This window comes from Arthrobacter sp. MYb213, assembly GCF_002979915.1.
GTDB lineage: Bacteria > Actinomycetota > Actinomycetes > Actinomycetales > Micrococcaceae > Glutamicibacter.
Window position 1 is genome coordinate 230,686 of record NZ_PCQA01000006.1, and the last position, 51,540, is coordinate 282,225.

Annotated in this window: 42 protein-coding genes (1 of these 42 only partly in view); 21 read left to right on the forward strand and 21 right to left on the reverse strand. The window is 59.0% G+C overall.

Annotated features, from left to right (window positions below; genetic code table 11):
* Positions 1-399 carry the 3' portion of an acetyl-CoA C-acyltransferase gene (locus tag CQ011_RS14880; protein ID WP_105678482.1) on the forward strand. The gene continues 771 nt to the left of window position 1, outside the view, so the window shows 399 of its 1,170 coding nt (coding positions 772-1,170); its start codon lies off the left edge, out of view; the stop codon is at positions 397-399.
* A gap of 75 nt (positions 400-474) precedes the next feature.
* Here CQ011_RS14880 and CQ011_RS14885 read toward each other — a convergent pair whose 3' ends face one another.
* From CQ011_RS14885 to CQ011_RS14895, 3 genes are read right to left on the reverse strand one after another with little or no spacing between them, the layout of a single operon-like run.
* Positions 475-1,035, reverse strand: coding sequence for a histidine phosphatase family protein (locus CQ011_RS14885; protein WP_105678483.1), 561 nt, complete (start codon positions 1,033-1,035; stop codon positions 475-477).
* Positions 1,032-1,892: a metallophosphoesterase family protein gene (locus CQ011_RS14890; protein WP_146112638.1), complete on the reverse strand. Its 861-nt coding sequence runs from the start codon at positions 1,890-1,892 to the stop codon at positions 1,032-1,034. Before CQ011_RS14890 ends, CQ011_RS14885 begins: the two co-directional genes overlap by 4 nt.
* Positions 1,889-2,551, reverse strand: a complete 663-nt coding sequence (locus tag CQ011_RS14895) for a tyrosine-protein phosphatase (protein ID WP_105678485.1) — start codon at positions 2,549-2,551, stop codon at positions 1,889-1,891. The genes CQ011_RS14890 and CQ011_RS14895 overlap by 4 nt, the downstream gene beginning before the upstream one ends.
* A gap of 252 nt (positions 2,552-2,803) precedes the next feature.
* On the opposite strand from CQ011_RS14895, the gene CQ011_RS14900 reads away from it, so the two are divergent.
* From CQ011_RS14900 to CQ011_RS14950, 12 genes are all read left to right on the forward strand, one after another.
* Entirely contained in the window at positions 2,804-3,754 is a 951-nt protein-coding gene (locus CQ011_RS14900; protein ID WP_105678486.1) for a beta-ketoacyl-ACP synthase III, read from the forward strand.
* A gap of 1,283 nt (positions 3,755-5,037) precedes the next feature.
* Positions 5,038-5,160 (forward strand): hypothetical protein, encoded by a 123-nt coding sequence (locus CQ011_RS18085; protein ID WP_286161219.1) that lies wholly within the window; start codon positions 5,038-5,040, stop codon positions 5,158-5,160.
* A gap of 66 nt (positions 5,161-5,226) precedes the next feature.
* Entirely contained in the window at positions 5,227-6,387 is a 1,161-nt protein-coding gene (locus tag CQ011_RS14905) for a cupin domain-containing protein (protein WP_105678487.1), read from the forward strand.
* A complete protein-coding gene (locus CQ011_RS14910; RefSeq protein WP_105678488.1) occupies positions 6,384-7,421 on the forward strand; it encodes a JmjC domain-containing protein in 1,038 nt (345 codons plus the stop codon). The genes CQ011_RS14905 and CQ011_RS14910 overlap by 4 nt, the downstream gene beginning before the upstream one ends.
* Positions 7,405-8,562, forward strand: coding sequence for an arginase family protein (locus tag CQ011_RS14915; RefSeq protein ID WP_105678489.1), 1,158 nt, complete (start codon positions 7,405-7,407; stop codon positions 8,560-8,562). Before CQ011_RS14910 ends, CQ011_RS14915 begins: the two co-directional genes overlap by 17 nt.
* A complete protein-coding gene (locus CQ011_RS14920) occupies positions 8,559-9,878 on the forward strand; it encodes an MFS transporter (protein WP_181148145.1) in 1,320 nt (439 codons plus the stop codon). Before CQ011_RS14915 ends, CQ011_RS14920 begins: the two co-directional genes overlap by 4 nt.
* Positions 9,875-10,903 carry a ribosome small subunit-dependent GTPase A gene (gene rsgA / locus CQ011_RS14925; RefSeq protein ID WP_286161220.1) on the forward strand — a complete coding sequence of 343 codons (1,029 nt, stop codon included), beginning with the start codon at positions 9,875-9,877 and terminating at the stop codon, positions 10,901-10,903. Before CQ011_RS14920 ends, rsgA begins: the two co-directional genes overlap by 4 nt.
* 431 nt (positions 10,904-11,334) lie before the next feature.
* Positions 11,335-11,661: a cupin domain-containing protein gene (locus CQ011_RS17890; RefSeq protein ID WP_181148146.1), complete on the forward strand. Its 327-nt coding sequence runs from the start codon at positions 11,335-11,337 to the stop codon at positions 11,659-11,661.
* A gap of 191 nt (positions 11,662-11,852) precedes the next feature.
* Positions 11,853-12,557: a FadR/GntR family transcriptional regulator gene (locus tag CQ011_RS14935; RefSeq protein WP_105678492.1), complete on the forward strand. Its 705-nt coding sequence runs from the start codon at positions 11,853-11,855 to the stop codon at positions 12,555-12,557.
* Positions 12,554-13,552, forward strand: coding sequence for an asparaginase (locus CQ011_RS14940; RefSeq protein ID WP_181148147.1), 999 nt, complete (start codon positions 12,554-12,556; stop codon positions 13,550-13,552). The genes CQ011_RS14935 and CQ011_RS14940 overlap by 4 nt, the downstream gene beginning before the upstream one ends.
* A 71-nt stretch (positions 13,553-13,623) precedes the next feature.
* Complete coding sequence (locus CQ011_RS14945) at positions 13,624-15,039, forward strand: aspartate ammonia-lyase (RefSeq protein WP_105678493.1); 1,416 nt, start codon at positions 13,624-13,626, stop codon at positions 15,037-15,039.
* 15 nt (positions 15,040-15,054) lie between these two features.
* Positions 15,055-16,569 carry an amino acid permease gene (locus tag CQ011_RS14950; protein ID WP_105678494.1) on the forward strand — a complete coding sequence of 505 codons (1,515 nt, stop codon included), beginning with the start codon at positions 15,055-15,057 and terminating at the stop codon, positions 16,567-16,569.
* A gap of 78 nt (positions 16,570-16,647) precedes the next feature.
* Here CQ011_RS14950 and CQ011_RS14955 read toward each other — a convergent pair whose 3' ends face one another.
* Positions 16,648-17,415, reverse strand: a complete 768-nt coding sequence (locus CQ011_RS14955; protein ID WP_105678495.1) for a hypothetical protein — start codon at positions 17,413-17,415, stop codon at positions 16,648-16,650.
* A 187-nt stretch (positions 17,416-17,602) separates the two neighbouring features.
* On the opposite strand from CQ011_RS14955, the gene CQ011_RS14960 reads away from it, so the two are divergent.
* Positions 17,603-19,660, forward strand: a complete 2,058-nt coding sequence (locus tag CQ011_RS14960; protein WP_105678496.1) for a S9 family peptidase — start codon at positions 17,603-17,605, stop codon at positions 19,658-19,660.
* A 79-nt stretch (positions 19,661-19,739) separates the two neighbouring features.
* On the opposite strand, the gene CQ011_RS14965 is transcribed toward CQ011_RS14960, so the two are convergent.
* From CQ011_RS14965 to CQ011_RS14990, 6 genes are all read right to left on the reverse strand, one after another.
* Complete coding sequence (locus CQ011_RS14965; RefSeq protein ID WP_105678497.1) at positions 19,740-22,301, reverse strand: DUF5129 domain-containing protein; 2,562 nt, start codon at positions 22,299-22,301, stop codon at positions 19,740-19,742.
* Positions 22,298-23,692 (reverse strand): hypothetical protein, encoded by a 1,395-nt coding sequence (locus CQ011_RS14970; protein ID WP_146112639.1) that lies wholly within the window; start codon positions 23,690-23,692, stop codon positions 22,298-22,300. Before CQ011_RS14970 ends, CQ011_RS14965 begins: the two co-directional genes overlap by 4 nt.
* Positions 23,693-23,865: 173 nt before the next feature.
* Positions 23,866-25,290, reverse strand: coding sequence for a dihydrolipoamide acetyltransferase family protein (locus CQ011_RS14975; protein WP_105678499.1), 1,425 nt, complete (start codon positions 25,288-25,290; stop codon positions 23,866-23,868).
* Positions 25,291-25,313: 23 nt separating this feature from the next.
* Positions 25,314-26,279: an alpha-ketoacid dehydrogenase subunit beta gene (locus CQ011_RS14980; RefSeq protein ID WP_188683266.1), complete on the reverse strand. Its 966-nt coding sequence runs from the start codon at positions 26,277-26,279 to the stop codon at positions 25,314-25,316.
* 13 nt (positions 26,280-26,292) lie between these two features.
* A complete protein-coding gene (gene pdhA, locus CQ011_RS14985; RefSeq protein ID WP_105678501.1) occupies positions 26,293-27,438 on the reverse strand; it encodes a pyruvate dehydrogenase (acetyl-transferring) E1 component subunit alpha in 1,146 nt (381 codons plus the stop codon).
* 121 nt (positions 27,439-27,559) lie between these two features.
* Entirely contained in the window at positions 27,560-28,675 is a 1,116-nt protein-coding gene (locus tag CQ011_RS14990; protein WP_105678502.1) for a histidinol-phosphate transaminase, read from the reverse strand.
* A gap of 81 nt (positions 28,676-28,756) precedes the next feature.
* Here CQ011_RS14990 and CQ011_RS14995 point away from each other — a divergent pair, with 81 nt between their 5' ends.
* Both CQ011_RS14995 and CQ011_RS15000 read left to right on the forward strand, forming a co-directional pair.
* On the forward strand, positions 28,757-29,143 hold the full coding sequence (locus CQ011_RS14995) for a phage holin family protein (protein ID WP_096254787.1): 387 nt from the start codon (positions 28,757-28,759) through the stop codon (positions 29,141-29,143).
* A 138-nt stretch (positions 29,144-29,281) separates the two neighbouring features.
* Positions 29,282-31,021, forward strand: coding sequence for an HNH endonuclease signature motif containing protein (locus tag CQ011_RS15000; protein ID WP_146112640.1), 1,740 nt, complete (start codon positions 29,282-29,284; stop codon positions 31,019-31,021).
* Positions 31,022-31,526: 505 nt separating this feature from the next.
* Here the strand turns inward: CQ011_RS15000 and CQ011_RS15005 are convergent.
* Positions 31,527-32,873, reverse strand: coding sequence for a hypothetical protein (locus CQ011_RS15005; protein ID WP_105678504.1), 1,347 nt, complete (start codon positions 32,871-32,873; stop codon positions 31,527-31,529).
* A 2-nt stretch (positions 32,874-32,875) separates the two neighbouring features.
* Complete coding sequence (locus tag CQ011_RS15010) at positions 32,876-33,148, reverse strand: hypothetical protein (protein ID WP_146112641.1); 273 nt, start codon at positions 33,146-33,148, stop codon at positions 32,876-32,878.
* Positions 33,149-33,307: 159 nt separating this feature from the next.
* Between CQ011_RS15010 and purB the strand changes: the two genes are divergently transcribed.
* On the forward strand, positions 33,308-34,717 hold the full coding sequence (purB, locus tag CQ011_RS15015) for an adenylosuccinate lyase (protein WP_105678506.1): 1,410 nt from the start codon (positions 33,308-33,310) through the stop codon (positions 34,715-34,717).
* A 54-nt stretch (positions 34,718-34,771) separates the two neighbouring features.
* Here purB and CQ011_RS15020 read toward each other — a convergent pair whose 3' ends face one another.
* Both CQ011_RS15020 and CQ011_RS15025 read right to left on the reverse strand, forming a co-directional pair.
* On the reverse strand, positions 34,772-35,545 hold the full coding sequence (locus tag CQ011_RS15020) for a hypothetical protein (RefSeq protein ID WP_105678507.1): 774 nt from the start codon (positions 35,543-35,545) through the stop codon (positions 34,772-34,774).
* A 61-nt stretch (positions 35,546-35,606) separates the two neighbouring features.
* Positions 35,607-37,097, reverse strand: coding sequence for an amino acid permease (locus CQ011_RS15025; RefSeq protein WP_105678508.1), 1,491 nt, complete (start codon positions 37,095-37,097; stop codon positions 35,607-35,609).
* 138 nt (positions 37,098-37,235) lie between these two features.
* Between CQ011_RS15025 and mmuM the strand changes: the two genes are divergently transcribed.
* Complete coding sequence (mmuM, locus tag CQ011_RS15030; protein WP_286161221.1) at positions 37,236-38,225, forward strand: homocysteine S-methyltransferase; 990 nt, start codon at positions 37,236-37,238, stop codon at positions 38,223-38,225.
* A gap of 345 nt (positions 38,226-38,570) precedes the next feature.
* Here the strand turns inward: mmuM and CQ011_RS15035 are convergent, their stop codons facing one another.
* Positions 38,571-39,605 carry a hemolysin family protein gene (locus tag CQ011_RS15035; protein ID WP_105678509.1) on the reverse strand — a complete coding sequence of 345 codons (1,035 nt, stop codon included), beginning with the start codon at positions 39,603-39,605 and terminating at the stop codon, positions 38,571-38,573.
* Complete coding sequence (locus tag CQ011_RS15040) at positions 39,602-40,948, reverse strand: hemolysin family protein (RefSeq protein ID WP_105678510.1); 1,347 nt, start codon at positions 40,946-40,948, stop codon at positions 39,602-39,604. Before CQ011_RS15040 ends, CQ011_RS15035 begins: the two co-directional genes overlap by 4 nt.
* A gap of 446 nt (positions 40,949-41,394) precedes the next feature.
* Between CQ011_RS15040 and CQ011_RS18090 the strand changes: the two genes are divergently transcribed.
* Positions 41,395-41,517 carry a hypothetical protein gene (locus CQ011_RS18090; protein WP_286161222.1) on the forward strand — a complete coding sequence of 41 codons (123 nt, stop codon included), beginning with the start codon at positions 41,395-41,397 and terminating at the stop codon, positions 41,515-41,517.
* 224 nt (positions 41,518-41,741) lie between these two features.
* On the opposite strand, the gene xdhC is transcribed toward CQ011_RS18090, so the two are convergent.
* The 5 genes from xdhC to CQ011_RS15075 form a co-directional block, all read right to left on the reverse strand.
* Positions 41,742-42,548 (reverse strand): xanthine dehydrogenase accessory protein XdhC, encoded by an 807-nt coding sequence (xdhC, locus tag CQ011_RS15050; protein WP_105678512.1) that lies wholly within the window; start codon positions 42,546-42,548, stop codon positions 41,742-41,744.
* Positions 42,545-44,881, reverse strand: a complete 2,337-nt coding sequence (xdhB, locus tag CQ011_RS15055) for a xanthine dehydrogenase molybdopterin binding subunit (RefSeq protein ID WP_105678513.1) — start codon at positions 44,879-44,881, stop codon at positions 42,545-42,547. The genes xdhC and xdhB overlap by 4 nt, the downstream gene beginning before the upstream one ends.
* Positions 44,878-46,383 carry a xanthine dehydrogenase small subunit gene (locus tag CQ011_RS15060; RefSeq protein ID WP_105678514.1) on the reverse strand — a complete coding sequence of 502 codons (1,506 nt, stop codon included), beginning with the start codon at positions 46,381-46,383 and terminating at the stop codon, positions 44,878-44,880. The genes xdhB and CQ011_RS15060 overlap by 4 nt, the downstream gene beginning before the upstream one ends.
* A 272-nt stretch (positions 46,384-46,655) precedes the next feature.
* A complete protein-coding gene (locus CQ011_RS15070; RefSeq protein WP_105678516.1) occupies positions 46,656-48,158 on the reverse strand; it encodes an NCS2 family permease in 1,503 nt (500 codons plus the stop codon).
* A gap of 13 nt (positions 48,159-48,171) precedes the next feature.
* On the reverse strand, positions 48,172-48,657 hold the full coding sequence (locus CQ011_RS15075; RefSeq protein ID WP_105678517.1) for a nucleoside deaminase: 486 nt from the start codon (positions 48,655-48,657) through the stop codon (positions 48,172-48,174).
* A 469-nt stretch (positions 48,658-49,126) separates the two neighbouring features.
* Between CQ011_RS15075 and CQ011_RS15080 the strand changes: the two genes are divergently transcribed.
* Positions 49,127-50,503 carry an MFS transporter gene (locus tag CQ011_RS15080; RefSeq protein ID WP_181148148.1) on the forward strand — a complete coding sequence of 459 codons (1,377 nt, stop codon included), beginning with the start codon at positions 49,127-49,129 and terminating at the stop codon, positions 50,501-50,503.
* A 1-nt stretch (position 50,504) separates the two neighbouring features.
* A partial coding sequence (locus CQ011_RS15085) for a molybdopterin oxidoreductase family protein (protein ID WP_146112642.1) occupies positions 50,505-51,540 on the forward strand: 1,036 nt, incomplete at its 3' end.

Below are 51,540 nucleotides of genomic sequence, written 5' to 3' on the forward strand. Positions count from 1 at the left end.
GCGGCAATCAAACGCCTAGGACTAACTCCTATGGCCGAGATCTTGTCTCACGCATTTGTTGCAGGACCGGACCGCACCCTGCATGATCAGCCCTCCAACGCAATCAACACCGCGCTGGCCAAGGCCGACGCAAAAGCCGCGGACCTGCAGGTTGTCGAGATCAATGAGGCTTTCGCGGCCGTGGCCGTGCAGTCCACCGCAACTTTGGGGATCAACCCCGAGATCGTGAACCCACACGGTGGAGCCATCGCATTGGGCCACCCCATCGGTGCTTCCGGTGCACGTATTATCGGCACGCTAGCCCGTCAGCTTCAGGAGCTCGGTTCCGGGTCCCTAGGTGCGGTAGGCATCTGTGGTGGCGGCGGTCAGGGCACCGCGGTAGTGCTGCGTTCGCTCTAATCACCGGCGACTCGTCGCGTTGACGCACAAAACCCCACGTTGAAGTTCAACGTGGGGTTTTGACCGTTTATTGCCCTAGTGCCACAGCGGCTCGCGAGCCACATGATCTGTCAGTAGCTGAGCTTCCACGCGCAGTACCTGACCATTAGGCACCCACTCATGTCGAGTTCCATGCAGTGCGCTGAGCACCGAACGGATCAGCGAGCCGTGACTGACCACCACCACACGCTGGCCCGGATGTTGCACACTGATTTTGAACAACACATTAATGGCGCGTTCCACCAGATGTTCTTCGCTCTCCCCTAGGTCCATGAGGCGTCGCACGTTTTCCTCGCTCAACCCGGTGACGACGGTGCCCTCCGCGTCGCCGTAATCGCGCTCCATCAGTTCCGGAAACTCTTGCACACGCGGAGCTCCGAGCAGATCCGCGATGATCTGCGCGGATTGCCGGGCACGGAATAACGGGGACGATACCACCACATCCCAGGGACCGGTTCCGGCAAGTTCCAGCGCCGCGCCGGTTGCCTGGCGTCGTCCGGTTTCATTCATCGGTAGGTCGCTGCGTCCTTGCAAGCGTCCTGCCCGGTTGGATTCGGTTTCTCCGTGCCTCACGAAGACGATCTCTGCTGCATTCATGGTGTTCTACCTTTCGAATGCGCCGGAATTCTGGCGCGTGTTGCGTTTTTAGTGGTGCTTGCCTGCTGGTTTTTAGGTTTACGTGATCCGTGGCGTACCGGGATCGGGGTGCTGCTCATCGAGTGCGAATCGATCTGGAGCAGCGAGAACCACGAGCCTTCGGGCCCGCTAAGGAACTGCTGGGGCGCGTACACGTCGGTGTTATACGAGGTCGCCGGCGCCATGTAAACGTTGGTGCCCTTGAGCTGTCCCACGCCAGCCTGGTGAAAATGTCCGCACAGGATACCGCGCACGTCACTGCCGCTCAGTACCAGCGCAAGATCCTGGGGATTCGCTAGTCCGCGTCCGATCATTCGCTCATTCATCGAATCCACCGGCGGGTGGTGCAAAGCAATGAGCGAACCACGCGGCGCCGGGACCCGCAACAGGCCCGAGAGCCACTGCAGCTGATCCAGATCCAGCCACCCCTGAGATTCGCGATAGCCGCCGCTATCTAACCCGATGATGCGTAGCCCGTTGATCTCGTGGACGGTGTTTGCGATGCGCGGTCCGGTTGAGAGCCGGTAAACGTTAAACGCCTCGTTGATTGAATCTTGCGGGTCGTGGTTGCCAGGCACGGTAATGATCGGGCAGCCAAGCTTGTCTTGGAACTTGGCGAAAAGTTTGGCCGCCCGGCCGTGGATCGGTGCCCCGCGGTCAGCAATATCCCCGGTCACCACCACCACGTCGGGATTAAAATGTTTGGCCGAATGCAATGCCGCGCGCAAACGTGCCCAGGCGTCGATGGTGCCGTGCAGTAGTTTTCCCTCGGCACACAGGTGCGGGTCACTGAGCTGCACCACATTGAGCCTTTTCATGAGCTGGCCGCCAGCGGCCACACGGTGCTTGCTGGTGCATCGGTGCCTAGCTCCAGCAGTCGATGAAGTTCGGCCCCGGCCAACCCCTTGCTCAGCAGGTAGCCGGTCACCGACCCATAACTTTCAACCAGCCAATCCAGGGTGTCATTTATGGTCGCCGCGACTTCTCCGGGCAGACCATAACCCGGTTCACGAACCGCAGACGCATAGTCCGCGATGATCAATTCGCGCGCAACTCCCATCGCTTCGAGCAGTAACGCGATCACCAGCCCGGTGCGTTTTCCACCGCTGCGGCAGATCACCGCGGTGTTTCCCTGCGCCGGCTGCGCGATCACTCTTAGGGCCGCAATCAGGCGTGCCCCACGGCCATCGAGCAAGATCCGCTGGTTCTGACTCAGTGTTCGATCGTTAGGATTTTGCCCACAATAGAGCGGGATCCCGCGGTAGCGTAGCCCGGGGATGTCCACCAGTGGTTCGCGTGAAATTTCGCTTGGTTCACGCAGATCAATCAGCGTGGTTATTCCGCGCTCGCTCAGTTGCCCGGCGTATGCGGCGTCCGTGGCTTGTGGTGCCACACCGCGGTAAATGGTTTTTGTTCCGAACCCCGGAACCGGGCGCAGGCTCGTGAGTTCGGCAGTTGCGACCTGTAGTGGTGACATCGTGCTCCCCTTGCCTCAATTCCTTGTGCAATGCTTCCCACCATTGCACCGCAGTGGGTTGGCCGGCAGATGAACGATGAGCCACCGCGTCATGAACCTACCGAGAAAAACGGTTAATCTGGCCGGTTTTGCGGGCGTTGAGCCGGTTTTTGCCATATTGGCCCGGCGCTCGAGTCCGTTGTGAACGGCAAGTAGGCTCTAAAACGACTAACCTTGAGAGCAAGAGTGTTCATTTCCCAAGGAGTTAAACTCATGACCGGCAGCAAAGTCGTAGCCTTTGGCCATTTCCAGCCTGAGCGCATCGTACCCAACACCGAGTTGGAAACGCTGGTCGAGACCAGCGACGAGTGGATTACCCGCCGCGTAGGGATTCAAGAGCGTCGCTGGGGAACCGGCGTCGAGACCGTTGATTCGATGGCGATCAAGGCTGCAAAGATGGCTTTGGACAATGCCCCGGACATCAACGCCGAAGACATCGACCTGATCATCGTCGCCACCTGCACCGCGACGGATCGCACCCCGCATATGGCCGCCCGCGTAGCCCTAGGTCTTGGCATGGATCAGGGTCCGGCCACCATGGATCTGAACGCCGCCTGCTCCGGGTTCGCTCACGCGGTAGGCATGGCACAGGGTGCCATCGCCGCCGGCAGTGCCACCAAGACACTTGTGATCGGCTCGGAAATGCTCACCGATTACACCGATTTCACCGATCGCAGCACCTGCGTGTTGACCGCGGACGGCGCCGGGGCATTCATCATTACCGCCTCGGACACCGCAGAAATTTCGCCCGTGGTCTGGGGTTCGGTTCCTTCGCTGTCCGACGCGGTACGCATCGAGGCGGACAACGACATGAAGTTCGCGCAGAATGGGCAGAGCGTTTACCGCTGGACCGTCACCCAGCTGCCAAAGATCGCTTCGAAGATCATCGACCGTGCGGGCATGAAGCCCGAAGACCTGGATGCGATCATCCTGCACCAGGCTAACCTGCGCATCATCGAGCCGCTGGCCGAGAAGATCGGTGCACCGAACGCTCGCGTGGCCACCGACGTGGTCTACTCCGGCAACACCTCGGCCGCCTCAATGCCGCTGGCGCTGTCCAAGCTGATGGCTTCCGATGAGCCTCTGGCCTCGGGCGACAAGGCTTTGCTCTTCGCCTTTGGTGGCGGCCTGTCCTACGCCGGACAGATCATCACCATTCCTTAAGCGCAATTTACCGCAGAGGGTATGCACGGGCTTGAGCCTGTGCATGCCCATCGCTTTGAGCTCTCCATGCATCTTCAGCGCTATTTCAAGCGTCCTACGCTCCTTGTTGGTGTTTAGTTCTCCTCCACGGCATCAAAACCGCCACACTAAGGTATTTAATTCAGCGGTCTGGTTCCATCGAACGCGCGGCGATGTTAGCCCCTGAATTCTTCTATCTCCGTTAATCCGCGATCGCACAGTACTGAAACTTTTCTGCGGTAGTTGAGCTACGCCACGGTTGCAAGAGCAAAGGGCCGCTTCCCGCGCAGGACCCAGCTCAAGTCCTGGTAGTCCGTCGAGTAAAGTCTGCGCGGATTCGAATCCAGTCATTTTCTTCCCCCTGGACGATGTCTTCTCCGCAGGGCATCGACGATAACCTGAATCATGCCAAGAGTGACGAAGGTCGGCCTCCGTTCAGTCAATAGATTGAGCATTTAGGAGTCCTCTTCAAGCGACCTCCGAAGCACCTCGGAACCGGGTACTACCTGCAAACCACCAGGGCACCACACTATGACCAAGCCTCATGGGGCAAGAGCCTTGACCATGAAACAGTCAATCCAATTTGTTAGCATGCCATTCAGGATGACCAATGAAATAAATCCCCATCGACACTGCGGTCTTAGCGCACTGACCTAGGCATTATCCGAGCCTGAACCTAGTCCATTTGGGGATTCTGAGTCCAGGGTTTCTCCCAGCCTGATACCAGTCGATATATCCACGATGAACAGCAAATCTGCGGTTTAGCATTCAACAGCTGGACCATCAAGGATTCCCTGGCCCTCGAAGCTTCGGAATTACCCTAAGTCAAGATTCATCGCCGGTAAGCACTTTCTCAAGAGAGACTCAAGAGCGCCCAGATCCTCTATAAAAGTGTGGAGTTAATTAGCTGGGCTAAATAATTTCGCACCCCTGGTTACATGTTCCGTTTGACCCTATAGTTCATCCATTTTTAGGGTTCAAGGGTCATGAATCTTTGTCGTCTGGGTCTTTGCACAAAAGAGTAAGAACTGTCCGCAAGTATTCGTTTCTCGCGTTTTGAGACTTTGAAATATTCCTCGACAAGAACTTCTTCGAATCGAGGAACAGCGCACATAGTTCCTCTGATTTATCAGTCCATCGCAGAATAGAATCTAAAAGATGTGCTTGACGTCACATGTAAACAATGGAAGTGTGGCTCTTGTACAAATGCTGTTGCGAATAAGGACTAGTCGAACCAGCATTCATCCAGAGAAAGCGTGCGCACCATGAGTAACACTTCTGACACCGCTACGACGATTGAGCAGTCTATCGAGATCGAAGATCTAATCATTACTGATGAAGACCTGATGGATGTACAGCTTCGGGCTCGAATGGATGTCGGTCACTAAGCCAGTTTCATCAATCCAGCCTCGGTCGCAGAATACTGAGGCTGGATTGGTTCGAGAAAGTACAGGATGACTACGATTAAAAACGATGCTTGGTCGCGATTTGCACAAGAGCATGGGCCGGACTTTGCAACGGTGAAGTATATTCCCTCGCTTGTCACTGAACCCGAAGCAGTAGCCTCCGCGATCGGTCATTCTTTAAAGAATGCGACCGATCCCCACGTGCATGAAGCTACAGGACTCCCTCGGATCAGGGTTTTCGGTCCTTCTCAGCTAGATTATGAGGCCTCAGAAGCAGTAGTACATTCCAAATACGATGGCTCCAATCTGGTCGATTGGCTACAAGTAGTTACGGGCCGCAAAGATGTGTGCGCCGCGTTCAATGGGGTGGAGACCTGGTCGTCAAAAACCCGTTCCATCATCTATCGAAGTATTGTCGAGCCGATGGTCACGGCTTGTGGTGTTCCACCACGAGGATTAGACTTTTATTCTTTTATTGCGATGTCCGGGTTCACTCCCTTCGGCATACATTCGGATCCCGAGCCGTCATTTATTTTCCATCTGGGGCCAAACACGAAAACTGTGTGGGTTTGGGAAAAAGACACGTTACCGAAATTGCCGGATAATCGCGAGATCAGCCTCCATACGGACAAATATCTGAAGTCTGCCGATCATGAGTTCACGCTCGGCCCTGGAGATTTCTTATGCATACCCGCAGGTCGTTTTCATCTATTCCGAAACAATGGACCGGCTGTCTTTCTAGGAATGTCCTACTATCGGGAGAATAACCACGACGAATTGCTTCAAGCAATTTCAGCGCTGGTCCGCCGGTCAGGAGATCAACACGACCCCGTGAACACAGCTCTGGCTGCGGCTGCTAATGGTGAAATCCGTCGTGAACTGGATCGCCGTCAATCTCAACGTTTAAGCAGGGGCCATCTGGGGCCTTATCGAATATTGCCAGTTGAACTCTTTAACGTCGACCTCCCCGCTGAATGCCTAGATGTCCCTTTCACTGTCAACAACAACCAAATTTCGGTCATGGGCCAGAGTCTTTCGATACCAGAGAATATCTCAAATGAAGATATCTCTCGCTTTTTCCAACCGGGAAAAGTACTCCGGGCTGTCGACCTTCAAAAACTAACGGATGATTCTTCCGCGGGGAACGCTCTCTTTATTGCATTACTACGTGTGGGTGCAACCTTCCAGACTGCTGAGGTAGGTTCATGAGTACCTGGGAAGCAGTTCAAGCAGCACTAGGTGTGGAATTATTTCCCTTCGGCGAATTTAGGTCAGGTCATGTAGATCCTTCGACTCTGACGGCTTTGGGCTGGCCCTCTGTCAACCGCATAATCAAGTACTCGAATTTCGAACCGGGAACCATCAAAGTAGTTCCGGAGACGGATCTGGACCCCGGACTCTACATTGAAGCGAAAATGGGTGGCGGAACGATTATTGAACGTCAGCCAAGAACTAGGCCCTTCACTGAACTACTCCGGGAAGGGGCAACCCTTGTACTCAACAAAGCAGATCGGGCCTTACCTGAGCTTTCTGACTTCGTAGAACGGTTGATGTATACACAAAATGAAGCGGCCTGGGCCAACGGATATGCGTGCTGGTCCAAGAATTCGGCTTTTGGGCGGCATGCCGATTCCCACGACACCATAATTGTGCAAACGGAAGGTCGAAAGCATTGGCGCGTATACCGCGGCAATGGATCTGACGCCGAGCTAGTCTTCGACGATATTCTTGAAATCGGTGACTTTATACATGTTCCTGTCGGCTGGGATCACGAAGTAACAGGTGTCGGATGCGAAAGTCTTCATTGGACTTTCGGCGTTGCTCATACCTCGCGCACCGAAACGATAAAAGAACTCATTAATTTCGGATGGAGTCTTGGCCAAATCGATCGTTTGACTGAGGAATCCCTACGCGGTCGTCTTTTACACTTGCGCGGAGAACTTAGCACAGAACACCGAAAAGGACTCTCACTCCCGTGGCGCGTACATGACTCCTCATTAAGTGGCGCAGTCATCCGCTGGGCTGGACGCTTCAAGCCCAGCTTAGAAATTAAAGAAGAACAGTTCCATATCAGAGGGTTAGGGAAACTGGTAAAACTCCCATTGACCATGCGACCTGTTCTCGAAGTGCTCATTTCTGGTGAGGGCTTGCACTTTGATAGCTTGCCTAACTCCGCGCAGGAAGTCGTACTTTCCATGTTTATCGCCGAGCTATTGATTGCGGAGCATGCAGACCAAAAATAATGCAACTAACGACGTTGAGTGGGTGTGGCATCCCGCATTGCTCGAACAAGACTCAAAACTCTTTAATCCAGCCGAGGGTTCTTCTCTGGAATTAAACGAGGCAGTGTTAAAACTTCGTGCCCGCTCTTCTGTCGCGCGTTCAGAACTAAACCCTGAAGTTTTCGACAAACTTAGTCGCTGTCGTTTCCTTATCCCCAAAGAATGTGCGCTCGTTGCAACGCATGGACTCCTAAAATCAGCCAAACCCGTCGTCGAAGTCGAATGCGCTCAACATTCGACACCTTGGGGCCTGATTGGTGCGGGTGTTTGGCAAAACCCCGACCCAGATCTCGCAGTTCACGACGTGCTCGCCGGACTCCGCCGCGGACTGCAACGCTCTCTCGCTACCGTCACAAATGCCAATTCTTGGGACTGGAATGAGATGAGCACTGCGGAAAATCCTCCTTGTAGCGTCGTTGACCATGGAAATCTTATCGTTGATTCGCGCGTTGACACGGCACAAGACATCGCAACCAGACTTTTAGCGGCAACGCGCACAGTTGGTGCCCAAGGCCACAACCCAGTTGTCATCGGCGGAGATCATTCTATTGCCTATCCCGTTATCACTGCGCAACGAGAACGATGGCAGCAGCTAGTAGTGGTGCACCTAGATGCCCACGCAGATGCTCGTCCAATTCCTCAAGGACAAGAGACTGCTGATTGTGGAAACTTCGTCACTTGGTGTTTGGCAGACGAGCCGGACTTGCCATGGCTAACTCTTGGAGTGCGCGGTTACGACCCAGAGTTTTCGATGTCTTCACCTTCAAATGCAAAGCATGTCTCCTTTATCAAAGCATCAGATCTTGGATCTAAACAATGTTTCGATGAAATTGACCGGCATTGCCAGGGACGCCCAGTGCATCTGAGTATCGATATCGATGTCCTTGATCCGGTCTTCGCACCTGAGGTTGCTTACCCGGCCATTGGAGGGGCGGATCCAGACATTATTAAGGAAATTATCAACCGAATAAGTTCAACGGGAACAATCGTAGGAGTCGATTTCACCGAGGTTTGCGGCCCAATGACCCGACGAAATTTGGCTGCAATGCATGCCATAGACATGCTCACTCACATTTTAACGCCGAAAAGGACTATTTCTTGACATCTCAATCCGTTCGAAGTGGAAATCCTTTTCGATTAAGCAGTTTCCGCCTCTACTACTTGGGCCAGTCGATCTCATTCTTGGGCGATGGAATCGTCCCGATGACCTTTGCGTTCGCGGCCCTCGCCGTGTCTGATTCAGGATGGGGTATGCCTATCGTGCTTCTGTCGTTGTGGGGAACACGCATGTTGCTCATTGCTCCAGGAGGGAACGTTTCAGACAAGTACAACCGTGTCACCGTCATGGTTGTTGCTGATCTGGTCCGTCTCTTGGCTCAAATCATTCCGGTCTTTGCTTTCATCACAAATACAGCAACGTTATGGCATCTGGGGATCTCAGCGGCGCTGTACGGTGTCGGAACTGCTTTCTACATCCCCGCTAGCATTGGCCTGTTGCCACGGATTGTGCCAAAAGAATCGCTGCAAAAAGCGAATTCGTGGATCGATTTAACCCTAAACACAGGGCTTCTAGCTGGTCCAGCATTAGCAACGATTCTTGTCTCACTAGGCGGAATACCCACTGCATTACTCTTTGATATTGCAACGTTCCTCGTTTCCATAGCATGTTTGTCATTCCTATTCCGCTTGTCCAAGGGTCAGCTTTTGATCAATGGCTTCGCGGAAAGCGATGACGACAAAACCGCAGAATCCGTAAATGAGAAAAAAGAAGACGAGATACCCCCAGGTTTCCTCAATGGGTTGCGCCTCTTGCCTCGCTACCCGGGTGTTTTGTGGCTGATGTTACTTTCGTGTCCCGTGCAGTTGAGTATCGCTTCCATTAGCGTCCTCGGCCCAATAATTGCTAGAGATAGATTGGGCGGTATCGCATTCTGGGCCAGCCTTGCGACCGCACTTGCCGCCGGAGGGCTTGTTGGTTCTTTCCTTGCCGGATGGGTCAAAGTTAAAAAGCCGGTAGTGCTTGTTCTGGTCGTATTGGCGATTTGCCAGCCTATACAGCTGGTTCTCTTTGGCTTAGGACTGAATATTATTGTTCTGGCCGTTTCCTTTGCAGCTACAGCCATCCTTGTAACCGTTGCTGGAATCCTTTTTGACACGTATGTCCAAATGACGGTGCCTGATTCGGCATTATCCCGGGTGGGATCAATCGAACAAACGTTGATGTCTGTCATGGTTCCGATTGGGTTCGCAGTCAGTTTGCCCATGGCTCAGTGGATGGGGTCTTCGCAGTATCTATATTTGTTAGCGGCAGTCATTGCTTGTTGCGCACTGATAGCCATGTTTTTCCTCTTCCCTCGTCAGTCAAGAATTGATGAGTCCCAAACACGAATGATCCAAAGAGTAGGGAGCCACAAGTGACAGAGCTGAGAGATTTGCTAACGCAACTGGGAATGCCCACTGGAGCGGAGCTAAATTGGACCACCACGGCCGAAGGGCGTCCCGGAAGAATCGTCGCCATGCATGGACGACAAGTAGAAGTCATCGCGGTGAATGGTGGTGCGCTGGAACATATTGTACTTGACCTTTCGCGCAACCTCGCCACTACCCCGGTGACTGGAGATTGGGTGATTGTCAACGCCGATCGAGTTGTCGCTCTCGGTGGTCGCACTACCAACCTTTCGAGACCAGACCCAAGCGGTCAAGGAGTTCAAGTTCTTGCCGCCAATATCGATCACGTGATGATTGTCCTCTCGCTGGAGCGGGGACTGAATCTTAAGTCCTTGGAACGCCTTTCGGTCATGGCCTGGGACAGTGGCGCATTGCCGATTACGGTGCTCACCAAAGCCGATACCGTCGAGAATCTCACGGAAGCAGTTGCGCAGGCAGCGCTGGCTGCGCCCGGAACTGAGGTTTTATTGACCAGCTCACTGACCGGACGCGGTTTGGAGCGACTGCGCGAAATTATGGCTGTCGGGACTACGACCACCATGCTTGGCGCTAGTGGGGCAGGCAAAACTTCCTTACTCAATGCGCTAGAAGACAAATCAGAAAAGGTCCGTGAAGTTAACACTTCTGGCGAAGGGCGTCATGCGACTTCTGCACGCCGCCTCTACCGATTATCAAGCGGAGGGGTATTGCTTGATCTGCCCGGTATTCGCTCACTTGATTTGCTCGCCACCGATGAAGGAATGGAGGAGACTTTCGTTGAAATTGCAGAATCTGCTCTGCGTTGTCGTTTCCATGACTGCGAGCATGGCACCGAACCGGGATGCGCCGTCCAGGAAAGTGTCAAAGCAGGGGAAATCCTCCAACGACGTCTCGATAATTGGCACAAAATCCGCAGAGAAATGTCTTATCAAGAACGCAAAGGTGACGCAGCGTTAATGGCAAAACAACGAGCGGAGTGGAAAAATATGACTAAGAGCCATAGGTCAAGAAAATGATGCCTCAGCGAATACCCGTAGTCGAGCAGTGGCCGCTTACTGCATCGGCACTAGATGGGCCGATTTGTGTGAAATCGCAAACAGATGAGTGGCCAATTAATCGGCTCGTGCGCTCCCAGACGCTCCAAATCGTCTACGCAGAACAAACCGTTAATGTCGAAACTCAGGATGGAACGATCTCCTCAACGGTGGGTGACTACTTTCAATTGCTCGCAAAAGGAGACGGGCTAGATACTTATTTGAAGGGTTGGACGGTCTCAAACTACCTCTCCGACTTCGCGAAACTACCGTTACCAGCTGTATTTCAGAGCTGGTTTGGCGACCTTCCCCACGGATCACGACCTGACTGGAATTGGATTTTCGTCGGGCCCAAAGGTAGTAACTCGGCATTGCACATCGATGTGATGTGCAGTTCTGCATGGAATCTTCTGGTGAGCGGAAGAAAGAAATGGTTATTCCAGTCTCCGGCGCTCGCTGCTGACGCAGGATTGCTGCAAGATTCTCTGGTGGTGTCTTCTGGAAACGAAGCCCGAATCCAATACACGCATATTCAAGAACCTGGCGATGTAGTCATCGTTCCGGGCGGGTGGGCCCACGCAGTGGAGAACTTGGATCTGACAGTTTCGCTCACTGGCAACTGGGTCAATAGTTCTAACGCACAGTTGGTCGAAGCAGATCTCGCGCTCCATGAATCGGACCCTTGGCGCCAAGTGATGGCTTCGCTACGCGCGCGATATCAAATCGGCTTCAAAATTTGATTTAGGGTACGTCACACCCGTTTCGCTCACTGACAACTGGGTTAATAATTCTCACGCACAGTTGGTCGAAGCAGATTTCGCGCTCCAAGGATCAGGCCCTTTGGCGCCAAGTGATGGCTTCACTTGGCGTGCGACATCTATTCGGCTTCAAAACTTGACGTTGGGTGCATCACACCCGCACACTGGTAACCATGAACCTGTCAGACAGCTGGACAGCCGGACAGCAACCGATCGCGCGGACCAACGCTTCCGAGGCCGTGTTTAACACCCTGCGCACCGCCATCGAGGCCCAAGAGATCCCGCTGGGCGCCAAACTCGGCTCCGAAGCCAGCCTCGCCGCGACCTATGGGGTCAGCCGCTCGGTGGTACGCGAGGCGCTACGTTCCTGCGCCGCCCTAGGGCTGACCCGCACCGAAACTGGTCGCGGGACCTTTGTCATCGCCCACCGGCCCACCCGCGATCTGGTCCTTGGCACGTACTCCTCGGCAGATCTCTACGAGGCCCGCCCGCATATCGAAATACCGGCGGCGCAGTTGGCCGCTACCCGGCGCACCAGCGAAGATCTGGAACGACTGACCGGGCTCATCGAAGACATGGAAGCAGAGGATGGCTCCGAGGCATGGGTGCAGCTAGACGCTGCCTTCCATGCGGCGGTAGCCCGAGCCAGCGGCAACTCGGTCTTTGACCGCGTCGTGGGCGATATCCGCGACGCGATGTCGCGCCAGTCAGAAACCGTCAACCTGGTCACCGGCCGCCGCTCCCCCTCAAATTCCGAACACCGCGCCATCGTTGAGGCCATCCGTGCCGGACAACCGGAGGCCGCCGGACAAGCCATGGCCGACCACCTGAGCGCAGTGCAACACGCAGTATCCACCATCGTCAGGAGCACCAAGTGAATCCCTCGCCAGCAACATCTGCGGCGCGCCCCTCCGCGGCAGTGACACTGCCGGCCCACATTCCACTGGTCGCAGCCAGCCGCGGAAACGTGGTGGAATCCATCCATTATGGGTCGGCGGTGGTGCTTGACCCGCACGGCCAACCGCTCATGACCCTGGGCGATCAGCAGGCACGCTTCTACCCGCGCTCGGCACTGAAGCCACTCTTCGCCGTCGCCATCCTTCGCTCCGGTCTCACGCTCAATGACGAGCAGATTGCCCTGGCCGCCGCCAGCCACTCGGGCTCCCCCCGCCACCAGCAGGTCGCCGAATCCACGCTGCAGACTGCCGGACTTTCCGTCGCGGACCTGGGCAACTCCACCGACCTGCCCTACGGCGTGGAAGAACGCGCCGCCTGGCTGGCCCAGGGCGGCACCGCCACCCAACTGGCACAGAATTGTTCGGGCAAACATGCGGCGCTACTGGCCATGTGCAAACATAACGGCTGGGATACCCAAAACTACCTCGCCGCCGATCACCCGCTGGCCGCCACGCTGCGCGGGATTATCGAGGAATTGACCGAAGAAAAAATCCTCAGCTCCAGCACCGACGGCTGCGGTACGGAGGTCTACCCGCTGACCTTGGCCGCGTTGGCTCGCGGTTTTGCCAAGCTCTCTAGCGCCGCCAAAGACACCGCAGAAGGCCGGGTCGTACACGCCATGCGCACCCACCCGGAACTGGTGGCCGGCGAGGGGCGCGATGTCACCGCGCTGATGCGTGCACTACCCGGCTCCGTGGCCAAGGACGGCTTCGAGGGCATCCAAGCCGTCGGCCTAGCCGACGGATCGTCACTGGCGGTGAAGATTTCCGACGGCGGGGATCGGGCTCGCATGCCGATCACCGTCAAGCTGCTCGGCGAGTGCCTCGGCGAGGAAGCACACCGCAAATTACACACGCTCGCCTCCACCGACTTACTTGGTGGCCCAGATGTCGTCGGCCAGCTCCAAGCGCTCTAAACACACCAAAAATTTAGTTTCATCCAACACCTAGGGTGCGCTCAGTGCGCCCAAAAATCAGGAGTGAAGACATGTCTGAAACCCTTCAGGCTCCCGTAACCCGCAGCGAACACGACCTCATCGGCGACCGCGATATCCCGGTCGAGGCCTATTGGGGTGTGCACAGCCTGCGCGCCAAGGAAAACTTCGACATCACCGGAACCAGCCTGTCCGGCAACCCGCACCTGATCATCGCGCTGGCCCGCGTGAAGCAGGCGGCGGCCCGCGCCAACCACGAGCTCGGTCTACTTGACGACGCCCGGGCGCGCGCCATCGACCAGGCCTGCGAGGCGATCGCCAACGGTTCGCTGCATGACCAGTTCATCATCGACCCGATCCAGGGCGGCGCCGGCACCAGCACCAATATGAACGCCAACGAGGTCATCGCCAACCTCGCCCTAGAAATTATGGGCCACGCCAAGGGCGAGTACTCGTTCTTGCACCCTAACGATCATGTGAACCTGTCCCAGTCCACTAACGACGCTTACCCCACCGCGGTGAACATCGCCACGCACTTCGCCACTCAGCCGCTGCTCGCGGCGATGACGGTGCTGGAAAACTCCTGCCTGGCCAAGGCCAAGGAATTTCGTAGCGTAGTCAAAATGGGCCGCACCCAGCTGCAGGACGCGGTACCGATGACCGTCGGCCAAGAATTTGGTGGCTGGGCGGTCACCCTACGCGAAGACCGCGACCGTTTGGCCGAGTCCCTGTCCCTAGTCACCGAGATCAACCTGGGCGCCACCGCCATTGGCACCGGGCTGAACGCCCCGACCGGCTACGCCGAATCGGCCCGCGCGCACCTCGCCGAATTAACCGGCCTACCGCTGAAAACCAGCCCGGATTTGATCGAAGCGACCAGTGACGTGGGCGCCTTTGTACACCTTTCGGGCGTGCTCAAGCGTGTGGCGCTAAAAATCTCGAAGATCTGCAACGATCTGCGTCTGCTCTCCTCGGGCCCGCGTGCGGGACTCAACGACCTGCAGCTGCCCGCCGTGCAGTCCGGATCTTCGATTATGCCCGGCAAGGTCAACCCGGTGATCCCGGAGGTCGTGAACCAGATCGCCTACCAGGTGGTCGGTTATGACATGACGGTGACCATGGCGGCCGAGGGCGGCCAGCTGCAGCTGAACGCCTTCGAACCGGTGATCGCGCACTCCATCGGGCTCTCGCTCAAACACCTGACCAACGGTTGCCTCACCCTGGCTACCCGCTGCATCGACGGCATCACCGTCGACGAGGACGCGTTGCGCCGCGAGGTGGAGAACTCCATCGGGCTGGTCACCGCGCTGAACCCACGGCTCGGTTACGCCGCCTCGACCTCGATCGCGCTTGAGGCGTTGCATTCGGGACGTGGGGTAGCCGAACTAGTACTCGAACGCGGTCTGCTGTCCGCGCAAGATCTGAACGAACTGCTCAAGCCAGAGCGCCTGGCAAATCTCTCCGACTAATAGTTAAGGTTTACGATGGAGCATTCCACCACCCGCGCTACCGCTGCGCACGTCCCAGATGCCGGCCTGACCGCCGGCGACGGGGACTACCACAAGGGACTTTCCTCCCGCCAAATGCAGATGATCGCCATTGGCGGCGCCATCGGCACTGGCCTGTTCATGGGCGCCGGCGGGCGTCTGGCGGCCGCCGGCCCAGGCATCGTCATCAGCTACGCGGTCTGCGGATTTTTCGCATTCCTGATCTTGCGCGCCCTGGGCGAGCTGGTCATGCACCGCCCGTCCTCGGGCTCGTTCGTCTCCTACGCCCGCGAATTTTACGGTGAGAAGGCCGCCTTCGCTACCGGCTGGTTGTACTGGCTGAACTGGGTGATGACCTCGATCGTGGACATCACCGCGGTGGCGCTCTACATGGCGTTCTTCGGTAAATATGTGGCGTGGATTGGCAGCGTTCCGCAGTGGCTTTGGGCGCTCGCGGCGCTGGCGTTGGTGCTGGGCATGAACCTGGTCTCGGTTAAGGCCTTCGGCGAGATGGAGTTCTGGTTTGCGCTGATCAAGGTGGTCGCGCTGGTGGGCTTCTTGATCGTCGGCTGCTACTTTGTCATCTTCGGCACCCCGATCGACGGCCACGAGGTGGGCTTCTCGATCCTGTCCAACAACGGCGGGCTGCTACCCAATGGGTTGCTTCCGGTGCTGGTACTGATGCAGGGTGTGGTCTTCTCCTACGCGTCGATCGAGCTGATCGGTACCGCTGCAGGCGAGACGGAAAACCCCGAAAAGGTCATGCCGAAGGCGATCAACACGGTAATCATCCGCATCGCCGTGTTCTACGTCGGCTCGCTGGTTCTGCTCTCACTCTTGCTGCCGTACACCGCGTACAAGGCCGGCGAATCCCCGTTCGTGACCTTCTTCGGCTCCATCGGCATTCAAGGCATGGACGTGGTGATGAACCTGGTGGTGCTCACCGCCGCGCTCTCCTCGCTGAACGCCGGACTGTATTCCACCGGGCGCATTATGCGTTCGATGTCGCTGAACGGCTCGGCCCCACGTTTCGCCGGACGCATGAACAAGTCCGGGGTGCCCTATGGTGGCATCCTGATTACCGCCGCCGTGGCGGTGCTCGGTGTGGTGCTCAACGCCTTTGTTCCGGCTGCCGCCTTTGAAATCGTGCTGAACTTCGCGGCCGTGGGCATCATCGCCTCCTGGGGCATGATCGTGCTATGCCAGATGGCGCTGGTGAAGGCCGCACGCCGCGGAACCCTGGCCCGGCCAAGCTTTAGGATGCCGCTGGCTCCGATCTCCGGCTGGGTGACGCTGGTCTTCCTCGCCGCGGTATTGATCCTGATGGCCTTCGATAATCCGGTAGGCACCTGGACGATCGCCTCGCTGGCCATCATCATCCCGCTGCTGATTCTTGGCTGGTACGCCAGCCGGAAGCGGATCAACGAGCTGGCCGATGTGCGCCTCGCAGCGCAGGCGCAACACACCGATGAATCAGGCAACGATTCGGGCAATGAGAAGGCCTCGGTATAACAACCGAAAACCTCGCAGGATAATCCGGCGGGAGCTACGGCTCTCGCCGGATATTTTTAACTTCTCACGCCGGCATGGTTAGCCGTCCGTCTGGCGCACGCTGAGCAAGATCGCCTCCACGGTTTGGTACTGCTCGCTGGCCAAGAACTTGTCCACCCCTGCCCGGGTGGGGTCATCGCCGATCCCCTGATCCTCCATATACTCGTCATCTACCCAGAACATCGGGGCTTGGGAATCACCGATCTTGAAGTACTCAAGATCGGGCATTTCGCTACGATCGGCAAGCACCTGGTCATCGATCAGCGCCAGCGAGAACCCGGTTTCCTGCTTGCCATCTTCTTGACTTGTCCCGGTCCAAAATTCGGCCAGCAGGCTGGTTGGAGTCTTCAGCCCTGGCACCGGAACCTGTTTGAGCACCTCGCGTTCGTACAGGTTCGGATCCCCATCCGGGGAGGTGGCGGTATTGGGGATCAACGTCAGCACGTGCTCCCCGCGCCGATCCTTCACCTCCCAGTTGTCATACTCGGTACATTCGCCCTGACAGTCATCGCCGGCCACGGACCAATCTTCGGGAAGTTTAAATCCGATGCCCATCACCTCTTTGCTCACCGTCAGCTCGGCTGCCATATCCTTCGACGGTTGCGCACTAGCAGACGGCTCGGTAGTTGAGGCGGTTGCGCTGGCATCGGTACTCGGTGCCGGTGAGCTGGCCGAGGCTTGCGGGCTCTGCGCTGGCTCGCTGCCACCAGAATCCGGTGCTGGATCGGCGGTTGAACACCCAGAAAACAGTAGCGCCGAGGCAGCGGTAAAGCACAGCAGTCGAAGACGGTACGGACGTTGTTTCATTTTTCTCTCCTCAGCGTGAGCCATTGGGTGAGCGTTCTCTAAGCTACGATCCCTCATCACTCGCTCGATTCCAATATCGATAGCATTAAATCTTGGTCGCAAATTCGGCATTTCGCTTGATAGTGCATTAAAGCTGGGGTGCCCGGCGCACTAGTGCGTGCCGGACATTAGTGGAAAGATGTGAGCTATGACATATGCCAAGCAACCATTTCACAATCTCGATGAGTACATCGGCCTCCCGCGGGTAGCTGGCCTAGCGCTGTCCCCCGACGGCACCAAACTTGTCACCACGCTGAGCACCCTTCGCCCCGATCAAACCAAATATTCCTCCGCGCTGTGGCAGCTGGACCCGCAGGGCAAAACAGCTGCCCGGCGGCTAACCTTCGGAGAAAACGGCGAATCACAACCGAGCTTCAGCGCCGACGGCGACCTCTTTTTCCTCGCCAAACGCGGCACCGACGAGGATGCTAAACCCGAGGCTTGGCGTTTACCTGCCGCCGGCGGAGAAGCCCGATCGATCCTCAGCCATCCGGCGGGAATCGGATCGCTCACCAGCTTCGCCCGGAACAACGACCGCGTGCTGGTCTGCGCTGCGGGTATGCCACGCGCCACCGATCTGGAACACGAAGCGAAAATCCTTCAGGAGCGGAAAACTAAAAAGATCTCCGCCATCCTCCACACCGGCTACCCGGTGCGATATTGGGACGCGGACCTAGGACCACAAACCCCGCACTTTTATACCGCAGCCCTTGACCCTGAGGCGAATGCCGAATCCGCGACGCTGAAGGATCTGACCCCCAGCAGCGGCGTGCAGCAAACCGATACCGCCTTCACCGCGGCGGATAACGGCGAATTTTTGATCACCGAATGGCTCGTTCCCGAGGGACGCGGCTCACTTGCCACCGGCCTCATGCGCTTAGATCTGCACAGCGGGGCGCAAGAAATGCTGCTGCAGCCCGATGAGACCTACGAATACACGGTCGGCAAAATCAGCCCGGATTCCAGCAAACTCATCTACGCCCGATGGACCCGCTCCACCCCGCAGCGTGCCGGAGCCATGACCCTATGGCTCATGGAGCTCTCCAGCGGCGAAACGCATCAGATCGCCGTCGGCTGGGATCGCTGGACTAACGACATCACCTGGTTCCCCAACGGCCACTCGCTGCTATTGACCGCGGATGAGCACGGCCACGGCCCGATCTTCCACCTCTCCCTTGATAGCGATAAGATCACCCGGCTCACCGCGGATGGCGCCTATACCAACGTGCTGATCAGCCCGGATTCGCGCACCGCCTACGCGCTGCGCTCCAGCTACGAGTACCCCACCGAACCGGTGTCCATCGAACTCACCCACCTAGCTGAGCTGGAATCGGGTCAATACGCCGCGTTGACCGGGCTACTGTCCCCGGCCGAACAACCTGCACTGCCCGGCACGCTGACCGAGGTAAGCACCACCGCGGAGGATGGCAGCACGATCCGCGCCTGGCTGGCCCTGCCGCAGGATGCATCCCCCAGCAACAAGGCGCCACTCTTACTCTGGATTCACGGTGGACCACTGGGTTCGTGGAATGCCTGGAGCTGGCGTTGGAGCCCTTGGTTGGCTGTCGCCCAGGGCTACGCGGTGCTGCTGCCGGACCCGGCACTGTCCACCGGTTATGGTCAAGATTTCATCCAGCGCGGTTGGGGCCGGTGGGGCGAGGAGCCCTACACCGACCTGCTGGCGATCACCGATGCGGCCGAGGCGCGCGCGGACATCGATCAGAGTCGCACCGCGGCCATGGGCGGATCCTTCGGCGGTTATATGGCCAATTGGATCGCCGGACATACCGACCGCTTCAAGGCAATCGTGACTCATGCGAGCCTCTGGGCGCTGGATGGTTTCGACAAGTCCACCGATGCCTCGTTCTACTGGACCCGGGAGATGAGTCCGGAAATGATCCAGGCCAATTCCCCGCATCACCACGTGGCGCAGATTGTCACCCCGATGCTGGTCATCCACGGGGATAAGGATTACCGCGTGCCAATTAGCGAGGGGCTCAAGCTCTGGTATCAGTTGCTGGCCGATTCCGGTCTGCCGCAAGCGCCCGATGGCACCACCGATCACCGGTTCCTCTACTTCCCGGACGAGAACCATTGGATCCTCAGCCCGCAGCACGCGAAGATCTGGTACCAGGTGGTCTTCGAGTTCCTCTCCCAGCATGTGCTGGGCAACGAGCCAGGCGAACTGCCCGAGGTACTGGGCTAAAAACCGCTTTAAACGTCGACGGCGGTCAGCATTACCCTACTCACTAGGGGATGCGGACCGCCGTCGACGTGGAAGCCTACTAGCTGGGCAGTAACACCGACGCCGGTTCGTCGCCGCCGGCCCCACGAGTGGCCGCCACTAGGTCATTCGCACGACGAGTGACATCTTGATCGCGTTCGCCCAGGCGCGCCACCAAACGCTCAAGGTGCGCCACCCTACGGGCAAAAGACTGTCCCAACCGCTCATCCAAGGGCAGTTGTGAGAGTTCTTGCGCCTCATGCCAGGCCATCACCAACGCACGCTCAAAGAGCCGTTGCCCCGCCTCATCGGCGCGCCCGTGAGTATCTGCACCGAGCACCGCCACCGCGTTAATCTGCGAATCCTCCAACCCGAGCATTAACGCTTCTAGCTGACGCTTCGCCTGCGCCAGGCTCCGTGCGCCACGCCCGAACCGGCCCAGCCTGGTGGCCGTCGAAAGTAGGTAACGCGCCACCAGTACCAGGTTGATCACGGTCAAGCAGAACAGGAACGTGAGCATCCAGAATAGCGACGTGGCAGAAAAATTGACCGGCTCATAGCCGTTGCGCGCTAGTGCGTTGTTGTAGTCGTCTAAGGCCCCGGCAACTTCCATCTCCAGATACTTAGACTCGCTAATCGAGCCGTGCTCCCAGGCGACCAGCCGCCCCCACCCGTAATCACCGCGCTGCAGCTGCGCGGAGATCACCCCGGGCACGACGGTTCGTTCATCGTCGGCCAGTAGCACCGGGACGATCACCTCGCCCTCGCGTAGCTCCCCGGTGAGCGGATTTACCTTGTCCTTAAATTCGCTTTTCAGCCGCCATTTGGCTTCCAAAATACTGCGCGGACGCACCTGATGGAAGCTTCGCCCCGCCTCAAGCGGAAGGAAATCCAGGTAGCTTTCGGCATCACGTACGGCCAGGGTAAAGCTGGTGTCGGTCTGAAAATCGGTGTCCATATAACGCAGCACCTCATCTTCATCGAGCAGCTTGGCCGGATCATCCACCTCGAAGCTGACCCCCTGACCGCTACCGCCTCGTGAAACTTCGGGTTTGGCGGTCAACGTGCCCACGCTCAGCCCGGCGACGATCATCGCGGCAATGAGCGTCACGACGGCCCCGGCAATGCGCAGCCCACGACGTCGCGGGGCAGGTTCATCCATGCCAGGTGAACGCGCTGTGCGTCCGCGAGAAGTTTTGCTGGCGACAGGCAGAGCGTGCGGCAGCTGCGGCGCCACCCGAGTATCGGAGGCGAGCGTATCGCCCAGGGTGGCACGGACCAGCGCGTTGGCTAGCCCCAACTGGTACAGGGCGCTGGACTGTTCGGCGGTTTTTAGGCCCAAACTTTCACGCAGCTGAAGATGTTCCGTGGGAACCGGCGTCACGGCGGGGATTTTTCCGCGCGGGTAGCGGCGCAGGCTCTGCGTCAACGCTTTACCGTGTGTGGCCAGCTGCTTTTCGGCCTTGCGCCAGCGGTCAACCGCCTGCGAACTATCGACCTCTAAGGCCGAGGCCTGCAGCAATTCGCCCAAGTCATCACGCAGCCTGCGCACATCGCTACCGGAAACCATTTTTCCCGGGGCCTGCTCCAGGCGAATCAACAAGGCGGTTGCCGCATCGTTGATCGGCCGGCTCAATTGGTCAAAGGTGGAACCGGTCCCCGCAAGGTTTGCATGCACCGACCCGGCTCCCAGCAACGCGTCGGCGAGCTGGGTCAGCGTGCGAGTGCTCGCCTCGAAGGCGGCCAGCTGGGCACCGGTGCGTGCACCGAGCGCCTCCTTTTTGGTAAACAGCGAGGCGACCAGCGGATCTTCGCCGCGCGCCGCCTGCAGGGACAGGCTTTGCAGCTCCTCCCAGTTTTTGCTGAACCCCGCCGGGCGTGAAGCAGCCGGCGCCGCAGCATAGGTCGCCTCCAAGGCTTCGAGGTCCAGCAGCACCCGGGCCAGTTTGCGTTGCGCGGCAATCAGCCGACGATGCCGCGATCCCCACCGCGAACGGTAGCGCAGCGCAACATAGAGCAGCGCGGCGGTCAGCATCGCGCAGAGGCCAATCGCACCAAACCAGTAGACCGGGTTTTGTACGCCCTGTTCGGAGAGCACGATCGCGGCGCGCTCGGCGGCCGCCACCACCGCCTGCGGACCATGCCCTAAGCCCAGGTTGTCGCGGAAGGCCCCGCTAATTTCAAAGCGGGCATCGGTATATTCATCGCGCCCGTCCACCAGCTCCGAGTTCAGCGCGGCCCCGGTAAACCGCTGCTGCACGGTACTGTTTTCGGTCTTGAGATTCTCCAGCTGTGTGGAGAGCAGCACCTGGCCGGCGGGCAGCTGTCCGCGCAACAGCTCATCACCGCTCAGGTGCCGGTCGGTGACTATCAGTCGCAGCGGCCGATGCGTTTTGATCGGTTCGCTTAGCGCCGCGTCAACCGTGGCCTGGCTAATGTTCCACTCCGGGGTACCCTCAACCACGATCGCCACCTCAAAGCCTGGCTCTTCGGGAATCGATTGGAAGCCCTGCACCGCCACCAGGGTGGTCACCAACGCCATTAGCAGCGCGCCGAGCGCGGCCCAGGACCGTGGCCGGTGCAGCTTGCGGCCCCGCGAATCGTATAACCCTCGCCGGCTCATGAATTCTCCTGCAGGTTTTCACCCTTGAGCGTCTGCGCCCGCACCAGGGCTGCGTCCACGGCGGTCAAGGGATCTGAAAATACCTGCCGAGCGCCGTGCGCATCCATTCGCTGACGGAGCGAATCAACCACTTCGAGCCGTGCCTCGCGCGCCTGAGTGAGGGCGGCGCTATGGTTTTGCTGCAGTTCGGCACGCATTTGCCAGAGCTGGTCTAAAACCTGCACCGGGCTTTGCTGACGGGACGCATCGGCCTGCACCCAGTGCTGGATCTCGTCTAACCGGTTGGTGTGTTCGATAATCATGGTCCGCAATTGCGGCAGACAGTGCAGCTGACCCACGGAGTCTAAGTTGAGGAACTGCGCGGTGTCTTCGAGTCGTTCCCGGTGGGTAATCACGATGGCTTTCCAGTCGGTGCTCTGCCCGCGTTTTGCCTCAAGCAGCGTGTTGAGCGCCTTCGTGGCGGCGACCAGCAGCTCCTGATCGGCGAGGCTAGCTTCCATCCGCGCTAGCTCTTCGACGCGCAGCGCGCCACCGTCCTGATAGTTCTGCGCAAGTAATAAGGCACGCGCGTTCAGCGCAGGTATCGCCGCGTTGATGGCCTCGCTGGCCCGCCTGGTAGGCCCATTTGGCTCGCCCGCAGGCAGTGGTGCACGATATTTTTCCAACCGGAAGGCGCGATGTCGGAGTAAATCGACGAGCTGCGCTCCACGCTGGGCACGCTTGTTCGCCGCCTTGGCGCGCACCTTGCGCCGATGCATGATGAAAACTACGAGCACCAAGCCCATTACTAGCAGTGCAAGTATTCGCACACCTTGCCAGCTGCGGAACATGGCTTTTTTGGGTGCCTGCAACTGCGTTGCGCTCGCCTTGCTCACCTCGATGATCCCCTGGGTGTACTTTTGGGAATCAAAATATTGTTGGCCCGCGCGGCGAATTCGCTCGGTCGCGCCCTCGGCCTTGGCCCTGACATCTCGGCCCGGATCCACAAAAACTTCGGTGGGTGCACCGGCGCGTTCGGGAAGCATCACCCCCACCACGATCCACCCTTTGCCGACGTAACCGCGATCTTTGCCGTGTTCCAACCAGTCATCGCTCAACGCATCGCTGTCACCAAAGAGCAGCAGGCCGCGCACTAACTGCGCGGCACCCTTGAGATTATTGGGTTTTTTATCCACCCCCACCAGGATCTTTGCGTGGGTTGCTCTCATCGATTCGCGCACCTGGTTAACGATCGCCTGTTGATCGACCGAGCCTTGGGCCGCGTCGCTGACCGCCAGATAAAAGTTGTCTTCTTGCGCGCTAATCAACGGGATCAGCACCGACTCGTTGTCTTGAGCCGGGGCGCTGGACTCGGTGGTGGGATACACCGGCGCCGGCGCCGGCTGCGTCACGGGCGCGTTCAATGGCGACATGAAAAACGTCAGCACTAGCGCGAAAGTGGCTGAAACAAGCGGTCGAATCATAGTCCTGCGAGTATATCAACAATACTTTGAGTAACCGGGAATGAAAAAACCCGCCCGATGCATGCCTTGCGGGCACCCACCGGACGGGTTACTTCGTGGTTCTAGTCAAGCAGCAATGCAGGTTCTTCCATGATCGAGGCGACATCGGCCATGAACCGTGCGGACAGATCCCCGTCCACCACCCGGTGATCAAAGGAGCCGCCCAGCGTGGTGATCCAGCGTGGCACTACCTCGCCGTCGACCACCCATGGCTTCTGCTTGATCGTGCCGAAGGCGACGATCGCAACCTCACCGGGGTTGAGGATCGGCGTTCCGGTGTCGATGCCCAACACCCCGATATTGGTGATGCTCAACGTGCCTTCGCGCATATCCTCCGGGCTGGTCTTACCGGCCCGGGCGGTCATCGCCAAGTCGTTGAGTGCAATCGCCAGCTCGCGCATATTCAACGTGTGGGCGTTCTTGATATTCGGCACCAGCAACCCGCGCGGGGTGGCTGCCGCGATACCCAGATTCATGAAGTGTTTCTGGTGGATCTCCGCGCCGGATTCGGTCTCCACCCAGGAGGCGTTCACCGACGGGTTACGCGCCGCAGCCCAAATAACCGCGCGCGCCAAAACCAGCAACGGGGAAACCTTAATTCCCTCAAAATCGCGGGACTTCTTCAGCCTAGCCACGTACTCCATGGTGCGGCTAGCATCCACGTCGACGAAGATCGACACGTGCGGGGCGCTAAACGCCGATGCAACCATCGCCTTCGCGGTGGCCTTGCGCACCCCACGAACCTGCGAACGTTCGATCAGTGCGCCGCCTTGGGCACCATGGCCCCAGTAGGTCGGTGCCGCATCGCGTTCGGCTTCGCGCTGTCCCTGGTAACTGTTGACGTCTTCGCGGGTCACCTCACCTTGCACCCCGGTGCCGATGACCTCGTTGATGTCTACGCCGAGGTCTTTGGCCAACCGGCGCACCGGCGGTTTAGCCAGCACGCGGTCCATAAAGTTCGCCATCGCAGGCTTGCGGCGATCCACCTCGCGGGCCACCGCCTGCCCCAATCCCTGGGCACGACGAGAAATAGTATCGGCTAGACCGGCGGCACTGGCGCCAGCCTTGTTCGCCGCGCTGGTGCGTTCGGCACCGACCGACGGGGTTGGACGGCTGGTCCGCGCGCGGCGCACCGCCGAATCCGCGGCCGGGCCGGAACCAACCAACGGGCCAGGCTCCTCGCTATGGTTCGGAGTTTCGGTGTTGGCAACCTGCACCGGTTCGGGCACGCCGGTAGGAAGCACCGGGTCGCCTTCCTCATTGATGGTGATCAGTGGCTGATCTACCAACACGGTGTCACCCTCGGATGCATGAAGTTCGGTGACCACCCCGGCGAAAGGGCAAGGCAGCTCCACGAGCGACTTCGCGGTTTCAATTTCGACAAAGATCTGGTTGACCTCAACGGTGTCGCCTACTTGGACCTTCCATGAAGCGATATCGGCTTCGGTCAGCCCCTCGCCCACATCGGGAAGATTAAAGACAGTCATGTTTTTCTCCTTGAATCCGTCGCTTAGTAGGCGAAGGACCGGTCGAGGGCTTCGAGTAGCTTGTCGATGTCCGGCAGGTACTGGGATTCGACCTTAGAGATCGGGTACGGCATATGGAATCCGCCCACACGCAGCACCGGCGCCTCCAACGAGAGGAAGGCGCGTTCGGTGATTCGTGCGGCGATCTCCCCGCCGATCCCACCAAAGGTCGGCGCCTCATGGGTCACGATCAGCCGTCCGGTCTTCTGCACCGACTCGGTGATGGTGTCAAAATCAATGGGTGACAGCGAGCGTAGGTCGATCACTTCTACCGAGCGGCCATCTTCACGCGCCGCCTCGGCAGCGGCCAGGGCGATCGGCACCAGCGGACCGTAGGCCACGATGGTCGCGTCATCCCCGGGACGAACCACCTGCGCCTTGAACGCGTCCAGCGCCGGAGTTTCGGTATCTACCTCACCCTTGAGCCAGTAACGGCGCTTGGGTTCCAGATAAATCACCGGGTCCTGGCAAGCCGCGGCCTGCTGGATCATCCAGTACGCGTCGTGCGCGTTGGACGGGGTGATCACGCGCAGCCCGGCGGTGTGCACAAAGAGCGCCTCAGGAGATTCGGAGTGATGTTCGATCGACCCGATCCCGCCGCCATAAGGAATGCGGATGACCACCGGAACCGTCAGCCGGCCTTCGGAACGCGCATGCATTTTGGCCAGCTGCGTGGTGATCTGGCTGAAGGCGGGGAACACAAAACCATCAAACTGGATTTCCACCAGTGGGCTGATCCCGCGCAACGCCATACCTACCGCGCCGCCGACGATCCCGGCCTCACCCAGTGGGGAGTCGATCACGCGGTGTGCGCCGTATTTGTCGATCAGCCCGTCGGTGATGCGATACACGCCACCGAGGCGGCCAATATCTTCACCCATGAGGATCGCGCGGTCATTGGATTCGAGTATCTTGTCCAGGCCGGTGGTGATGGCCTTGGCAAGCGTCATAGTTGTCGTCAATTTACTTCTCCCCCGCGCCTGATTCATCCGCAAACCCGGCCTCGTATTCCAAATGCCAAGCCAGCTCTTCCTGAATCAGCGGGTGCGCCTCGGCGTACACCTGCTCGAAGGATTTGGCCAGCGGTGGCACAGGGAAAGCCATGGCGTCCTTGCGAACCTTTGCTGCCATTTCATCGCCGTCGGTAGCCAGCTGCGTAAAGAATGCCTCGTCAACAATCTTGTTTTCACGCAGGTACGTTTCTAACCGAATCAGCGGATCCTTCGGAGCCCAGGCGAGCTCATCTTCGCTCATTCGGTATTTGGTTGGATCATCTGCGGTGGTGTGTGCACCTAGGCGGTAGGTCATCGCCTCGATGAGGACCGGCCCCTTGCCGCTGCGTGCATGTTCCAGCGCCCAGCGAGTTGCTGCCAAAACCGCGAGCACGTCGTTACCGTCTACCTGGATGCCTGGCATCCCGTAACCGGCCGCGCGGTGAACCAAATCCACCTTCGACTGCACGTCGAATGGTACCGAGATGGCCCACTGGTTGTTCTGGCAGAAGAACACCACCGGAGCGTTGAAGGAGTTCGCGAATACCATCGCCTCGTGGGTTTCGCCCTCGGTGGAGGAACCGTCGCCGAAGTAGGCCACCACCGCGTCGCCTTCGGCGGCACGTTTAGCTTCGTCCCAGCCATGCTGGTCAAGGTTGATCGCCATTCCATAGCCCGAGGCGTGCGGCATCTGCGCCGCAAGCACCATCGTGTACATGTGGAAGTTATTTTCCCGTGGGTCCCAGCCGCCACCGGAGATTCCACGGAAGAGCCGCAACATCTCGGAGAAGGAGACGTTGCGGGTCAGTGCCACACCGTGTTCACGGTAGGTCGGGAAGATGTAATCGCTAGGACGGGTGGCTCGACCCGAACCGATCTGCGCCGCTTCTTGCCCACGCAACGGGACCCAGAGGCACAGCTGCCCTTGGCGTTGCAGGGCCGTAGCCTCTTGGTCGAATCGGCGAGTCAACGCCATATCGCGGTAAAAACCACGCAACATGTCGTCGTCAACGTCACCCAAATACGCATCGTACATTTGGTTGGGAAGACGCTGGCCTTCCGGAGTCAGAATCTGCACTAGACCCTGCTCCGTCGCCTCATTCGCGGCACGCGACATAAAACATCCTTCAATCATTCATATGCCCCTTCAGGAATACATTCCCTATGGGACATATAGCGGCTTAACTACTAAACAGCCTATATCTTTCGGCCTCTAAAACGCGAGAATTAGAAGCACGTCAGCCGAGCTTTAAATCCTCAGAATTCTTGCACAATTCGATGAAACGATCATTCGCTTCAACCTCCGCGATCGAGATGCGCACACCCTCGGAGCCAAACCCACGAACCGACAACGCCCGCGCCTGGGCACGCTGCACGAACTCTTGGGTGTTTTCACCCAACGGCAACCAGATGAAGTTCGCCTGAGTTTGCGGGAATACCCAACCCAGCGCTCGCAAAGCGGCCACCACACGCTCACGTTCCTGAACTAAACTCTCCACGCGTTCAAGCACCTTATCGATGTTTGCCAACGAGGCAACGGCGGCATCTTCGGCGACCGAAGAAACAGCAAACGGGGTCGCCACCACACGAATATTTTCGGTGATCTCCGGGTGTGCAACACTGTAGCCAACGCGAAGGTTAGCCAAGCCGTGCGCCTTGGAGAACGTGCGCAACAACACCACGTTTGGATTCTTGCGGTAGGTGTTCACACCGTTCACAGAATGCTCATCGCGAACAAACTCGATGTAGGCCTCATCTAAGACGATCAACACGTTGCGTGGCACACGGGCGATGAAGTCATCAACCTCTGCCTGCGTCAGGATGGGGCCGGTGGGGTTATTCGGAGTGCACAACAAAATCACCGAGGTGTTTTCGTTAACTGCTGCGATCATCGATTCCAGATCGTGACGACCATCAGACAAGACCGGAATTTCCACCGGCAGCGCCCCGGCGCTTTGCACCAAGATCGGGTAGGCCTCAAATGAGCGCCACGCGTAGATGACCTCATCCTGAATTCCGTCCTCGTTCTGTCCCGCGAAAGTGGTCAGAATCTGAGTCAGTGCGCCAAGTGAACCGGCACCGGAGACGATGTCTTCGGCCGGCACGTCAAGATACTCGCTCAGGCTCGTGCGCAGCTTCGTCGACAGGCTATCGGGGTAGCGGTTCAGCGCATCCTGGGCCAAGACCGCCTGACGCACCTCATCGATTGGGCCAAAAGGAATCTCATTCGACGAAAGCTTGAATGATTCAAGCCCTTCGACCGCTACCGGTGGTTTGCCGGCGGCGTACTTAGGCAAGCGCGCAACGATGGAACGAGGTTGCACCAGATCTTGGATTACAGGGTTCTCACTCATAGCTCAAGCCTAGTGCCCGGCGGCGCAATCGGCAGATTCCTTTTCCACCGATCGTCCAGTCTTCTATGACAAAGTTGGCTTATGAGTTTTTTGATTCGAGTCATTATCAACGCCCTCGCGCTTGCCGCGGCCGTGTGGGTTGTCCCCGGCCTTCATATCTCGGCGATGAGCGATGACCTGATGGGATCCGTCATTGCCTACCTGATCATTGGCCTGATCTTCGGTCTGATCAACGCCTTAGTGCGTCCGATCGTCGCGTTCTTCACGCTGCCCATCACCTGCCTGACCTTGGGCTTGTTCACCGTGATCGTCAACGCCTTGATGCTCTTACTCACCAGCTGGCTGACACAGTTCACTCCGGTCGGACTAAGTATCGACAAATTTTGGTGGGATGCAATCGCTGGCACCATCATCATCTCGATCATTTCCGCGGTCCTCGGCGTATTTGTGGGTAAGGAAAAACGTTAGCCACCTCCGCTACACCGGTGTCCGTTGGACGATGAAATAGTTCAGCGTCCAACGGGCACCGAAAATACTCAGCTGGCGAGTTTTCCACAACTTGCACGTTGGCCACCCACGGCGCAGGATCCAGTTCATACTCAACTCATGAACACCACTGCCGGGGCCACCGCCCTCACCGAACTGCACACGACGCTCACCGAGCTCGCCGCAGCCACCAGTGAGCCACAAAACCTCACCGGCGAAATCTTGCGCAAACTCGCCACCACCGGCACCGCACTGTTCACCTTCCTGCGCTTACACCTGGCAGAGACCACCGATCCCCGTCTCGCCCTGGAACTAGCCACCACCGGCCAACAGCTAGAGGATGAAGCAGCCCGGATCCGCGTCACCGGTGCTGACCGGCTCGCAGCTACCAACGCCCACACCCTGAACGAAACAGAACTCGACACATTACGCACCACCGCCCCAGACACCACCCGCCAGCCTCACCGTTGCGCAGGTAAAGCAAGCTTCCAAACCCCCGCCGCGCTCTTAGCTTCTTGGACTCATATTCCCTTTGGTGAAGCGAGCAAACTCGTCGGCGACGCCAGCGACCTGATTAGCCGCCGGGATATGGCTGGTAACCAGCTTCCACCGCGCTTTGAACACCTAGCCACACTATTCACCACCCCAGACACTGAACAATCCCCGGCGTTGCATCCGTCGGTGGTGCGGGAGATCAGTCAGAAACTGGCTAAGCGTGAACCTAAGGACCAGACCTTTGACGGGATCCGTACCGAGCCAACCTTGTTTCATACAGATGGCCGCCCGGTCGAAGAACACGCAGCCACCCTGCTTACCGGCGGGCAGAGTGTTGCCGAAACCAACAAACAGGTCAAAGAACTAATCACCACCGCGAGCACCACTGCAGGTACTGCGACGTCCTCCTCGCTGCGGCGTGGGTTCTTTCCGTTGCCGATTAAGAACGAGTTCACCCGCGAGTTTTTACTACGCGTCACCACGGTGGAGGGCGAGTATTTTGATTCGTTGGCCGCTCATGCGGCTAACGGACGCACCCGTGCCGGGGCGCAGGCTCGGGTCAACCGACCGCCACAGGCCGGCCCGGTCACCGAACCTGATACCGGTACAGAATCCAACGCTGAGCAAGCTACCGTTACGGAATCCACCGAGCATGCAGCCGCTGATGCTGAGCCAACCACCAACCCAGAATCAGAAACACTAGACGAAGCACCAGCACAGATGGCCGTAGAGGAAACTAGCATCCTGGACTTCTTACCCGAAGGGGCATTAGAGGAAGCGATCTGGGAACCAGAAACCACCGAGGTCCCGGCGACGGTCCCCGAACGAGCGTTGAACGCGTTGATGGACATCCTCACCATGGTTCCGACCGGTGGAGGTGGCAGCCAACGGATTAGGCCTGAGGTGCTGGTGCATTTGAAGCTCGAAAATTTGCAAGACCTCGCCTCCGGTGATGCGCGCACTGCTCACGGGGTGAAACTCCCGCCCGGGGATTTGAGACGGTTGTTATGCGAAGCAGATATTATCCCGGCGGTGTTCAATTCGAAGAGTGAACTGCTCGACTATGGTCGAGCCCAACGGCTAGTACCGGAGAGGCTCAAGCGTGCGGTCCTGGCGCGTGATCACGGGTGTATTGTGCCTGGTTGCACCGAGCCGCCGGAGAAGATTGAGTTTCACCATATTGATCCGTGGTGGATGGGCGGCGAAACGAAGTTGATCAATTTGGCTGGCCTGTGTCGTGGTGGGCATATGGATGCTGATTCGGGTCGGATCAAGGTCGCGATGCTTGAGGGGTTGCCGCACGTGATCTTGCCGAAGCATATTGATCCTGCGCAGGTGCCGCGGCGTAATACTTACTGGGACTAACCCCGGCAGGTCAACTAGGGCAACACCGCACCTACCCCGCACAGATACCTATCCACTCACCGCCAGTAGCAACCCTCGACAGGCCTGTCGAGGGTTGCTACTGGTTCTTTACTGCCCAATTTCTTCGTCAAATCGGCGACATCTTCCACATTGTCGCATGCATTGTATGTAACGACTTTCGACGTCCAAAGCCATGCAAACAACGGGTTAGATCCAGCTCCCTGAATGCGCAAAGTTACTCTGCACTCTTACTGTTCTGATGAGCGCAGGAGTAAGTCCATCCGGTACCCGCCAGGGCAAGGACAATGACAGCGGTCTTGCAGACAATTGTGTGTCAGTGCTTCGCGACAAGTAGTCACCGCTAGCTGATGCAACGGCTCGCTATCGTGCCGTGATTCTTCAGCGTCGAGGCAAAACTCTGAATTGCCAGGGCTGATGGACAAGACAAAACCCACGCCCGAATGGTTCGGGGTGGGTCAAACAATGTACGAGTGCGTATTCGGGACTACCGCCCCATCCGATATTTTTCTGCTTCCCATTCTTCGTGCTTCGTATTCTTGGGGCGTTCTTTGCGTTCGATCTTGAACTTCCGATAGGTCAGTGGTCCCGGGGGGATTGCGAATTCCCGCAAATTATCCTGCAAATCTGGAACCGGATTCTCGACCATCTCTTTTAAGTGATCCCCATAATTATCTAAATCGTGGGGCTTGCCGAAAAGTCCGTCATCGAGTTGATCTTCAATCCGTGGACCGTCAAATTTCACCGTGATTTGATCTTTCTTCCGCGTATTCTCCGTACCATCGGTCCCAGGAACCATGTCTTTGGAATCCTCAAGGGATAGGCTGCGGATATCTTCGGGAAGATCGATGTGCCCAATGGGCGAGCCAAAGGTCAGCATCTTTTTCATTTTGAACTTTTTGCGCAGGAACTTGTTCTTCATCAGGTTCGCGATGTGTATCCCACCCTGCGAATATCCACTAAGAATCACCTCGTCGCCGTCCTGCGCTCCACTAATTTCAAGTGCTTCAGCAATCGGCCCCGCAAAGTTTTCCGAATCCAAACCAAATCCGTCGATGATTCCATACGTGTCAAAGGGGTTCTGCCCGTCTGAGTCCGGCTGAGTTCCGGGAAGAATCACCAGGTGGACGTTCTTTCCGTCCTTCTCTGCCTCAGCAATCAGAATCTTCCCGTCCTCTTCGGGGCCTGCATCGTTGAGGACCTGATGCAGCTTGTAGAACGTATTGACCGTTCCATCGGACTCAAATTTCTCTATCGGGTCCGAGTCGCTCAGCTTCAACTCTTTGTTACGAAATGGCCCCCAGATCTTGAGGAACTCTGCGAGGTTCTGCGTAGTTTCATGCATCATCTCTGGTTGTGGTCGGGCAAAGCCAATACGGTCACGAGGAGAGGAAAGCAAGACAAAAAGTTTGAGAATATTTTCCATGTCTTGGGTGGGCGGACGTGAATCGTTTTGACGCGTGTTGTTCCATAGGTCCACCAGAATCTGCCATTTCCCGGAAACCAGAATTGCATTTTCGATCCGGGTTTCGGCCCTGACATAATTCTCGATCGCGGCGGAAACTTTCTCTTCCAGCCGACGCGCATCGAGCACCGCCTCGGTGGCGTGGTGATACCCGGTGCGCAATTTATCCGCCAGAACTCCGACCGCATACCCCTGGTTCGCTATCCCATTAGCTAGGCATTGGCTTTGTGATTGTCGTTGGCATTCTTGGGCGCGTACCGAAGCCCTGAGCAGTTGTGCCTGAACATCTTGAATTTGTCCATATACTTGTTGGCAAATTTGACGTGATTGGGCGTAATCCAAGGAGTTGTAATTGACGTCATACCCCATGGCTAGGACGCCATTCGCTGGTCAAGGATTTGTGCCTCTAACGCATTCATTTCACGAATAGCCAACGACAGATACGATTCAGCTTCGCCCAATGCTTTGGTCAGCGCAATGAGCCTGTCGCTGAGTTGACTCACTTCCGAAGCGAACGCCTTACCAGCCGTAGACCTCCAAGTCAGGGTGTTGATTGAAGATAGTTGTTCGATCGCGAAGTGGGTCGTCGACTGGGCATCATCCAATTGGAAGGCCACCGAATCTAAGGTCGCCTGAAACATCATGGTTTTCTCCCAGCGGTCATTCTTCACCGGGGAGTCGGTGAAAATATGCCTCCATCTTCGCGCTGTTTCTGCGCTAGCTGAGGTGTTGGACTACGGGCTGTGGAAAGATCGTCGACCGTAAAAGATGTGATGTGCACCGAGTAATGAAAGAATATGAGCATGGCTGAGATTGCGCGCACTTCCCTTGCTAATGAACCCCTGGCACTTGGTGCCCTCGACGGACGCTACCGCAGTGCGGTGGCACCGTTGGTTGACTACCTTTCCGAAGCGGCACTGAACCGCGATCGTGTCCACGTGGAAGTCGAATGGCTGATCCACCTGGCCGAAAACTCCGTACTTCCAGGTACCTCCCCGTTTACCGACCAGCAGCAGGCCGCCCTGCGCAAGATCGTCACCGACTTCGACGCTGACTCGGTGAAGGAACTTGCCGAGATCGAAGCCGTCACCGTGCACGATGTGAAGGCCGTCGAGTACTACATCGCGAACCGTCTGGATGCGATCGGCATCGGCCAGCTTAAGCCGATGGTTCACTTCGGTTGCACCAGTGAAGACATCAACAACCTGTCCTACGCGCTGGGCGTGCAGGGTGGCGTGACCCAGGTGTGGCTGCCGGCAGCACGCGCGTTGGTTACCCAACTGACGGCGATGGCCGAGGAGTCCCGCGAAGTGCCGATGCTCTCGCGCACCCACGGACAGCCAGCCACCCCCACCACCTTGGGCAAGGAGCTCGCGGTTCTCGCTTGGCGCCTGACCCGCCAGCTGGACCGCATCGAAAAGACCGAATACTTAGGCAAAATCAACGGTGCCACCGGTACCTACGCGGCACACTACGCCTCGGTGCCAGGTGCCGATTGGCAGCAGGTATCCAAGTCCTTCGTCGAGCACCTTGGTCTGACCTGGAACCCGCTGACCACCCAGATCGAATCCCACGACTGGCAGGCCGAAGTTTACGCGGATATTGCTCGTTTCAACCGAATCTTGCACAACCTGTGCACCGACGTGTGGAGCTACATTTCCATCGGCTACTTCGCGCAGATCCCGGTGGAAGGTGCGACCGGCTCCTCCACCATGCCGCACAAGGTCAACCCGATCCGCTTCGAGAACGCCGAGGCGAACCTGGAGATTTCCAACGGTCTGCTCGACACCCTGGGTGCGACCCTGGTGACCAGCCGCTGGCAGCGCGACCTGACCGACTCCTCCTCGCAGCGCAACATCGGTACGGCCATCGGCCACTCGGTGCTTGCCATTTCCAACGTGGCCAAGGGCCTGGATCGTTTGGATGTTGCCGAGGCAGTGCTCGCGGACGATCTGGACCACAACTGGGAGGTGCTCGCCGAGGCCATTCAGATGGTCATGCGCGCCGAGGCCATCGCCGGCGTCGAAGGCATGGACAACCCGTACGAACGCCTGAAGGATCTGACCCGTGGACACCGCGTGGATGCGGTGCGCCTGAAGGAATTTGTGGGCGAGCTGGGGCTGTCGGCGGCCGCCGAGGCGCGACTGCAGCAGCTGACTCCGGGTAGCTACACCGGTATCGCTTCGCAGTTGGTTGACCACCTGAAGAAGTAGGTTTAACCGACTATCGCCCCGGACAATGGCCCGGGGCGATAGTTATTTAAGCGCTTAGAACTCGAAGTCGTTCAAGGGTGAGTCGCCGCCGAAGTTTCCTCCGGCGCCGCCAAGGAAGTCACCAAAGGTTCCGCCTGCTTGGTCAGCGAACCCCTCGCCGGCCGCCGAGAATTGCTCTCCGGCTCCCGCTACGGTCTCCCCGAGGCCATCTGCCATCGAACCGAATTCTTCGCCGATTCCGGCGAAGCCATCGAGCAGCGGGCCGGCGATGGCGGTGCCGATGAACGCGCCTGCCACACCACCGAGCAGACCGATGCCCAGTCCCCCGGCAGCCCCGGCGGCCATTGAACCCATCGATTTTCGACCCGCGCTGCCCTGGCCGGAACCACCCTGGCCCAAAATCCGCTCCATGAAGCCGGGCTGGGAAACCTCCGCGCGAGTAGCCGCGCGCGCCAAATCCTGGGGATCTTGCGTGGTCGGACGCTCGGTGGCCGGCAATTGCGCGGATAATTCGCCATGCAACAGCTCGCACTGCTGGGGAGTTAGCCGGGCAAAAGCCTCGGTGTGAGCGCGTTCCATATCCTGCGGCGGAGCGGTGCGCAGCATGTAGCGGTACTTCTCCACCGCCGCCTGGTCCGCGCGCGAGGCCGAGGTGCGGCGGACATCGGAAGTGTGAGGCTGCGGCTGCCGGTAGCCCTGATTGTTTTGGTTGTACTGGTTATTTTGGTTGTTTTGGCCGCCTTGCGAGGTGCGCTGGTTCAGTTGCTCACGCACGTACTCACCGGCAAGCTGCTTGCCCTTGCGCAGTAATTTGTCGAACAGTGCCACGAAGCGGCCTCCTAGTGATCGGGCGACGGCGCAATAGCTACCGTCTTGCCTTGCTTAACTCCTAGCCTGCCCGCGAAGTTCCCGCCGTATCGTGAGACAACTCTCGCTCGCCGCGTTGTGGGCTGAACACCCCCGGCCCGTGACGCCAACGGTAATACCCCAGGCAGGCCAGCGTGAACGGAATACCGAACCAGAGCGCGGGGCGCTGCACCGGGTCGAACCCAACGCCGATCAGGGAGATCGTGAGCAAGATGAGCGCAATAATGGGGAGGACCGGGAACCACGGCGCCCGGTACGGCAAGCTGGTGGTATTTCCATAAACCCGGACATGGTGGCGCCGGAAGGAAAGATGCGAGGCGCAGATGACGATCCAGACCGCCACCACCGCGAACCCTGAAATGGACACGAGAGCCAGAAACAGCGAGCCGGGCGCGATGACGCTGGAGAGTAACGAGGCCAAGCCACCGAGTATTGACAGGCTCAGCGCCAGCATCGGCACCGCCCGGCGGTTGGTTTTGGACAAGATCTTCGGCGCCTGACCGGCGAGCCCCATGGAATGCAGCATCCGCGAGCACGAATAGAGCCCCGAGTTTCCGGCCGAAAGCAGGGCGGTGATGATCACGAAGTTCATAATGTCCGCTCCGGCAGGCAGCCCGGCGGCATCAAACACGGTGACAAACGGGCTCTCATCGGTCCCCGCCTCGGAAAAGGGTACGATCGCCGCAATCACCACGATCGCCCCGATGAAGAACACCGCCAGGCGCACCACCGCGGTACGGATCGCCCGCGGAATGCTGCGCTGTGGATCTTTAGCCTCCCCGGCGGCCACCCCGATCAATTCCGTGCCGCTAAATGCGTAGAACACCGCCAGGATGGTGACCAGCACACCGCTGAATCCCATCGGAAATAACCCCTGATCGGTGTGGAAATTCGCGAAGCCGAGGGGTCCTGCGTCGCTTACCGGGTTAAGCCCGATCAGCGTTGCGGCGCCGACCACGATCACCACCAGCACCGCCGCCACCTTGATCAGCGAAAACCAGAATTCGGTTTCGGCAAAAACGCGGGAGGAGATCGCGTTGAGCGTGAACAGCAACGTGGCGAAGGCCAGGGACCACACCCACACGGGCACCTCGGGGAACCAGCGCTGCATCAAAATGCCCGATGCGGTGAATTCGCTGGCCAGCGCCACCGCCCAGCACATCCAGTACAGCCAGGCCGTCGCAAAACCCCAGGCTGGGCCCAGATCGCGGGTGGCGTGAGCGTGAAATCCGCCGGCCACCGGATGACGTGCCGAAAGCTCCCCGAGCCCACTCATCACCATGTAGGCGACCAGCGCGCCGACGGTGTAGGCCAGCACCGCGCCCAACGGTCCGGCCTGCGCAATGGTGTACCCGGAGGAGACGAACAGCCCCGAACCGATCACCCCACCCAGCGCGATCATGACCAGGTGGCGCGAGGTCATGGATCGGCGCAGCCCGCTCGCCTCCGGCTGGTGCTGCGGCGGGTGCTGCGGCGGGGTCTTTTCCGCGTGGCCTTGGCTCAGCTGACTCATCGGGCTCCTGGGACGTAGTGAAAAGGTGAATGCGCTTCAGAATATCGATCCGGGCCCTGCTGCCCGTCGGTGTTTGTCATGTTCGTTCATACGGCGTTATAGTCGGTCATCGAACCGTTAGCGCGGTACCCTCGGAGCGTGAATATTCCACCTCAGCCCAGCAATTTCAGCGACGCGCTCAACGCTACAAGCGGTGCCCCGCTGATCCTCGACGGTGGCCTCGGGACTCATCTGGCGGACCGCGGAAACGACGTGACCGGCGAGCTCTGGTCCGCGCAGATCCTCAAACAGGCCCCTGCCGAGGTACGTGCCGCCCATGAGGACTTCTTCGCCGCCGGCGCGCAACTGGCCACGAGTTGCTCCTACCAGGTCAGTTTTGCGGGTCTATCCCGGGTTAATGGCGACGCCGATGCGGCGGAAACCTCGGCCGAGGTCAAAAACCTGTTGTTAGCCAGCGTGCGTCTGGCGCGCGAAGCGGCGCAGTTAGCTGCCGGTTCGACTACCGGCTCAACTGCCCGCTGGGTCGCCGCATCGGTGGGACCCTATGGTGCCGGCCCGGGAGCTGGAACCGAATACGACGGCGCCTATGGGCTGAGCACCGCACAATTGACCCAGTGGCACCGCGACCGGTTTGAAATTCTTGCCGAGTCCGGAGCGGACGCGATCATCTGTGAAACCGTGCCGAGCCTATCCGAGGTGCATGCGCTGAGCGCTTTGGCGGCGCAAGCTCAGATTCCGGTACTGCTCAGCCTCACCGTGCGCGCCAGCACCGAGGACGCAGCGGTGGTGTTGGGTGACGGCAGTGACTTGCGTCAGGTGGCCCGGATCGTGCAGGATTCCGGTGTTTTTGCGGGCCTCGGGGTCAACTGCTGCCCCGTTCCGCTCGCGGTTTCTGCGCTGAAATTGTTCGCCCAGGAAACGGATCTGCCACTGTTGGCTTACCCCAACAGCGCTGAGATTTGGGATCGTGAGGCGCGCCGCTGGGTTCCGGGAACCGCACACAGCGACCTACCCGGCGCGGTACCCGAACTGATCGACGCCGGCGCCAAGCTGATCGGCGGGTGTTGCAGGGTCGGGCCGGAGCAGATATCACGGGTCAAGCACGAGGTTCAACGTCGCGGGTACTAACTTGGGGCCGGTTGTGTAGCCTCGCTTCCCACGGTTGGGACTGTCAACTTTGTTTGGCGGTTAACGCAGCTCTAAATGGCGATTTGTGGGGCATCCCCGAGAGAAATGCCCCACAGAACACCGTGAGGTCGGAACTAGCTTATTTGCTGAGACCGCTAAGCGGTAGATACGTGTCAGAAGTCGTGATCGTGCCACATCATCATCACCGCCGAGCGTGAAGCTAAGCTATCCGGCACGATGAACTGACGCAGAATTTTCCGAATGAAAATTGGTAACGGTGTCAGGGAGATAGTTGGGACCGGCTATCTTAGAAGCGATAGCCGGTCCCGTTCAATTCATTTGCATTTATCCCGCGTCGTGACGGATCTGTCCGACCAGTTCTTCGAGCATATCTTCCAGGGTGACCAGGCCGGTGACAGCGCCAGTTGTTGAGTCGCGGACCAATGCAAGGTGGGCGCCACTACGCTGCATCGATTGCAATGCAGGACGAACACTTTGCTCCGGAGCGAATTCCGGCAGCTCTCGTATCACCGACTCTTCCAGAGGCAATAAACGAGCGGTACCGTCTCGGCCCAACACATCCTTAATATGCACATAACCAACAGGAGTCCCTGTGGTATCTGTTAGTGGGAAGCGAGAGAAACCCTGGGCTGACGCTTCTTCCACCTGTGCGACCGTCGCGTGAACCGGCAAGGTCTTCACCACAGCGAAGTCAATCGCCACGGATCCGATAGTTCGCGCATCAAAGCTCAACGCACCCAGCAACAGACGTTCATCTTGCCGGTCCAACAATCCGCCCTCGCGCGATTCAGCAACCATATTTGCCACTTCGTCGCGCGTAAAAGTACTAGCAACCTCGTTCTTAGGAGTTACACCCATCGCACGGAGAACCAGATTGCCCATGGCATTCATCGACCAGAGCACCGGGCGAAGTACCTTAACCAGAACCACCATGCTTGGTCCAAGAATCAGCGCCATACGTTCAGGTCCGGCCAAAGCCATATTCTTCGGAACCATTTCCGCAAGAACCACATGAAGATACGTCACAAGGGCTAAAGCGATGGCATAAGAGAGCGGATCAATCCACGACACCGGAATGCCCATCGATTCGAAAGGGTCCGCAACGGCATACTTCACCAACGGTTTAGTGACGTAGCCCAAGGCAAGCGAACATACCGTAATGCCTAGCTGCGCACCGGCCATAACCAATGAAACGTTCTCAATAGCCCACAAGGTCATCTTTGCACTTCGACTGCCATGCTCAGCTTTTGGCTCGATAATGCTCCTGCGCGCTGAGATCAAAGCGAACTCTGCTCCGACAAAGTAGAAGTTCGCTACCAAGAGCAAAATGGTGACAATAATTCCTGTCAGGTCGCTCATCGGGAGCCCTCCTCATCAGATAGCTCAACGGCGGTAACGTCCAGCGTGGCGATTCGTGGCCCATCAACGGCATAAACCAGCAAAGTCAACTCATTGTCTGGCCTTCCTGGCAGGCCGGGAACTGTGAGAGTTACTAAGTCCCCGATCTCACCGAGTCTGCCGAGGTGTACTGTGACCAAGCCTGCGAGAGTTTCATAGTCCGAGTCATCAGGAATTTCGCACCCGATGATTTCGTTAGCTTCATAGGGGTGCAGGGAAGCATCTAGTCGCCATGAGTTGCCAGAGAGAATTTCGACGGTCTTCTCCTCTGGATCGTGTTCGTCCCTCACTTCGCCCACGATCTCCTCAACCAGATCTTCGAGCGTCAACAAACCCGCGACGTCACCGGTCTCATCGATGAGTATCGCCATCTGGGAGCCTTGTTGGCGTAGCTGGTCCATGAGCTCATCGAGTTCAATGGTGTCGGGAACCAAAATAGCTGGATCAGCATAGTCGCCTACGGGAGTGAGCTCTCGCTCGGTATAAGCGATACCAAGGAGCGTACGAATATGCACCAGGCCGTGAACTTCATGCCCCTCCTTACTGGTCATCGGGAATCTGGAATGACCCGAATCAGCAGCCATCGCCAGCACCTGGTCGACCGTGTGAGTAGGGCTCACCGTGACCATTCGAGTCCTCGGCGTCATGACGTCATGCGCTCGCCGATTTCCGAAAGCAACCGTGCGCCGGAGCATCTCTGCCGTTTCCGAAGGAAGTACTCCCTCTCGTGCTGAGTGGCCGACAAGAGCGACGAGTTCTTCAGCAGAACGCGTCGAGGCAAGCTCTTCTTTCGGTTCGATACCGAAGCGCCGAACGATCCAGTTGGCGTTACCGTTAAAAAAGGAAAGCAAGGGTTTCGTCACCGTGCTAAATCCACGCTGGAATCCCACAACAGCTTTGGCAGTAGCGAAAGGTTTGGCAATCGCCAGGTTCTTAGGGACCAATTCACCGAAAACCATGGTCAAAATAGTTGCCAGAACCAAAGCTAGACCGATCGATACTGAACGGGCTAGCGCTTCGGAGAGACCAGCCGATTCAAGGGGTCCTTCCAGCAGGGCTGCGATAGCAGGCTCGGCGAGGAAACCGATGCCAAGATTAGTCAGGGTGATTCCGAGCTGGGCTCCGGAGAGCTGGGTCGACAACGTGCTCATACCTTTAAGCACTCCGACCGCGCGTCGGTCGCCCTGGTCTGCTGCGTTTTTCACCTCATTGCGGTTCACCGTGATGAGAGCGAACTCTGCAGCTACGAAAAGTCCACAAGCGAGAATGAGGACAATAGCAAGAAGCAGTGATATCCATTCCATTATTTACACCCCCTGCCGAATTGCATTCCTGAGGTTTGCATACCTAACAGGGGGTTTGGACTGTGATAGTGACTGTCGCTAGTAGCGTTCATCATTCCTTTCCGCTCGGAGTATCTTCCTCGGAGCAAACTACTGCCACTAATTATCCAGTAGATTTTGCGCTTTTCTTCAAATTTGCATTTAGTTTGCTGAACCCCCTCCAAATTCACAGAGATTTCATAAGTAAGCGTTACGAGATCCGGGAGATCCGCGAAATCAAAGTAGAACCTATCGGTGCAATCTCCCATACCGAACAAATAGTCAGGTTCGTTACTCACCAGCATGCAAGCAACTAGAAACCTGTGCCTAGAAGTGGATTTCTAGCTCTAACATTTTGCAACCAATGGGTTGGAAATCGATCTGCATCCACCACGCATCTCGATACTCTTGGCGCCACGACGAGCCCGATGGATCAAGACAAACATATTGAGCTGAACATCATCGACGAGTCTGAGCGTCCCAATGCCACTGCTTTAGAAGTTCTGCGCGATAGGAACGACCGGAACAATATCGCTCTGGTACTGATTTGAATGGCCATGATCGACAAGCAGTTCGGCCGTTACCCTCTGCTCCCTAGCTGTGTTGTGTTCGCCCGTGAATACCACCCGATTGCCAAGGATGAACTGGTTTTTCCTTGCAACGAAAGTGGCGCAGTCTCCGTCAGGCTCTGGTTATGAAAGACTTCACGGGTGCCCAAGTTATCGGAATCAGTCGAGCCGCCATTACGAGCTGCGCAGAAAACCGTCAACTGAAGCTAACAGTCACAGCTCACGGTGGATCCCACGCGTTGTAGCAACTGCGCGGCCACGCTGAGCGCGATCATCGCCGGGTCCTTGCCAGGCATCTCGCGCAGTCCGATCGGGCAGCTAATTTGTTGGATCTGTGCCTGATCGTGCCCGCTGGCGGCAAGGTTCTTCTCGAAGCGCACCCACTTGGCGCGCGAGCCGATCAGCCCGATGGAGCCAAGCCCCCGATGCGCCAGCGCCGCATCGCACAGGTGAAAATCCTCGGCATGATCGTGCGTCATGATCACCACGTGCGCGCCGTCGGGTAACTGCGCGATGACCTGTTCGCCGATCACCGCCAGCTGCGCGTGCACCCGGGCCACGGCGGGTTCAAGCACATGCAGTTCGGCCAGGAATTCGGGGCGCGAATCGCTCAGGTACAGCTCCAGATCGTGCCGCGACAGGATGCGCGCAAGTTCCAACCCGACGTGCCCGATCCCGAAGATCGCGATGACCGCCGGCACCGGCATGGGTTCGAGCAACACGCTGATTTCTCCCCCGCAGCACTGGCGCCCATAGTGCCCGTTCGCCTTATCGCTCAGCTGCAGGCTCAGGCTTTGCGGTTCGCGCTGAAGTTGCGCGAGCATTTCTTGCGCGCGGTTGATGACCACCATCTCCAGGTTGCCGCCGCCGATGGTCCCGAAGGATTCGTGCGCGGCGATCACCATCTTCGTTCCGACCTCCCGCGGGGCGTGCCCGCGCACGGTGGTAATGGTGGCAAGTACCGCGGCCCGGCGTTGCTCACGCAGCGCGGTGAGCGCACTGAGCCAGATCATGACCCGGGGTTCCGTACGGTGTCGATCGCCCAGAACACCGCTTCCGGGGTCGCCGGAGACGCCAGCGGCACCGACCGCCCCCAGGGGCCGAACTCGGCGATGGCCTGGCGCAGCGCCTCACGCACCGAGAAGGCGAGCATCAGTGGCGGTTCGCCCACCGCCTTGGATCCGTACACCGCGCCCTCTTCATGTGCCTTGTCCAGCAGGTTCACGTTGAACACCTCGGGCATTTCGGAGAAGCTCGGGATCTTGTAGGTGCTGGCCGCTTGGGTGGCAACCCGTCCACGGCCCGGACCATCGGAGGTATCCCAGCGCAGGTCTTCCAGGGTCAACCAGCCGGTGCCCTGCACAAATCCACCCTCGATCTGCCCCAGATCCACCAGCGGCGAAAGCGAATCCCCCACGTCATGGACGATGTCTACGCGACGCAGCACGTAGGATCCGTCAAAACTGCTCACCTCAACTTCGCTGGCGGCCACCCCGTAGGAGAAATACTTGAACGGACTGCCGGTCATCCGCGCCAGATCCCAGTGCAGTCCCTCGGTGCGGTAGAAGCCGGCGGCCGACAGCTGAATGCGCTGCATGTAGGCCTCACGTACGACCTCACTCCACTCCAGCTCGTCGCGTTTGCCCAACGCGGTGATCTTGCCCTGGGCAAAACGGATATCTTGCGCCGGGACCCCCAACTTGCCGGCCGCTACCGCAGCCAACCGGGCCTGGATCTGCTCGCACGCATCCTTCACCGCACCACCGTTCAGGTCGCTGCCCGAACTGGCGGCGGTGGCCGAGGTATTGGGCACCTTATCGGTGCGCGTGGGAGCGATGCGCACCTTGGACAGCGGCACGCCCAAGGCGGTGGCGGCCACCTGCAGCATCTTGGTATGCAGGCCCTGACCCATTTCGGTGCCGCCGTGATTAACCAGCACCGAACCGTCCTTATACACCAGCACCAGCGCGCCACCCTGGTTAAAGGCGGTGAGGTTAAAGGAGATGCCGAATTTCACCGGCGTCATCGCCAGCGCCCGCTTGCTGTAGTGATTATCGGCGTTGAACTGGGCAATTTCCGCTTCGCGCCGTGCCACGTCTGCCGAATCGAGAACCTGCTGCCAGGCAGCATCAATGCGTTCGGGATGCCTCACCGGCTGGTAGTACGGGGTGTCCTGTCCCGCGGTGTAGAAGTTGCGCCGGCGCAGTTCCCTGGCCTCCAAGCCCAGTTGCGGGGCCACCCGGCCGAGGATATCTTCCATCACCAGCATGCCCTGCGGACCGCCGAAGCCGCGGAACGCGGTCTGCGAGGTCTTATGGCATTTGGCCACGCGCCCGTTGACCCGGATATTCGGGATCCAATAGGAATTGTCGATATGGCACATCGCGCGGGTCAGCACCGGCTCGGACAGGTCCAGGCTCCACCCGCCGTCGGCGGTCAGCTGGGCCTGCAGGGCTAGGATCTTGCCGCCCTGGTCGAACCCGATTTTCCAGGTCGCATAGAATCCGTGGCGTTTGCCGGTCATGGTCATGTCCAGGTTGCGATCCAGCCGTACCCGCACCGGACGCCCGGTGAGCACCGCGCCCAGGGCCGCCAGCGCGGCGTAGCCATGGGGCTGCATTTCCTTTCCGCCGAATCCCCCGCCCATGCGCAAAACCTGCACGGTCACCTCGTGGGCGCCGATACCCAACACATGCGAGACGATGTCCTGGGTCTCGGTGGGATGCTGGGTGGAGCAGTGGACCATAATCTGCCCGCTCTCATCGACCAGGGCCAGCGAGTTCTGGGTTTCCAGGTAGAAGTGCTCCTGCCCGGCGAACTCGAAGTCGCCCTCGAAAACATGGGTCGCCTGCGCAAAGGCGGCTTGCGGGTCGCCCTTGGCGATCTCGGGCTGGATGCCGTGGAAGCTGTTGGCCGCGATCGCATCCTTGATGGTGATCAGCGAGTCCAGCGGCTCGTAGTCCACGCGCACCGCCTTGGCCCCGGCCTTGGCCGCTTCCAGGTTTTCGCCCAGTACCCACGCCACCGGCTGGCCGAAGAACATCACCTCGTGAACCGGGAGCAAGGGTTCGTCATGCTTGGCGCCCTGGTCGTTGACCCCGGGAATGTCCTGTGCGGTGATCACCCGGATGACCCCGGGAACCTGCTGCGCCGCGCTGGTATCCAAGCCCAGGATTTTTCCATGCGCGCAGGTGGACTGCACCGGGTAGGCGTGCAGCACCCCGGTGAGCCGCGCGGCCAGGTCATCGGTATACAGCGCGGTGCCGGTAACGTGCGCGGCCGCGGATTCATGGCGGTGACGCTGGCCGACCACCGGTGCGTCGGGGCGTTGGGATAGCTGGCTCATGAGTTCTGCTCCTGTCCCGCGCCCGAGCGGCGCGCAAGCTGCTGAGCATAGAACCGTTCAAGTGAGGAGGCCAGCATGGCCTTGCGGTAGTCCGCACTGGCACGGTGGTCATCCATCGGGGTTCCTTCGTGGCCCATGGTGTGCGCCGCGGCCCGGATGGTTTCCAGGTTCCACGGTTTACCTTCGAGCATGGCTTCGGTTGCCACGGCGCGCAGCGGGGTCGCGGCTACGCCGCCCAGCCCAATCCGCGCCTCGGTGATCATGCCGTTCACTACCGTGAGTGCATAGCCGATGGCTACCGAGGAGATGTCGTCGAAGCGCCGCTTGGAAATCTTCTGGAAGCTGGTCAGCGGCGCCAACGGCAGCGGGATGCGGATCGCGGTGATCATCTCCCCCGGCTCGCGCACGGTCTGCCGGTAGCCGGTGAAATAGTCCTCCAGCGCCACCACCCGATTGCCGCGGATGCTGGAAAGCACCAGCTCGGCGTCCAGTGCCAGCAGTGCCGGCGGGGTGTCGCCAATGGGTGAGCCGGTGCCCAGGTTCCCGCCGATACTCGCGCTATTGCGGATCAGCCGCGAGGCGAACTGCCCGAAGAGCGCGGAGAGCAGCGGAACCTTCCCGGCCAGCTTGCGTTCCAGCTCGCTCAGGGTGCAGCCGGATCCGAGTTCCAGGTACCGCTCGTTCCAGTGGATCTGGCGCAGCTCGTGCAGCCGGTCGATGGCCAGCACCGAGCGGGCGCGGGCGCCCTTGATGTTGACCTCCACACCCCAGTCGGTGCCGCCGGCCACCAGCACGCTCTCTGGTTCGGCGGCCAGGATCTGCAATACCTGGTCCAGGTCCGCAGGACGGCGGAAACGGCCCAACGCCCCGGTGGGGGTATCGGCGCGCGAGATGTCTGTGGCCACCGGCGCCGGGGCCCGGTGCTGGGTCCGGGCTGCCAGTTGGTCGTCCCCGGCGGGGTCGCCCAGCGCGTAGGCGGCGTCGCGGATAGGGCGGTATCCGGTGCAGCGGCAGAGATTGCCCGACAATGCGTGCAGGTCGAATCCATTCGGTCCGCACTCGTGCGCTCCGCCATCGCCCGCGCTGACTGCGGGGGTGCCGGTTCGCTCGGGACGGTAGTATTCGGCGGCCATGGAGCAGACGAATCCGGGGGTGCAATAACCGCACTGGGATCCGCCGCGGTTGGCCATCTCTTCCTGCACCGGATGCAGGTCCGCGACGCTACCCAACCCTTCGGAGGTGATGATTTCCTGACCGTCGAGCGAGGCGGCCGGCAGCAGGCAAGCGTTCAACGCCGTCCACCTGCTACCTTCCCCATCGCTGCGCGCCACCAGGATCGAGCAGGCGCCGCATTCGCCCTCGGCACAGCCTTCCTTGCATCCGATCAATTGCTGCCCGCGCAGGAAATCCAGCGCGTTGGTATGTGGTGGCCCGTCGAATTCCCGGACCGTTCCATTGACCGTAACCAGGCATTTTGTCTCTTGCGTTGCCTCGGCGCTCATGCCGCTGACACCTCCTGCGCCCGGGTATCGCCCGGCGCACCATGAATGAATTGGATGATGGGTGGGATCTGGCGCCCTGCCGGAGGTTTCAGGCTCGGCCAAGGTGCCGCCGCGTGCTGCGGCGGGGTCAGTCTCCGTGCGCGATCTGGCCCTTGGACCAGGCGAGGCATCCGCCCATGATTACCCTCCAGAATTCGGATCATTCATATCCATGCAATCCATCAAAGTGAGCCAGCTCACCGTGGTGGATCCTTACTATAGCCCGGATCGACTCAGGCCAGTAGGGCCGTGATGGGACCCCGCGCGAAGTACACCAGGAAGCCCAATGCCACCACCCACAGCAGCGGGTGGATCTTGGAATATCGCCCGGCAGCGGTGTTCACCACCACCCAGGCGATGAACCCGGCGCCAATGCCGTTGGCGATGGAGTAGGTCAGCGGCATGGTGATCAGGGTGAGGAATGCCGGCATGGCGCTGGAGAAGCGCTTGAAGTTGATCTCGCGGATCTGCGCGCACATCAAGGTGCCTACCAGCACCAGGGCCGCGGCGGCCACCTCGATGGGCACCACCGAGGTCAGCGGCGTGAAGAACATCGACCCCAGGAACAGCACCCCGGTGATCACCGAAGCCAGCCCGGTGCGCGCCCCTTCCCCGATGCCTGCGGCCGAATCCACGTAGACGGTATTGGAGGAGGACGAGCCCATTCCGCCGGCCACCGCGCCCAGCCCCTCGACGACGAACGCGGCCTTCAGCCGCGGGAAGGTGCCGTCCTTGCGGGCCAGCCCAGCATTCTTGGCCAGGCCGGTCATCGTGCCCATGGCGTCGAAGAAATTCGTGAACACCAGGGTGAAGACCAGCATCGTGGCAGCCAGCGCGCCGATCCGCCCGAAGGAACCGAACAGGTCGAACTCCCCGGCCAGCGACAAATCCGGCAAGGAGACGATATTGCCCTGGAGTACCGGCATATTCAGATGCCAGCCATGCGGGTTATCCGCGCCTCCGGGGCCGATCTTGAACACCAGCTCGGCGAGCATCGCCAGCACCGTGGAGATCACGATGCCGATCAGGATCGCGCCCTGCACCCCGCGGGCCACCAGCGCGCCCATGATCAGCAGTCCCACCACAAAAACCATGGTGGGGATCGAGACGATCGACCCGCTGTCGCCCAGCTGCACCGGAGGCCCGGCGGCGGTACGGGTGACGAAGCCCGAGTCCACGAACCCGATGAAGGTGATGAACAGCCCGATGCCCACCGTGATGGCGGCCTTCAGGTCCTTGGGGATGGCCCGGAAGATCGCGGTGCGCACCCCGGTCATCCCGAAGAGCACGATCAGCACGCCGTTGATCACCACCAGCCCCATGGCCTCGGGCCAGGTGACGTCCTGGATCACCGAGACGGCCAGGAAGGAGTTGATGCCCAGCCCGGCGGCCAGACCGAAGGGCAGGTTGGCGACCAGCCCAAAAAGGATGGTCATCACCCCGGCGGTCAGTCCGGTCATGGCTCCGACCTGCGCGGCCGGAAGCCAGTTGCCGGCCACATCCACGGGTGCGGCGTCGGCGCTGAATCCGCCGAGAATCAGCGGGTTGAGGATCACGATGTAGGCCATCGTGAAGAAGGTGACGATCCCGCCGCGCATTTCCCGCGCCAGCGTGGACCCGCGTTCGGTGATGCTGAAGAACGCATCCAGGATGCTGCCCGGTCCCCGCGGACGGCGCGGCTTGGTACCGCGCTGCGCACCCTTGGGGTCAGCTGGCAAGCGACTTGTCGTGGTCATGGTCCTGGACCTTCTAGTAGTCGGTCCGGGATTCTTGCGAATCCCATGCCTTGAACGGCTTCAGATGCTCATTGCTTTCGGACTGGAAGCAGTTCACCGGCATCAGCGAGCGGTTGGATTTAGCCTCGAAGTATTCGTAGAACACCGCGTCATCAAATCCGGCGGCAGCCGCATCATGCCTATTGGCCGCGAAGAAGACCTTGCCGATGCGGGCCCACAACGAGGTGGCCAGGCACATCGGGCAGGGTTCGCAGCTGCTGTAGAGCACGCAGCCGCTCAAATCGAAGGTCCCCAGCGCAGCGGCTGCGGTGCGGATGGCCACCACTTCGGCGTGCGCCGATGGGTCATTGTTGGCCGTGACGCGGTTGACGCCTTCGAAGGTCTGGCCGTCAGCCGTGACCACGACGGCGCCAAATGGCCCGCCGGCGTTGTGGACATTTGTGGTGGCAATATCGATGGCCATCGAAAGATAGTCTTGGCCAGTGGTAGTAACGCTCATCGCGTGGCTCCTCATGCTTTGGACAAGACCACCGCAGCGCGCTGTTTAGCGCTAACTACCGGTTGCACTTGTCACCTGAAATCGATCAGTTGCATGCCCGGTAGATAGCGACCCATTCGGTGGGTGCCCGCCATAGACAGCTACGAGATTATCAGTGGATTGTGACGCACGCAACACTTATTTTGAAATCACTTTTTCGCATCATGAATAAAAAATTGCCGTTTCACCGCTCATCCGGTCTCCCACTAGCTGCGATCCGGGTGGCGTGATCCTTCCCGTCAGCACCTCAAATCCCGGAACTAACCGTTTGACTCGACGCTCCGGTTTCCAACACGTTACGGCCGACTATCGGCACATCGATCCCCCGCGTGAATTTAAGTTCCCTTCGGCGCAACAACCCGAGCATCTAGGCGAAATGCCGGTTTGAGAAGCTCAGAGACATCAAGTGTTAGAGAAGGGATCAGGTAACGTGAGCGCACAGCTAGAAGCATCTGCCACATCGCAGGCACTACAGGTCCAGCCGGGACGCTGGGTCAGCAACTGGACTCCTGAGGATCCAGAATTCTGGAAGCACACCGGGGCGGCGGTAGCCAGCCAAAACCTCAAGTGGTCTATCTTTGCCGAGTTCCTCGGATTCAGTGTTTGGCAACTTTTCGCCATCGTCGTGGTCTATCTTCCGGTGGCCGGATTCAGCTACAGCACCACCGAGTTGTTCTGGCTGATCTCCATTCCAAGCCTCGTCGGAGCGACCCTGCGCATCCCCTACACGTTCATGGTTGCCCGTTTCGGCGGACGCAACTGGACGGTGATTTCCGCGTTGCTCTTGCTGATTCCGACCGGCGGAATTTCCATGGCATTGGCTGATCCGTCCACTGAATTCTGGATCATGCTCAGCCTTGCGGCGCTGACCGGCTTCGGCGGCGGAAACTTCGCTTCATCGATGGCTAATATCACCTACTTCTACCCTGCTTCCCGCAAGGGTTGGGCGTTAGGCCTGAACGCAGCCGGCGGCAACCTTGGAGCGGCGGTCGCCCAACTGCTCGTACCGGTCATTGTCACGGTCTTCGCAGCCGGGGCGTTGCAACTTCCGCTAGCAGGTCTGCTCTGGATCCCACTGATTCTGGTGGCCGCGTGGGGTGCGTGGAAGTACATGCACAATCTGACTTCTGCACGCTCAGATATTCGCGGAGCAGTTGCCTGCCTGAAGGTAAAGCACCTGTGGATCATCTCCGCACTGTACGTGGGAACATTTGGTTCCTTCATCGGATTCTCCGCAGTATTCCCCAAACTGATCGTTGACACTTTCCCCGAATATGCAGCCTTGCCGCTGGGAACCGCAACCATTACCCTGGCCTTCCTCGGCCCACTGGTCGCTTCCCTGGCCCGTCCATACGGTGGCAAGATCGCTGACAAACTCGGCGGTGCACGCATCACGGTGGCAACCTTCGCGGCCATGGCCTTGATTACCTGTGCGCTAGTGCTCAGCCTGCCGCGGGCGAACTTCTGGATTTTCCTCTTCTTATTCTTACTGCTCTTCACCGCAAGCGGCATCGGCAATGGGTCGACCTATCGCATGATCCCGGCAGTTTTTGCCCTGAGCGACGAGGGAAAACAGGCAGGCCAGGTAGATTCTTCCCGCAAGGCTGCCGCAGCCCTCGGTTTGATCTCAGCCATCGGCGCCTATGGCGGCTTCCTAATTCCCCAGGCCTTGGGCCTGTCTATATCAAGCACCGGCGCCTACACCGCGGCATTTATCATCTTCATCGCTGTCTACCTGCTGCTCATGGTCACTGCATGGTTCACCTATGCCCGCTCAGGCAGCCGATTCGCCAAGCACGGAGTCTAAGATGACCGCCACACACTGTCCCTACTGCGCCCTGCAGTGCGGCATCACCCTTGAACCGAACTTGCAGGAAAACAGCCCGGAACCCGTGAGCCTAACGGGCCGCGACTTTGAAACCAATGGAGGGGCGCTGTGCCGAAAAGGATATAGCGCCGCCAAGCTGCTGGCTCACCCCGAACGCCTGCAGGCACCCCTGCTTCGCCAGGCCGACGGAAACTTTGCCCAGATCAGCTGGGAGCAGGCGCTGGATCTAGTTGCCCAGAAGGCGCTGAACATCCGTGCTGAATCCGGAGCCGACGCACTAGCGGTCTTCGGCTCCGGCTCATTGACCAATGAAAAGGCCTACCAGCTAGGCAAGTTCGCACGGCTGGCCTTGGGCACCTCGCGCATCGACTACAACGGCCGATTCTGCATGTCCTCGGCTGCCGCCGGCACCAACCGCGCCTTTGGCTTGGACCGGGGCCTGCCCTTCCCGCTAGCCGATCTGGATGGGGCCGGGATGATCCTGATGCTCGGTTCCAACGTGGCCGATACGATGCCTCCCTTTGTCCGGCATTTGGCCGGGGCCCGGGAAAACGGCGGCCTGATCGTAGTTGATCCGCGGCGTTCTGCAACAGCCAAACTCTGTGCCGATAATGCTGGCTGGCACCTGCAGCCAACCCCGGCCACCGATCTTCCGCTCCTGCTGGGTTTGGCTCACGTGCTGGTGACCGAGTCCCTGGCCGATACCGGCTATTTAGCCGCCCGCACCAACGGTTTCGACTCACTGAGAACTTCACTGGCTGGCTGGTGGCCGGAACGAACTGCCCAGGTCACCGGCGTCCCTGCCGAACAGATTCGGCACACCGCCAGAGCTCTGGCCCAAGCGGCCAGCGAGGCGAAGGCCGGCGGCAAGCCGGTCTACATACTCACCGGCCGCGGCATTGAACAGCATTCCAACGGCACCGATACGGTCACCGCCGCGATCAACCTCGCGTTGCTGCTCGGCTTGCCCGGAACCGTCGCCGGCGGCTACGGCACCATCACCGGCCAGGGCAATG

Bases quoted from the DNA above. Each gene is read 5' to 3' on its own strand.
- CQ011_RS14910 (WP_105678488.1), top strand. From the start codon at position 6,384: ATGAGTACCTGGGAAGCAGTTCAAGCAGCACTAGGTGTGGAATTATTT.
- CQ011_RS14945 (WP_105678493.1), top strand. From the start codon at position 13,624: ATGTCTGAAACCCTTCAGGCTCCCGTAACCCGCAGCGAACACGACCTC.
- CQ011_RS14960 (WP_105678496.1), top strand. From the start codon at position 17,603: ATGACATATGCCAAGCAACCATTTCACAATCTCGATGAGTACATCGGC.
- CQ011_RS14900 (WP_105678486.1), top strand. From the start codon at position 2,804: ATGACCGGCAGCAAAGTCGTAGCCTTTGGCCATTTCCAGCCTGAGCGC.
- CQ011_RS14990 (WP_105678502.1), bottom strand. From the start codon at position 28,675: ATGAGTGAGAACCCTGTAATCCAAGATCTGGTGCAACCTCGTTCCATC.
- CQ011_RS14980 (WP_188683266.1), bottom strand. From the start codon at position 26,279: ATGACGCTTGCCAAGGCCATCACCACCGGCCTGGACAAGATACTCGAA.
- CQ011_RS14895 (WP_105678485.1), bottom strand. From the start codon at position 2,551: ATGTCACCACTACAGGTCGCAACTGCCGAACTCACGAGCCTGCGCCCG.
- CQ011_RS14965 (WP_105678497.1), bottom strand. From the start codon at position 22,301: ATGAGCCGGCGAGGGTTATACGATTCGCGGGGCCGCAAGCTGCACCGG.
- xdhB (WP_105678513.1), bottom strand. From the start codon at position 44,881: ATGAGCCAGCTATCCCAACGCCCCGACGCACCGGTGGTCGGCCAGCGT.
- CQ011_RS15025 (WP_105678508.1), bottom strand. From the start codon at position 37,097: ATGAGTCAGCTGAGCCAAGGCCACGCGGAAAAGACCCCGCCGCAGCAC.
- CQ011_RS14915 (WP_105678489.1), top strand. From the start codon at position 7,405: ATGCAGACCAAAAATAATGCAACTAACGACGTTGAGTGGGTGTGGCAT.
- CQ011_RS18085 (WP_286161219.1), top strand. From the start codon at position 5,038: ATGAGTAACACTTCTGACACCGCTACGACGATTGAGCAGTCTATCGAG.
- CQ011_RS15005 (WP_105678504.1), bottom strand. From the start codon at position 32,873: ATGGGGTATGACGTCAATTACAACTCCTTGGATTACGCCCAATCACGT.
- CQ011_RS14905 (WP_105678487.1), top strand. From the start codon at position 5,227: ATGACTACGATTAAAAACGATGCTTGGTCGCGATTTGCACAAGAGCAT.
- xdhC (WP_105678512.1), bottom strand. From the start codon at position 42,548: ATGATCTGGCTCAGTGCGCTCACCGCGCTGCGTGAGCAACGCCGGGCC.
- CQ011_RS14890 (WP_146112638.1), bottom strand. From the start codon at position 1,892: ATGAAAAGGCTCAATGTGGTGCAGCTCAGTGACCCGCACCTGTGTGCC.
- purB (WP_105678506.1), top strand. From the start codon at position 33,308: ATGGCTGAGATTGCGCGCACTTCCCTTGCTAATGAACCCCTGGCACTT.
- CQ011_RS18090 (WP_286161222.1), top strand. From the start codon at position 41,395: ATGGATCAAGACAAACATATTGAGCTGAACATCATCGACGAGTCTGAG.
- CQ011_RS14975 (WP_105678499.1), bottom strand. From the start codon at position 25,290: ATGACTGTCTTTAATCTTCCCGATGTGGGCGAGGGGCTGACCGAAGCC.
- CQ011_RS14885 (WP_105678483.1), bottom strand. From the start codon at position 1,035: ATGAATGCAGCAGAGATCGTCTTCGTGAGGCACGGAGAAACCGAATCC.
- CQ011_RS15070 (WP_105678516.1), bottom strand. From the start codon at position 48,158: ATGACCACGACAAGTCGCTTGCCAGCTGACCCCAAGGGTGCGCAGCGC.
- CQ011_RS14995 (WP_096254787.1), top strand. From the start codon at position 28,757: ATGAGTTTTTTGATTCGAGTCATTATCAACGCCCTCGCGCTTGCCGCG.
- CQ011_RS15075 (WP_105678517.1), bottom strand. From the start codon at position 48,657: ATGAGCGTTACTACCACTGGCCAAGACTATCTTTCGATGGCCATCGAT.
- CQ011_RS15035 (WP_105678509.1), bottom strand. From the start codon at position 39,605: ATGAGCGACCTGACAGGAATTATTGTCACCATTTTGCTCTTGGTAGCG.
- CQ011_RS15010 (WP_146112641.1), bottom strand. From the start codon at position 33,148: ATGATGTTTCAGGCGACCTTAGATTCGGTGGCCTTCCAATTGGATGAT.
- CQ011_RS14955 (WP_105678495.1), bottom strand. From the start codon at position 17,415: ATGAAACAACGTCCGTACCGTCTTCGACTGCTGTGCTTTACCGCTGCC.
- CQ011_RS15060 (WP_105678514.1), bottom strand. From the start codon at position 46,383: ATGAGCGCCGAGGCAACGCAAGAGACAAAATGCCTGGTTACGGTCAAT.
- pdhA (WP_105678501.1), bottom strand. From the start codon at position 27,438: ATGTCGCGTGCCGCGAATGAGGCGACGGAGCAGGGTCTAGTGCAGATT.
- CQ011_RS14935 (WP_105678492.1), top strand. From the start codon at position 11,853: ATGAACCTGTCAGACAGCTGGACAGCCGGACAGCAACCGATCGCGCGG.
- CQ011_RS15040 (WP_105678510.1), bottom strand. From the start codon at position 40,948: ATGGAATGGATATCACTGCTTCTTGCTATTGTCCTCATTCTCGCTTGT.
- CQ011_RS15000 (WP_146112640.1), top strand. From the start codon at position 29,282: ATGAACACCACTGCCGGGGCCACCGCCCTCACCGAACTGCACACGACG.
- CQ011_RS14950 (WP_105678494.1), top strand. From the start codon at position 15,055: ATGGAGCATTCCACCACCCGCGCTACCGCTGCGCACGTCCCAGATGCC.